Here is a 57,671-nt window from a genome sequence, read left to right on the forward strand (position 1 = left end):
CATTGTTATCCTTCAATATAGGAGAGTTAAGATGAGTCATTTTAACATTGGTGTTGTAGTCGGAAGCTTAAGAAAAGATTCCTATAATAAACAAACAGCAAAAGCATTAACCTCGCTATTTCCTCAAGAATTTACTTTTCAGTTCCTTGATATCGGTACTCTTCCTCTCTACAACCAAGATGATGACGACAAAACACCTGAAGCCGTTGTCGAGTTTAAGCAACAAATTAAGCAATGCCAAGGCATTATCTTCGTAACACCTGAATATAACCGCTCAATCCCTGGTGTGCTAAAAAATGCGTTAGATCAAGCCTCTCGCCCTTATGGTACTAATGCATGGGATAGTATTCCTGCTGGGATCATCGGTGTTTCAATCGGTAATATTAGTACTGCTATTGCACAACAGCACCTGCGTAATTCATTAGCATTTTTAAATATGCCAACCTTAAATCAACCAGAATGTTTTTTAAAATGGTATGATGGAATGGTAGAAAACGGTCAGTTTTCTGAAAAAACAGCAGGTTTTATGCAAAACTGGGTTAATAGCTATATTAACTTTGTAAAGCATAATCAAAAATAGCTTAAAATAGTCCTAAATAGATTTCACAGAGTGTGGTTTATAATAATTACACTCTGTCTTATTTTAAAAAGAGGGAAAGTAAAACTAACTTGCTAACCAATCAATAAAATATAATTAACTATTAATTATCAATATTTAAATAGTACCTCCTAATAATAACTAACTTTATTATAGCAAGTAGCTCATGTATAAAAATGACATTTAATAATCTATTTAAAATAGTAAATGGTATGATATTTTTAGTCTATTAGTTAGCGCAATTAAAAAACCAATCAATAAAATCATTATGTTATTCTTTCTATCTAGCTCATAAAAACTAATAAATTAGATATTACTTTAGTTACCAAAACAAGGGGAGAATAATTATTATCACTCATTTCACACATCTTGCGCCTATTAAACATATTGTGCGTTATATCTCTCAATAATCTCTTTCTATAATTGTGATATATAAAAAAATTACTTATATTAATAATCCATTAGATACTGACAGGTAAATCATGGATAACAACTTAAGAGAAATCGAATGCGAGCTCGCTGCTTTAAAAATAGTCACTAAATCTCTACTTTGTGCATTAAATGATAAGCAACGACGCGATATGTTAGGCAATATATCTTTAGTTATTGAAGATACTTCAAGCAGATATCCACATCACAATGAAGTTATAAATCTTACTGAACAATATGTGAAAAAACTTATCCAAGCATAGACTCATTATATGATTTTAATGGTTTCCCCACCAATTTAACATCATAGGATGCACAATATTGCATCCTATGCTCTTCTTTTTACTAAAATAACGTTCACTCTTTTCTATTACTTAAGTCAAATATAACCTCTTACACTCTATCTTTATCCTCCAGTGATTAAGTTAATAAAATAGATCACTTTAGATAAAGCGCATCTGTAAAAGCGTTCTTTCTGTACTAATACATTTTTTACTTGGATTTACTTAAATAATTAATATGCAAAATTATCCCATTGCTATCGTAATAGTTCCTCGGAAGAATATATGGAAAAAAAATTAGTTAACATAGAACATGAAGTTGCGGCATTAAAAGTGATTTTAAAATCACTATTACTTACATTAACAAATAAACAAAAGGAATCTGTTATATATGATATAAACAAAACCATTAGAAATGCTTATGCTGAACATCCACAATACCAAGATATAATAGAAAAAACCGAACAATACATAAAAAAGATACTCCAAAAATAGTTGTGATTTACATCACTATCAGTAAATAACTATTTATATTGTTATTCATTATTTTTAGCTTTATATCTATAAATGCTGAGTTATTTTAATATGACATCATCAATGATTGATTGAGTTATAATATATGGCTGTTATTTGCCATATTATAAAAAAACAACAACACAAAAAATTATTAAATTTATTAATAAATTACATACAGTTAGAATATAAAATCTATCAATGCAATATTTTTAGGTATTTGCTATCTATTTCTTGCTGATTTATCTATTAAATAAAATTCGCCAAATCCTAGATCACAGATAACCATATATTCAGAAAATAAAAATTTGATAGACTTCAGGTGAGTTAAGTTTGGAGCGGGCGAAGGGAATCGAACCCTCGTATAGAGCTTGGGAAGCTCTCGTTCTACCATTGAACTACGCCCGCAGTAGATTTTCTGATTATACTCCAGCAAATTTTAACGGCAATCCCCTGCCTATTTAAATGGTTATCAAATAGACAATATAGAGTGTAATCCCTTGAAATTTAGACATAAAAAAGCCATCTTGCGATGGCTTTTTTCATATGGCGTATTTATCGTGACTCGATAATTATTTTCCCGGACGCATCGCTGGGAATAAAATAACATCACGAATAGTATGACTATTGGTAAATAGCATTACCATACGGTCAATACCAATACCTAAACCTGCTGTAGGTGGTAACCCATGCTCTAATGCAGTGATATAGTCATGATCAAAGAACATGGCTTCATCGTCACCCGCTTCTTTTTGACGAACTTGTTCTTCAAAACGCTCCGCTTGATCTTGCGCATCATTAAGCTCAGAGAAACCATTACCGATTTCACGACCACCAATAAAGAACTCAAAGCGATCGGTAATAAATGGATTATCATCATTACGGCGAGCCAGTGGTGAAACTTCTGCTGGATATTCAATGATAAAAGTTGGCTGGATCAAATGACTTTCAGCTACTTCTTCAAAAATTTCACATTGAACACGACCTAAACCCCAACTCTTTTCAATCTTAATACCAATAGATTGAGCAATAGCAACGGCTTTATCCATATCATCTAGATCAGCCATATTGGTTTCTGGACGATATTTGCAAATAGCTTCTTTCATGGTCAGTTTTTCAAACGGTTTACCGAAATCAAACTCTTCATCACCATATTTAACGATAGTCGAACCTAATACATCTTGAGTTAATGTACGGAATAACTCTTCAGTCAATTCGATAAGATCACGATAATCAGCATAAGCCATATAGAGTTCCATCATTGTGAACTCAGGGTTATGACGTGGTGATACACCTTCATTACGGAAGTTACGGTTGATTTCAAAAACGCGATCAAACCCACCAACAACTAAACGCTTTAAATATAATTCAGGTGCAATACGTAGATACATATCAATATCTAGCGCGTTATGGTGAGTGATAAACGGACGTGCACTTGCTCCACCTGGGATAGTTTGCATCATCGGTGTTTCTACTTCCATAAAGCCTTTATTCACCATAAATTGGCGAATAGCAGACATGATTTTCGAGCGGATCTTAAAAGTATTACGTGAATTTTCATTAGAGATCAGGTCTAAATAACGCTGACGATAACGTGTCTCTTGGTCAGCTAGACCGTGGAATTTATCAGGTAACGGACGTAGTGCTTTAGTCAGTAAACGTAACTCAGTACAATGAATACTCAGTTCGCCTGTTTTGGTTTTAAATACACGGCCACGGCCACCTAAAATATCACCGAGATCCCATTTTTTAAACTGCTCGTTATAAACGCCTTCAGGCAGATCATCACGAGAGACATAAAGCTGGATACGGCCGCCCATGTCTTGCAATGTAGCGAAAGATGCTTTCCCCATAATACGGCGAGTCATCATACGACCTGCAATAGCAACTTCCACATTAGCAGCATCTAACTCTTCTGCACTCATTGCATCATATTTTTGATGTAATTCGTCAGACATGGCATCTCTGCGGAAATCATTTGGGAATGCGTTACCATTATCACGTAAAGCTGATAATTTTTCGCGGCGAGTTTGCAGTTCGTTATTTAAATCAGGTGCCTGCTCCGCACCTTGTTGCTGTTGCGACATGTTTTTCCTCACAGGCCCGCTTTTAAGCTAGCTTCAATAAATTTATCGAGATCACCATCTAACACTGCTTGTGTATTACGCGTTTCCACACCAGTGCGTAAATCTTTAATTCGTGAATCATCTAGAACATAAGAGCGGATTTGGCTACCCCAGCCAATATCTGACTTATTATCTTCCATCACTTGCTTATCTGCATTTTTCTTTTGCATTTCCAGTTCATACAACTTCGCTTTCATCTGTTTCATTGCCTGATCTTTGTTCTTATGTTGAGAGCGATCATTTTGGCATTGTGTGACAAGCCCTGTAGGAACGTGGGTAATACGTACCGCAGATTCTGTTTTATTAACGTGCTGACCACCAGCGCCTGATGCGCGGTAAACGTCGATACGCAGATCGGCTGGGTTGATTTCAATATCAATATTGTCATCAACTTCAGGGTAAACAAAAGCAGAGCTAAATGAAGTATGGCGACGTCCGCCGGAGTCAAATGGACTTTTACGCACTAAACGGTGAACCCCGGTTTCTGTACGTAGCCAACCATAGGCATATTCTCCTATGATTTTGATTGTTGCTGATTTTAAACCTGCAACATCACCGTCAGACTCTTCAATAATTTCTGTTTTAAAGCCTCTAGATTCAGCCCAACGTAAGTACATACGCATTAGCATACTTGCCCAATCTTGTGCTTCTGTACCGCCAGAGCCTGCTTGTAAATCAAGATAGCAATCAGCACTGTCATATTCACCAGAGAACATACGACGGAACTCTAATTGCTCAAGCTTTTTGTTTAATCCTTCTAACTCAGCAACTGCTTCGTTAAATGTTTCTTCATCATCGGCTTCAACAGCAAGGTCAAGTAAACCAGAAACATCTTCTAGTCCTTGTTCGAGTTGGTCGATTGTTTCTACAATAGCTTCAAGAGATGAGCGTTCTTTTCCTAACGCCTGCGCCTTTTCAGGCTCATTCCACACATCAGGTTGCTCTAATTCTGCGTTGACTTCTTCTAAACGCTCTTTCTTGGCATCATAGTCAAAGATACCCCCTGAGGACTTGAGTCCGCTCAGCGACTTCTTCAATTTGGTGTTTTACTGGATTGATTTCAAACATACTTTTTCGTCTTAACGTTGTTTTTAAAAACAATTGGAATAAATTTTGAACCGCATATTGTAACGGATCTCAGCGCGGGTTTATAGCATTTATATACAATTGTCTATCGGATTATTGTGCTCATAACAGCGCGCTGCCCAATACAACCATAAAATGACTTATCTATCGCGATTAGCAAGGCCAAATATGCTCCACCAGCAGTTGTGCATTGCGCTGTCCTCTAAATTCATTGACGTCTAATCGGTAAGCAAGCTCAACCGTTTTAATACTGTTATCCGGCCATATATTAACATCAACATTAAATGCAATAGCATCAATCATTACATGGCTATTTATCGGTTGAAGCATCATTTTTAAATGTTTGCTTCCCACAATACGTTGCTGTAGTAAGGTGAATTTGCCATCGAAAAGTGGCTCAGGAAAGGCTTGTCCCCAAGGCCCTGCTTCTCTTAACATTTCCGCAATAGGTAAAGATAACTGACTGTCGCTTAACTCGCCGTCTGTTAAAATCACGCCTTGTAATTGTTCAGCAGAAACTAATTCCGCCATAAGTGCCGAAAAGTGACGCTGAAAAAGTGGAAATTTATCTTCTTCCAGAGATAGTCCGGCCGCCATCGCATGGCCACCAAACTTCACCATTAATCCCGGATTTAACGTATTCAAACGTTCTAATGCATCTCGCAAGTGTACACCATGAATAGAGCGTCCTGAGCCTTTTAGTAAACCATCACCGCTTGGGGCAAAAGCAATCACTGGGCGATGTAGTTTTTCTTTAATTCGTGAAGCGAGAATGCCAACCACACCTTGATGCCACTGTGGATGATAAATAGCTAATCCATTCGGTAAGTCATCTTGGGTAGTAATAAATTGGCGAAAAATTGTCGATGCTTCTTCTTGCATTCCCGCTTCTATTTCACGACGAGTCTGATTTAATCCATCCAGTTCATTGGCAATTTCACGGGCGACACCAATATCATTAGTTAACAGTAAAGCAACGCCAACAGACATATCATCAAGACGCCCTGCCGCATTAAGTCTTGGCCCTAATGCAAAACCTAAGTCACTGCTGACTAATTGTGATAACGTTTTACGTGAAACTTCCGTCAAGGCTTTGATCCCTGCACAGCAACGTCCTGCACGAATACGGCGTAATCCCTCATAAACAAAAATACGATTATTTTCATCAAGAGGAACCACATCAGCAACCGTGCCTAATGCGACTAAATCAAGGTAATCGGCCATATTGGGGCGAGCTAATCCCTGTGCTGTAAACCAACCTTGTTTTTCTAATTCAGCTCTTAATGCGGTCATTAAATAGAAAGTGACACCGACACCCGCTAATGATTTCGACAAAAAGGCACAATCCGCTAAATTAGGATTGATAATTGCATCAGCTTGAGGAAGGGAGTGCCCCGGCAAATGGTGATCAGTAACCAATACACGGATACCATATTCATGAGCAACATCAACACCTTCAAAAGAGGAGATCCCATTATCAACCGTAATAATCAGATCTACGCCTTTCTTTGCCACATCATGAACCACTTGAGGACTAAGTCCATAACCATCATCAAAACGATTAGGAATATGGTAACTTACTTGCTGAAATCCCATTTGCCGTAACGCTTTAATAGCAAGAGCTGTACTGGTTGCACCGTCGGCATCAAAATCCCCTACAATAACGATCCGCGATTGCAGCTTTAATGCCTCAACTAATAAAGAGATAGCAACATCAATACCGTTTAAATCTTGATAATGCAATAAGCCCTTTAACGAGCGCTCGAGCTGAGTTTCAGAGGTAATACCTCGATTGGCATAAATTTGCCGTAATAAGGGATCGAGGCTTTCTGGCAATGCTGTTGCTTTCGCCACACGCCGACGTAATGTCGGTTCAATAGTAACCATAAAACGCTATCACTTCTCTTTTTTATTTAATAATTCAAGTAGATTAGTCGCCGATATATATCCGCCATAAATACTCGCATCAGGTAATACAATCGCAGGCGTACCTTGAATGCCCATCATAGTGCCAAGTTTAAAGTGCTCATTGATATTAATTTTTTTACAGTCATCAATCGCAATAATTTTGTCACCTTTAAACGCACTATCGAGTGATTTTTTAGGAAAACCGCTACACCATACGGCATTCATCTGTTGACTGACCACATTATTTTTCACCCCGTTACGAGGAAATGCCAAATAACGTACCGTGACACCTTGTTTATTTAGCTCTGGTACTTCTTGATGCAATTTTTGGCAATAAGGGCAACTAATATCGGTAAAAACCGTGATCACATATTTTTCATTAGCAGCCTTATAAACAATCATTTCATTTTTCAGTGAATCAATTTTTTTCATGATCACTTGATTAGCGATACTGACAGGCTCCTCACCATTAATATTATAAATCGGCCCTGCTGTAAGGTATTTCCCATCATCAGTAATATAAAAAATGCCTTTATCAGAAAGCACTGCATTTAAACCCACTATCGGTGTCGGTTGAATGCTCTCTGCTTTTATCTGCATTTTTGCCAGTTGCGCTTTAATAGCAGCGTTATCTGCAAACACTGGCATTGACACCATACTGAATAAAATGGGTAACCAGAGTAATTTCTTTTTCATTTGAATTCCTATTTAACACCAGCCATTCGGCGGTTATCCCCTTGGGTGATGTTGCTGATGAAGCACTTTTAAGCGCTCTGTAGCAACATGGGTATAAATCTGTGTTGTAGAGAGGTCACTGTGCCCCAATAACATCTGTACAACACGCAAGTCTGCTCCATGATTTAATAGATGTGTTGCAAAGGCGTGGCGTAACACATGGGGTGATAATTTCTCTGAATCAATTCCGGCGATCACCGCGTAATGTTTTATACGATGCCAAAATGTTTGTCGCGTCATTTTTTGGCCTCTTAAGCTTGGAAACACAATATCATCGGTTTTCCCTTGCATAAGGGCTGGTCTACCATATTGCAGATATTGTTCTAACCAGTAAATAGCTTCTTCACCTAAAGGAACTAATCGTTCTTTATCGCCCTTACCTATCACACGTAACACCCCTTGCCGTAAGCTAATATCAGATAAAGACAATCCTACTAGCTCAGAAACCCGTAATCCACAGGCATAAAGAACCTCAAGCATCGCTTTGTCGCGTAATTCTATTGGCTCATCAATACAAGGAGCACTAAGTAAATTTTCTACTTGCTGTTCACTTAAGTCTTTGGGTAAACGTTTGGGTAATTTAGGTGTAGAAAGCAAAGCGCTGGGATCATCTTGGCGTAATTTCTCACGATAAAGATATTGGAAAAACCGACGTAAGGTACTTAACAGTCGTGCCGCACTGGTTGCTTTATAGCCCTCATCCAAACGAGTGGCAAGAAAAGCGTGTAAATCTAACGTCGTCACCGATAACCAATTGAGTTTTTGTGTGACCAGCCACTGGCTTAACGCCTGCAAATCTAAACGATAAGCGCTGAGTGTATTCGCAGATAACCCTTGCTCTAGCCAAATACTATCGAGAAATTGTTCTATGATAACGTCATTATCTTCTTGGTTATTATCTGTTGTCGTTTGTGTCGATAACTTGGTCTGGGTCACGGGTTTACTCTCTCTTCTTTACGTTGTTACTTGTACATTATGCCTCATAGAAAAAGTTTTCTGGTACAATAGTGACCTTTATTAGCAAAAATATCCTAAAAATCTTTATGAAAATTGGTCTATTTTACGGTTCCAGCACCTGTTATACCGAAATGGCGGCAGAGAAAATTCGTGACATTCTCGGTGAAGAGTTTATTGATCTTCATAATGTTCAAGAGTGCGATATTACTCTGATGCAAGAGTATGACATTCTTATTTTAGGTATTCCAACCTGGGACTTTGGTGAGATCCAAGAAGATTGGCTCGCAATTTGGGAAACGCTACCAACATTAGATCTCAAAGATAAACTCGTTGCTATGTATGGAATGGGGGATCAAATTGATTATGGTGAATGGTTTTTAGATGCATTAGGTATGCTCTACCACCATTTACTGCCAAGTGGTGTTAAATTTATCGGTTTTTGGCCTATTGAAGGGTATGAATTTACCAGTCCTAAACCACTTACTGATGATGGTAAACATTTTGTCGGGCTCGCATTAGATGAGGTGAATCAATTTGAAGAAAGTGATGAACGTTTATCACAGTGGTGTATGCAAATTTTACGAGAAATAGAAGAAAACTTGTAAATCGCAATCAATCTATTGCTTCAGGTTATCTACCGCAAGGTAACACTTTTAACCTTAGTCAATCAGTAAGCATTCTAACGGTTTATATACATACCCAGAATTAAATATCTGGGTATTGCATCAGCAGTTGTGAAAAATTTCGCCACTCATTTTCCGGCATACTATCAAAAGCAACCCATAGCGTGATTTGCTTATTATTTAAGATAGAATCTAACGTTATTTTTGCACCAAATCGGCTGATCCACGGTTTTTTTGCAATCTGCCATTCATGATATTTCCATTGAATACGATTGCCATTAAGCAGCACTAAATCCCCTTTCCTTTTATTGATATTTTTTTGGCTAAAATACCAACCTAATATAAGTAAAAGTAACAAAGGAACCCAGATATAAATAAAGCCAGGTGGCCAAGGATATAACAGCAATGCTATTTCAAAAATAACGTAAACACTAGTTGAAAATAACTGTGTAAACCAAGAAACTGTTAAATGTGATTTCCATAAAGTCACGAGTGATATTAGCTCCTGCTTTAATATCTTATTATTACAACAAGATATCGTCGTCGTTTTTTAATAGCATAACTGATTTTTGTAAAAAAAGGAGAATATAAAAAATAAAATGACGATCCTCTATTTTTTCTTTGAAATGCCACGCAAAATTATTGTCACTAAGATTTAATATTACCTCATTAAAATTTTCTATTCTTCGTTTTTTACTTACTAAAACGCCCTTATTCATTTAATGAATAAGGGCGTGATACTTAGTACTTCAGGCTTTATTTAATGCACTTGGTTTTATATTCTATTTTTATTAGTACTAATACTTATTAACAATTTCAGCCATACGAATTCTATTACGCTCTTGAATTAACTTTACCATGTAATAAAGATCTTCATCATCAGGGCGGCCGTGGTTCATCAACCAATTAAATAAATCAGGATCAGCACATTCAAGTAAACGAACAAAGAGCCTTTTGTCGTCATCAGTGAGTGTGTCGTACTCGTTTTCGAAAAAAGGCATGATAGAAATATCTAGTTCACGCATTCCACGGCGACATGCCCAATTTATTCGTGCTTTATTTTCTATATCGATAGTCATATTCTGCTCTTTAATATGTTCACTTCAAGAAATACCACTATTTCTTCCTGCCTTGATGATAGTCTTATCGCACCCTTTTTAACATCAAAATGATCACAATTTGTCGCTTTCGTCCAATAGCAACGCTTTGAAGCATCAATAAATTGTTATGCACAAAATTCTTTCTGTGCGCTGAAAATAATAATGACTTGCATTGTCTTGTGACTCTTTTACCATAAACAGTGTATCGGATTAACTACATAGCGGGTGATGTCATGACTCAAAATTCTACTCAGACAAAACGCCCTCATGCCGCAATCAATTTACCACTCACCTTGATCTCTTTAGATGATTGGTCATTGATAACTGCAACAGGGGCTGATAGTGAAAAATACTTACAAGGCCAACTAACAGCGGATATTGCCGCATTACCGACTACAGAGCACACTTTAGCCGCTCATTGTGAAGCTAAAGGGAAAATGTGGAGTACATTGCGCATTTTCCATCAACAAGCAGGATTTGCTTATATATTGCGGAAAAATGTTGCTGAAAAACAACTTACTGAGCTTAAAAAATACGCCGTATTTTCAAAAGTGACTTTTACTGAAAATACAGATGCGGTGTTATTAGGACTTGCGGGGCAAGGCGCGGCACAAGCCTTAGCGGAATTCTTCCCTGAGATCCCCCGTAAAGCCAATGAAGTGGTTAATCACCAAAATAGCTACTTACTGCAACTCCCGTTACCTACAGAGCGCTTTTTAATTGTTACAGATGAAGAGACTGCCAAAAAACTAGCCACGACATTGCCCGCAGAAACCAGTGATAGTGACCAGTGGTTAGCCCTTGATATCGAGGCGGGTTATCCCATTATTGATACCCCTAATATCGAACAATTCTTACCACAAGCGACTAACTTACAAGCATTACCATTAAGTATTTGCTTTAAAAAAGGTTGCTATACAGGTCAAGAAATGGTGTCTCGTGCCAAATTCAGAGGCGCAAATAAACGTGCTATGTATCTGTTATCAGGTGGCGCAGCACAATTGCCGGACATTGGCGATAGCGTTGAGTGGCAATTAGGTGAAGATAAATGGCGCAAAACGGGCACGGTATTAAGTGCGGTTCGTATGGCCGATAACACGATTATCGCCGAAGTGGTGATGAATAATGATATGGATGCTGACAGCGTATTTCGTGTCCAAGGTGATACCACCAGCCGCTTAACGATTAAACCTTTGCCTTACTCTTTAGAAGATGAGTGATAGCACTTCCATATGAACGGATTTTTATGACACAACAAACTAATGGGGCTTTTGGCCCCTTTTCAGATACCATCAATTTTATTATTGAACTCGATAAACTCAAACGCGTTTACCGCAAAAATAATGTATTAGACAATAGCCGTGCTGAAAATACCGCTGAGCATAGTTGGCACTTTGCTGTTGCAGCAATGAGTTTTCAACCTTATGCCGGTGATATTGATATAGGTAGAGCGATCCAGCTAGCTTTAGTGCATGATATTGTCGAAATCGATGCTGGTGATGTGATGGTTTATGATGTTGCCGCTCGTGAAGCGATTAAAGAGCAAGAGCAAAAAGCAGCCAGACGTATTTTTTCGTTGTTACCTGCACCACAAAGTGAATATTTTCTTAATCTCTGGCTTGAATATGATGCAGCACAAACCCCTGAGTCACAATTTGCCAATATTTTAGATCGCGCAATGCCAATGTTAATGAATCTACATAACGAAGGGCAAAGCTGGGTTGAAAATAATATCCGTTTAGAACAAGTGATTGCACGAAATCTATTTATCGAAAAACAGTGGCCAGAATTTTGGCAATACCTCTATCCTCAATTACTAGAGGCTCAGAAAAAAGGCTGGTTAAAATAATTTTTTGCTGTTCATTTGATACTGACCAAAAAAATACCGAAGGTAGATTTTGAATTTACCCTCGGTATTTTATTTAGTAATAGCGCTAAATTAACCTTTACTCATAATCACTTATTGGCGCACAAGAACAATGCAAATGACGATCACCATAAACATCATCAAGGCGTTTTACTGCCGGCCAATATTTATTGCGTTTCGTTGCTTCACTTGGGAATACCGCACATTCACGGCTATAGCTATGTGACCATTCTTGCACTAATTCATACTGTGTATGTGGTGCATTCACTAGCGGATTATCATCAATCGGCCATACCCCGTCATCGACTTGTGCAATTTCAGCACGAATCGAGAGTAACGCATCAATAAAGCGGTCAATTTCAACTTTGCTTTCAGATTCTGTTGGCTCAATCATTAATGTCCCCGCAACAGGGAATGACATGGTTGGCGCATGGAAGCCGTAATCAATTAGACGCTTCGCCACATCCATTTCACTGATACCATAGTTAGCTTTGAGTGGACGAATATCAATAATACATTCATGGGCAACATAACCTTCCGCCCCAGAATAGAGGATGTCATAGTCATCTTTTAAGCGTTGAGCAATATAGTTAGCATTTAAAATCGCTACTTGGCTCGCTTGTTTAAGCCCTTCTGAGCCCATCATACGGATGTACATCCAGCTAATAGGTAATATTGAGGCACTACCAAATTGTGCTGCTGACACGGCACCTTGGGTCGTAACACCGTCCATTTCCACGACACTATGTCCAGGTACAAATGGCGCTAAATGTGCTTTTACGCCAATAGGTCCCATACCTGGGCCACCACCGCCATGGGGGATACAGAAAGTTTTATGTAAGTTTAAGTGTGATACATCAGAGCCGATAAAGCCTGGCGTCGTGATCCCCACTTGCGCATTCATATTGGCGCCATCAAGATAAACCTGTCCGCCATATTGATGAATGATCTCACAAACTTCACGTATACCCTCTTCATAAACACCGTGAGTTGAAGGATAAGTCACCATCACACAAGAAAGCTCAGCTTGGTGCTTCTCTGCTTTCGCTTTTAAGTCTGCAATGTCGATATTACCATTTTCATCACACCCCACGACAACCACCGTCATACCCGCCATATGGGCTGATGCAGGGTTTGTACCATGGGCTGAGCTTGGAATTAAACAGATATGGCGATTTCCTTCTCCTCGACTTTGATGGTAACGACGAATAGCTAACAATCCAGCATACTCCCCTTGCGCCCCTGAGTTAGGTTGCATACACATCGCATCATAACCCGTTATGGCAGCCAACCAATTAGATAGCTGCTCAATCATTATCTGGTAGCCTTGCGCTTGATAAGGTGGGCAGAATGGGTGCATTTCGGTAAATTCAGGCCATGTGATCGGCAGCATTTCAGCCGCAGCATTAAGCTTCATAGTACATGAGCCTAACGGGATCATTGCTTGGTTAAGCGCTAAATCTTTATTTTCTAAACGATGCATATAGCGCATCATTTCAGTTTCACTGTGATAAAGATGGAAGTTTTCATGGGTTAACACCGCATCTTTACGCAACATTGCCGTTGGAATTGAGGTCGATGAAGAGGCTACCAATGCATCTAATGTATCAATGTCATCAGAGAAAGCTTTACCACTGATAATCTCAATCAATCTGACAACATCTTCGCGAGTCGTCACTTCACTTAAAGTGACACCTACTGCGCCAACAATATCGGTTCGTAAGTTAATTTCAGCATCTTTAGCACGTTGTAATACACCCGCTTTATCCGCTGTTTCAACGGTTAAAGTATCAAACCATGTCTGATGGCGTAATGTCATGCCATTTTGAATTAAACCCGCGGCTAAAATATCCGTTAAGCGATGAATACGCTGAGCAATATTTTTTAGACCTTCAGGCCCATGATATACCGCATACATGGCAGCAATATTGGCCAGTAATACCTGTGAAGTACAAATATTCGAGTTAGCTTTTTCACGGCGAATATGCTGTTCACGAGTTTGCATTGCCATACGTAACGCTCTGTTACCTGCAGCATCACGCGAGACACCGATAATACGTCCTGGCATGGCTCGTTTATATTCATCTCGACAGGCAAAGAAAGCAGCATGTGGACCACCATATCCCATTGGCACCCCAAAGCGTTGGGCTGAGCCTAATACAATATCCGCTCCTTGTTGCCCTGGAGCCGTTAATAACACCAGTGCCATTAGATCAGCCGCTACACTGGTAATAATTTTTCGCGTTTTTAGTTCACTAATGAGCTGACTATAATCATGAATTTCACCGGTTGTGCCGACTTGCTGTAATAGCACACCAAAGACACCTTCTAGCTCTAACACTTTTTCAGCTTTATCGACAATCACTTCAAAACCAAAGGTGTTAGCTCGGGTTTTTACTACGTCTAGTGTTTGGGGATGAATATCATCAGCGACAAAAAAACGCTCCGCATTTTTTAGTTTACTAACACGTTTTGCCATTGCCATAGCTTCAGCGGCAGCAGTAGCTTCATCTAATAGCGAAGCAGAGGCTAAATCCATGCCGGTATAATCAATGGTTACTTGTTGAAAGTTAAGTAATGATTCAAGACGCCCTTGAGAAACTTCTGGCTGATAAGGAGTATAAGCGGTATACCAACCTGGATTTTCTAGCAAATTACGTAAAATAACAGGAGGCAATACCGAAGGCGCATATCCCATACCGATATAAGAGGTAAAACGTTTATTTTTACGGGCTATCGCTTTTAGTTCTGCTAATGCCTCTTGTTCAGTAGCCCCCCCTCCGACATTAGGCGGCGTTGCTAATTGGATATTATCGGGAACAATCTTTTGTGTTAATTCATTTAATGAGGAGATGCCAACAACATCAAGCATCTCTTTAATCTGTTCTGGCGATGAGCCAATATGGCGACGAATAAATTCATCACGATATTCTAATTGAGTTAAAGTTTGTGTCATTGCGGGTAATTCCTGAATTCACAATAAATGGATAAGCTGTTTTTACTGATTTGAAAATAGGCTGATAAATAAAAACGCCCCGACTTTTTAATGACGAGGCGTTTATTTTTACTCTTCGTTTTCAACTAACTCTTGGTAGCCAGCCGCATCAAGGAGATCGTTTAATTCGCTTTCATCTTTTGCTTTTATGCGAAATAACCATCCATCCCCATAAGGATCACTATTAACCAGCTCTGGTGAACCATCCAACTCCTCATTTACTGCAATAATTTCGCCAGATAATGGGGCATAAATATCTGATGCAGCTTTTACTGATTCAGCCACAGCACAATCATCCCCAAGATCAACTTCACTGCCTACATCAGGAAGATCAACAAACACCATATCACCTAACAACTCTTGAGCATGTTCAGTGATGCCGATAGTGTATTCGCCATTGCCTTCAGAACGGATCCACTCATGAGATTGCGCATATTTTAATTCACTAGGTATTTGACTCATTGACCGTACTCTCCATTTAAAATAATAATGCTTTATACCAATGCTTTACCTGAACGAACAAAACCAGGTTTTACCACCTCTACCGGTATTTCACGATTACGCAATAAAACAATTGCGCTATCTTTAATACCTGCGGGTACTCTGGCTAATGCAATACTAAAGCCCAATGTCGGTGAAAATGTGCCACTAGTAATAACGCCTTCTCTTAATTCACCTAAATCATCGGTAAAGTGCACGGCACTACCTGCACGTAACACCCCTTTTTCTCGCATCACCAGACCAACCAGTTTATCTGTGCCTGTTGCGCGTAATTTTTCTAATGCTTCTCTACCAATAAATTGACGATCTTCGGGTAACCAGGCAATCGTCCATCCCATATTAGCCTCAAGAGGATTAATAGTTTCATCCATCTCTTGACCATAAAGATCCATACCCGCTTCTAAACGTAAAGTGTCTCGAGCACCTAACCCTGCGGGCTTAACCCCCACTGCTAATAACTTTTGCCAATAATCAACGGCTTGCTCTTTTGGCATGGCGATTTCATAACCTGCTTCACCGGTATAACCTGTCGTCGCGACGAAGAGATCATCAAGTTGTACGCCATAGAAAGGCTTCATCGCTGCCACTATTTGGCGATGCGATTCACTTAATAAACGCTGTACTTTTTCTTGTGCGTGAGGGCCTTGTACTGCAATTAATGCTAAATCATCACGTACTTGAATATCGACGACATAATCTTTGGCATGCTCAGTGATCCACGCTAAATCTTTTTCGCGGGTTGCGGAGTTAACCACCAGACGATAGAAAGTCTCATCAAAGTAGTAAACAATCAGATCGTCAATCACACCACCGGACGCATTTAGCATACCAGTATAAAGTGCTTTGCCTTTTTCGGTGAGTTTAGCGACATCATTCGCTAATAGATAACGTAGAAAGTCTTTAACTTGCGGGCCATGTAAATCAACAATCGTCATGTGAGATACATCAAACATACCTGCATCTTGACGCACATTATGGTGTTCATCAATTTGAGAGCCATAATGCAGTGGCATCATCCAACCATGAAAATCAACCATACGAGCACCACAGGCGACGTGCTCATCATATAACGGAGTCTGTTTTGCCATTCTTCCCTCTTTCTATTTTTAGTTTAGATGATCCAGAGAACGCAATTTGTTAAATATAAAATTAAACTTGATTAAAAATCAGCGTGTTAATTACAAGCTTAAGTTTATTTTTAAACATTATTTTAACAAATGTGAGCAATTAACGTACAACGCAAACGATACCTTTACTTTGAACTTATCACTAAGAGAAAAAATAAACCATAAGTTAAAATAGGGTATTACCTCTACCAATCATAATGTAGAGAAATAAGTATGCAGAATGAATGATTGTAATTATGCGTATCAGCCCTCATTTTTAGTGAATAATGACTAAAAAAAGGGGAGCAATACAAAGAATAGACTGAAAAAATAGCTATTTTTAGTGTTATTTTTCCAGTCTGTTATAAAGAAAAGTAATGTGAAATGGCTGTTGAATTAGATTTTTTCAGCTGAAACAGAATTTTTATGCTTTAGCCATTCTGGTAAATCAGAAAGTCCCATCGCCTGTTCAAGTAACTTTGGTTTTACTCCTGGTAAACTATCTGCTAACGAAAGACCGATATCACGCACCCACTTTTTAATAGGGTTATTACCTTCAAATAATTCGCGGAACCCTTGCATAGTCGCTAACATGACCGCAGCGGCATGTTTACGGCGGCGCTCAAAACGTCTTAAATAGAGATACTCACCAAAATCTTTACCTTCTGCTTTTAAACGACGGATTTCACCAATTAATTCAGCAACATCCATAAAGCCAAGGTTAACCCCTTGTCCAGCTAAAGGATGGATGGTATGCGCGGCATCACCTAATAACGCTAACCGTGGAGCAGCAAATTGACGTGCATAGCGACCCGTTAATGGAATTGTCATACGTTCACTGACTAATTCACACTGGCCTAAGCACATATCAAAAGTAACACCTAGCGTACGTTCAAATCGCGTTTTATCTGCACTCTTATAATCTTCAGCCAATGAGCTAGGTAGCGACCACACAATAGAACAAGTATGAGGATCTGCAAGAGGTAAAAAGGCTAAAATCCCCTCACCATGAAACACTTGGCGCGCCACATTATCATGGGGTTGTTCTGTGCGTATGGTTGCGACTAAAGCGTGATGTTCATAATCCCAAAAAGTCAGTGGAATATCAGCATTTTTACGCAACCAAGAATTCGCACCATCGGCGCCAACAACCAGCCTAGCGGTTAACATTTCGCCGTCATTTAAACTGATAAAGGCTTCATTTTCTCCCCACACAATGCGTTCAATTTGAGCAGGGGAATAACAGGTAATATCACTATGACTGGTGACCTTTTGCCACAGCACTTCACGAATAAGATGATTTTCAATAATAGTGCCAAGATGAGATAACCCTTCTTGTTGCGCTGAAAACGCAATACGTCCAAAACTATCTTGATCCCATACTTCCATACCTTGATAAGGAGCTGTACGTAATGCCGTTAAGTTTTCCCATACCCCCAATTTCTTGAGTAATAACTCACTGGCAGTATTAATCGCAGATACCCGTAATGCAAAATCATCTTGCGGATGGAAATGCGTGGTTACTGGGTGATTTTCTATTATCGCTATACGTAATCCACAGCCATGTAATCCGCAGGCTAATGCAAGCCCGACCATTCCACCACCAGCAATAACAACATCAAATGATTTCATAATAAAAGTATCCTAAAAAGCAATTATGCTCAGTTTGTCCAACCTAATGTTTGGTGTGCTAATTTGTTACGAAGTGCAGGCACTAATTCCATCGTCATTAAGCCTAGATTACGGGAGATAATTAACGGCATACAACGATTCGCAAACACTTTCACTAAGCCATCAGTGATCGTGATAGTACTTTCTCTATCCTGTTCGCGAAGCTGTTGATATTGTGATAATACGCGATAACTGCCGATATCAAGACCTGATTGTATGGCCGAGGTTAATGTATTGGCTAATGTCATTACATCGCGTAAACCAAGATTAAAACCTTGCCCTGCAATAGGGTGCAAGGTTTGAGATGCATTACCTATCAATGCTAAACGATGGCTGATCATTTGCTGTGCTTTTTGCAAAACTAATGGATAGCAATGACGCTGTCCTACTTGTTCAATCTTACCCAAACGCCAGCCAAAATCCCGTTGTAACTGTGCAATGGTTGTTTGATCATCCCATTGTGAAACTTGCTCTAATTTTTCAATAGGATGGCACCACACCAATGAACTACGCCCTTCGCTCATGGGTAACATTGCTAATGGACCAAATTGTGTAAATCGCTCAAATGCACAACCTTTGGGATCAATCTCTGTTTTTACATTGGCGATCACCGCAACTTGATGATAAGGCGTTTTCTGCCATTGAATATGACATTGATGACCAATGGGTGAATGTGTACCATCTGCGGCAACCAGTAAATCACCGCTAAGTTGCGTACCATCATCAAGTGTCACTTCAACGTTATCGAGATGGCGCTGAACATGCTCCACTTTAGCGGGACAATATAGCGTAATATTGGGTTGTTTTTTCAACTGTGCAAACAGTTGACGCCCCGCATCATGTAATTCAATAACATAACCGAGTGCGTCAATATCGTAGTCCTGTGCATTTATGTTCACAAAACCGCAATGGCCTCTATCAGAAACATGAACGTGATTAATAGGTGTCACAAAGGGTTTTAAGACCGACCATAATCCGATTTGTGCTAATCGCTTTGCTGTGCCATGCGCTAAAGCGATCGCTCTAGCATCGAATCCGGGATGCCCATTATCTGGCTCTCGCGCTTCAATAAGCGAAATGGGAATATTACCCTTATTTAATGCAGAAAGTGCTAGTGCTAACGTTGCACCCGCCATTCCGCCACCCACAATAATCACATTCATGCTGATTTTAGCCTTAAATTTTTCCTGCCATCAGAGCTTCAATTTCATCAGGATCTTTAACAACCATAGCCGTTAAATTTTCATTACCTGTTTCAGTAATAACAATGTCATCTTCAATGCGAATACCAATACCACGATACTCTTGTGGTACATCTGCATCTGGCGCAATGTAAAGTCCTGGTTCAATAGTCAACACCATACCCGGCTCTAAGATACGATCGCGATCGGTGCCATAGTGTCCAACATCATGAACATCAAGACCTAACCAGTGACTTAAGCTATGCATAAAGAAGCGCTGATAGGCTTTTGTCTCAATGAGGTGTTCGATATCACCGTGCATAATGCCGAGCTTAACTAAGCCTTCCACCATGATATACACGACATGTTTAGTGACTTCTTTGATGCTTGTACCCGGTTTATACAATTCGAGGGATACATTGAGTGATTTTAAAACAATCTCGTAAATTTCACGTTGTTGACGGCTAAATTTACCATTAACAGGGAAAGTTCGCGTAATATCACCCGCATAACCTTCATATTCACAGCCTGCATCAATAAGGACTAAATCCCCATCACGCATTTTAGTTTCATTTTCAGTATAATGTAAGATACAACCGTTCTCACCACTACCGACAATACTGTTATAGGAAGGGAAACGCGCACCATGAGAGATAAACTCATGTTCAATTTCCCCTTGTAATTGATACTCATACATACCTGGCTGACATTTTTGCATTGCGCGAGTATGGGCTAACGCAGAAATTTTTCCGGCTTTGCGCAGTAATTCAATTTCAGCATCAGATTTAAATAACCGCAGTTCGTGCACTATTGGGCGCCAATCAATAAGCGTTTGTGGCGCTTTTAAATTACGGCGAGAGCCTTTTCTTAAGGTATCCAGAGCATTAAAGACGATTTCATCGGCAAACGCATATTCACCTTGGGCATGATAAACAATATCCAATCCATTGAGTAATTGATAAAGTTGCTCACCTACATCTTCGTAAGGTAGCGCTTTATCAACACCTAATTTTTCAGGGGCAGCTTCTTGCCCAAGACGACGACCAAACCAGATTTCCGCGGTTAAATCTCTAACCCGATTAAACAGTACGCTATGATTATGTGTTTCATCACTTTTAATCAACACAAGGATAGCTTCTGGCTCACTAAATCCGGTGAGATACAAGAAGTCACTATGTTGGCGATAGGGATATTCACTATCAGCATTGCGTTGTGCTTCTGGCGCAGCAAAAAAGATAGCTGCACTTGCTGGTTTCATCTGAGCTAATAATGCCTGACGACGGGATAAAAATTCTTGCTTATTCATACCCACTCCTATCCTTTATTGATCTTTTGGTTATCTAATTAATAAGGCAATTATTAATGTAATGTCCGTTGTTCATCTTGTTTATCATTTTCTGTTGTTGTCTCTTTTGAGGCGACAAAAGTGATATAGCACAGCTGAACAGAGACTTTGACATATTCTGTAACTTCTTCGAGTGCATCTTCAAGCTCTTGTTGATTTTCATCTTCTTCATAGCCTAATGCACCAATATTACGCAAATCAGTGATAACTTCCGTCAACTCTTTATGCTCAGATAACTTAGGTTGTGCAACACCTAATCCTAATAGAAAATGATTAACCCACCCTGCAAGGGCATCAGCTCGAGGAAAAACAGATTCTGCATCGTCAGGTAACAGCATAGAAAAATTAAATACGCTGTCATCAAGTTGCTCATGAGTGACGTGATAAAGTGATTCAAGGGGTTCTGATAACGATTTAGGGAACGCTAAGCCCTCATTAGTCAGTTCATGTAACAAAGTTTTCCAACTATTGTCATGTACTGCTCCACAAATAAACCCAGTAATTAGGCCATGCATCTCTGCGGCAGTTAAAGGCACGGCATGTTGTTGTAATAATGAATCAATTGCTGAGTAATCTGGTAATGTGTTTTGTATTGACATAAGAATAAACGTCGCATTTAGGGGAATAGTTCAAGATATGCTACCATCAATAGAACGCACTGTACCAGTTAAGCTATGTTAAACATTGGAATTTTTGCAGTAATAGCGTTTAATACTGCCTTATAACCGTATACACTACTAAACACGTAGCACAGATTTTATGTCAGGAAGGAATCATGTCCGCACAACCCGTTGATCTTCAAATTTTTGGGCGCTCATTACGTGTCAATTGCCCACCAGAACAAAAAGATGCTTTACTGGCTTCTGCTGCTGAACTTGAACAACGATTACAAGATCTCAAAGAACGCAGTGGTGTTTCCAATACTGAGCACTTAATTTTTATCGTGGCATTAAATATGAGTCATGAGTTGGCAGAAGAAAAGTTAAAAACGAGAGACTATGCCTACAATATGGAAGAGAAAATAAAAATGCTACAACAATCTATTGAACAAGCTTTACACGATCAAGGCAAGCACCATGATCGCACTTTTTCAACATCAAAGTAGATTTGTTCAGAAAGCATGCGCACACCACGAAATTAACAGATAATAGGTTGCTTTCTACAATTAAAATAATACAATAGTTCATAGATAAGGTGCTTAACAGCACCCACCTAATTTCTCTGAGATGTTCGTCAGTGGGTAAGTCCCCTGAGCCGATATTTCAAAAAAAATAGAATGTGGTGATCTATTACTTGTGAGCATACCTGATTCGTTCAGGCAGCCTAATGGTGATAGCACTATGTTCACCTTGGACCACGGGTTCAAGGGTTACAGCCTACAACGGCATCTTGGAGACCCCAATTCAAGTTCTAAACACTGAGTACTGATTAAGTATTTAATGTTTAGAGCTTTTTTTATTTCTTTTGCCCCTATCTTTCTTGGCTTTTCTCTTTTTTACCTCTAAAGTGTAATAAATTCATAGAAGTGATATATTTTTATTCATACTAATTCCTTGCTGATGGATTAATCATGACACAACCCCCTGTTTTCCAGCAAAGAGATCAGATACGTAAAGCTATCCGCCAAAAACGCCGTCAACTTACTGTGGCACAGCAGCAAGATGCTGCACATAAACTCTCTGAACGGATACTCCATCATCCCAAAGTCAAGCAAGCTAAAACAATTGCCTTATTTCTCTCTTTTGACGGCGAGATTGATACTACTCCCCTAATCACTCATTTATGGGATTTAAATAAACAGGTTTGTCTGCCCGTATTACACCCTTTTCGTCGCCATCATTTACTTTTTTTACGTTACGCTCCCACCACGCAGTTAGTGAAAAATCGTTTTAATATTTTTGAACCTCCACTCAATGTGAATAACATTATTCCAATATCTGATATTGATATTATCTTTACGCCACTGGTTGCCTTCGATGAAAGCGGTCAACGACTCGGTATGGGCGGAGGTTTTTATGATAGAACATTAGAAAATTGGCAACGGCAGTCATTTTATCCTATGGGACTTGCTCATACATGCCAACAAGTTCATTCGTTACCGAGCGCAGATTGGGATATACCGTTACCTGAAATTATTACACCTGATAAAGTATGGCGTTTTAATGAACAACTGATACAGAGAAATTAAGACGAGCTTTTAACGCTATCTTTGTTTTTTTATATTATTATCTTATTTTATAAGGTTAAATCTCTATTTTTAACCACATTGTATTTAATATGAAAAATAGAGAAAGTACGAAATTTATAAAAAGCATTAATATCATTCTTAATCTTTCGGGAAAACAATTAGATAATACAAAACCAAACATTAATAAATACGATGATACTATCGCATCATTAGAAAAAAAACATGCTTTTAAACTAAAGAAAAAAAACATTCATTATATTTTTAAAAAACAATTACACTACCCTATGATTTTTTTAGATCGTTCTAAAAATATATTTATTCTTTTAAAATATAACAATAATGAATTTCTAATTTATAATCTACAAACTGACAATATGGAGACATGGAATAAAGAGAGATTAATAAATAACAGTATAAATCACTATTACTATCTGGACTTTGCAGAAAAGCATTTTTTTGATATCACTTGGTTTGTCCCAACCTTTATGAAATATCGTATATTATTTCAAAGTGTATTATTTTACTCGTTAATTCTTCAACTGCTAGCACTTGCCTCCCCGATTATTACGCAAATAATTATGGATAAGGTAATTATCCATCAAGCCCTATCCACGCTTGATGTGTTAATAATAGGTCTTATTTTTGTCGCCGTTTCAGAATCTGTATTAAAGGGGATAAGAGAGTATATTTATCATCATACAGCAAATAAAATTGATATGTTGCTAAGTTTGAAATTAACTAATCATTTATTCAAACTTCCTATCAGTTATTTTAAATCTCGCCAAACAGGTATTATTGTTACACGAGTAAAAGAGCTTGATATCATTCGAGAGTTTATAACAAAAACCTTATTAATGTTATTGGTTGATTTCTCATTTATCTTTATTTTCCTATTTGTTATGGCTTATTTGTCATTAAAGTTAACATTAATCTTTCTTGCCACCATCCCACTCTATTTTATCTTAGCTAAATTAATTGCCCCTAAAATAGAAAAAACCGTACAACAGCTTTATCAATATTCAGCAACAAATAGTGCTTTTTTAACAGAAACCCTAGGAGGTATAGAAACAATAAAAAGCCTTTCATTAGAACCACGTTTTACACAACAGTGGCATACGCAAATTCATCAACTGACTAATGAAAATTTAAAATTACAAAATATTGATAACTTATCGCAATACATTGTTTCATTTTTACAAAAAATAACGACAGCGATACTTTTATGTCTAGGTGCTTTTGAAGTCATTTCACTTGCAATGACAATAGGTCAACTCATTGCTTTTAATATGCTATTAAACCACTGTCTACAACCTTTAAGTTCTGCAATAGAAGTTTGGGGAAAGTATATCCGAGCCAAAACGGCTATTTATAATTTACAAGACATTCTTAATCTCCCAATAGAGCAAGAAAAAGCCAATAAGAAAATGACCTTACAAGGTGAAGTGAGTTTTGAGAATGTCAGTTTTAGTTATCAACATGATGCCCCCCCTGTTGTAAGGCAAATTTCATTTAGAATAAATAAATATGAAACTATTGGTATCGTCGGGACGTCTGGATCAGGGAAAAGTACATTAGCGCGCATCATCGCAGGGCTTTATATCCCACAATTAGGTCAAGTTAAGCTTGATGGCATTCCGGTTTGTGAAATTCCCCCCGCAGTATTACGTCAACAAATAGGGTTTGTCTTACAAGAGAATTTTTTATTTCATTTAACCGTGCTCGACAATATCCGTTTAACGCAACCATCAGCCTCATTAGATGAGGTTATTCATGTAGCTAAATTAGCAGGTGCTCATGAGTTTATTTTAAAACTTCCTTTAGGGTACGACACACTCATTGCTGAAAATGGCAGATCTTTATCTGGGGGACAATGCCAACGTATTGCAATTGCTAGAGCCTTACTCTCATCCCCTAAAATTTTAATTTTTGATGAAGCTACCAGCGCATTGGATGGTGAGTCTCAAGCCATCATCGAAAAAAATCTTCCCCTTATTACCCAAGATAAGACCGTCATTATGATTGCTCATCGCCTTTCCACAATAAAAAACTGTGACCGCATTATTGTATTAGAAAAAGGCCAGATAATTGAAGAAGGCAAACATAATGAATTGATTAGAAAAGATGGCGCTTATAAGAAACTTTGGCAACATCAACAAGGATAACAATGATGAAATCAAAAATAAAACAAATGATTGCTCACTACTTTAAAACTAAAAAAGAGCCTAAAAACTATGATTTTTACCCTAATCATATCGCCGTACTTGAGAAACCGCCGACACCTTATAGTCGTATTATTGCAATAATAATTTCATTAAGTGTGATTATATTTTTACTCTGGGCATATATAGGTAAATTAGATGTGCTTTCTTCAGCTATAGGAAAATTAGTGGTTTCAGGTTATTCGCAACAAATTCAAATTTATGAACATAGTCGCTTAAGCGCCATTCATGTAAAAAATGGCCAACAAGTTACCAAAGGAGAAGCGTTATTAACACTTGATATTTTAGGTGTTGATGAAGAGATTAATAATCTAAAAAATAAGATAGAAAATCTATTATTACTAAAAATTCGTTATCAAGCATTAAGTCAAAACACCCGACCTGATACAATTGATGATTTTAATTTACTAAATAAAGAAAAAAAAGAAGCGGTTCTACTAAGTTATCAAAAAGAAAAGGATGAAATTGATGCTAGTATTAATCATATTAATTCTGAAATAGAAACCAACAATAAAAACAAGCTTCTTACTCACCAAGAAATCAATTCATTAAATGAATTAAAAAACAATATTGAAAAACGTTTTAATATAAAGAAAAAACTCTATGATAAAAAAATCATTAGTACCATGGAGTTTTTAGAAAATAAAAAGGAGTTATTAGAAATTAATCAAATCATTAAAAGAAAATCATCAGAACTGATTATTTTATCCAGTCAAGAGCAACAATATATAAAAAATCGCGATAGATTAGAAAAACAAAAACACCTAGAGTGGCATGACAAATTTAAACAATATGAAAGCGAAGTTTTTATTTATCAACAAAATCTTTTTCATGCTCAGAAACGTCAACAATTAAAAATTGTTCGTTCTCCTGTTACAGGTACAGTACAGCAACTCGCTGTTCATACCCTAGGAGCCGTATTGCAACCTTCACAAGCGGTGATGGTGATAGTGCCCGATACTCAGCATAATGTTGCTGAGGTGAATATTCTCAATAAAGATATTGGTTTTATCTACCCAGGTCAAAAAGCGGTGATTAAAATTGATGCTTTTCCTTATACCCGTTATGGCACCATTGAAGGCACCATTGTCAATATAGCAAAAGATTCCATACAACATGAACAATTAGGCTTAGTTTATCCCGTCCTGATTGAACTTGATAAGCAAGTGATGGGTGAAGATGAAGCACAATATAAACTGGCTACAGGTATGTCTTTAGTTGCCGATATAAAAATTGAAAAACGTCGAGTGATTGATTATTTACTCAGTCCAATAGAAGTTTATCAACATGAAGCATTAAGAGAAAAATAATAGCGAGATATCTATGAACTATATAACTAAAAATACGCCATCTCTTCATCCTTCAATTATTGATGGGCTTATTTATTTTTCAAAAAAGAATAAAGGAACATTAAAAAAAGAGCAGCTTATTCATTTTTTAGGTAATGACGACAATCTCTCTGAATTAAATATCATAGAAGCCGCTCAACAACTCAATTTAAAATGCGAATTTTCATTTTTTAATAGTGAAAGTGAGTATAAAGATAAAATAATTATTGATACACTTATCGAAATTAATGGTTATTGGTATATTCTAAAAAATAGAATAAGTGATAAATTAATTATTATTGACCCAAGCACTAACACAGAGAGTCATTATCATATTGATAAAAAAATCACTTATACCACACTGCTAATTATTAATAAGATATTTACCCCTAAACAGAGCAAGTTTAGCTTAATGTGGTGCATTCCATCACTATTAAAACAAAAAAAATCATTATATTTAATTTTTATTTTATCTTGTTTTATTCAATTATTTGCTTTAGTTAATCCAATTATTTTGGAAAAAATTATTGATAAGGTATTAACAGGAAGAAGCCTCTCTAATTTGCAAGTTTTAGGGGTACTCCTCGTGCTGCTTGCTATTATAGAGCCTATCTATCTTTTATTACGAGATAAACTTTATGCTTTTGTTTCTTGTACCCTAGGTGCCGAATTCTCAGGGAAAATTTATCAACACCTCATTCGGCTACCCAGTCAGTTTTTTAATCAACGTCAATCTGGGCAAATTATTGCTCGTATTCAAGAGCTTGCTCATATTCGCCAGTTTATTACTGGCTCTGCGTTGATGATGGTACTGGATTTTATTTTTATTATCGTATTTCTTTCAGTAATGTTTGCTTATTCCGTATTATTAACTTGGATAACCATAGCAGCATTAGTCGTTTACTTTTTATTTTGGCTGATACTTGGCCCCATGATCCGTTATTGGGTTGAACAAGAGTATCAAGCAAATGCTGATAATACGAGCTTATTAACAGAGGCTATTAATGGTATAGAAACCATAAAAATAACAGCAACAGAACATCAATTTATTGAAAAGTGGCAATATAAACTCACTAATTATATCCTTAAGCGTTTTTCAGCGGCCAAAAAAGCGTTATTTGCTCAGCAATTAATTGGGGCTATTCATAAAATTACTATGGCAATTATCTTGTGGCATGGTGTTAATCTGATTATGAAAGCGCAATTAAGTGTGGGAGAATTAGTGGCTTTTAATATGTTTGCCACCCATATTACACAACCTATTTTACGTTTAGCCCAACTTTGGCAAGATGTTCAACAAACAGGCATCTCTATACGTCGTATTGGCGAGATCGTTAATACTCCCACAGAGCATCAACATCAAGGACTTGCTACTGTACCTAATATTGCAGGAAGTATAGTATTTTCTCATGTACGCTTTCGTTATACAGCCAATACTCCAGATGTGATTGAGCAACTCTCTTTTTCGATCCCCGCGGGCAAATTTATTGGTATTACAGGCCCCTCTGGTTCAGGAAAAAGTACTATCACACGTTTAATTCAACGTTTTTATACTCCTCAACAAGGCCAGATTTATATTGATGGTATGGATCTCGCCATTGCCAATCCCCTTACTTTACGCCAATCAATTAGTGTTGTTTTACAAGATAATTTTTTATTTAGTGGCACTATTATGGAAAATATTCGGTTATCAAAACCCGATTGTAGTGAAGAAGATATTATTGAAGCGAGTAAATTAGCCGGCGCTTTTCATTTTATTACTCAACTCCCTGAGGGATTTAATACACAAGTGGGTGAAAGAGGTAGTAATTTGTCAGGAGGACAGCGTCAGCGTATTGCGCTAGCAAGAGCACTTTTACCTGATCCACGAATTCTTATTTTAGATGAGGCAACATCGGCGTTAGATTATGCCTCAGAAGCGGAAATTTTAGCCAATCTTCCGGCTATTTGTAAAAATAGAACGGTAATTTGTATTGCTCACCGACTTAATGCTATTTCTATTTCAGATTATATTTATGTTATTAATAAAGGTCGTATATTAGAAGAAGGTACACATAGCGATTTATTAAATAAGAAAACACTTTATCAGCAATTGTGGCAGCAACAGACACAGCAATAAACCGTGATAACTAATGAACCATAAAAATAAAGGCTCTAATTATTGAGCCTTTATACTTAATATAAAAATAGCGATATTAGTACAACATACGAGCACGAATGGTACCCGGTAGTCCTTTTAGTTTCTGCAATACTAACTCAGCTTGTGCTTTCGTTTGTGTAGTAACGTCAATCACTACATAACCCACATTCCCAGCTGTACGTAGATATTGCGCAGCAACGTTAATATTTTCTTCTGTAAATACGTTATTGATACTATTCATAATACCCGGACGGTTTTCATGAATATGCAGTAAACGGTTTACATCATCACCATGACTAGGCAATGATACTTCAGGGAAATTAACCGCAGATAATGTAGAACCATTATCAGAATATTTAGCTAACTTACCAGCAACTTCATAACCGATATTTTCTTGGGCTTCTTGGGTTGAACCACCAATATGTGGTGTTAAGATCACATTATCAAATTTAATTAATTCTGATACAAAAGGATCGTTCGGATCGTTATTTGCCCCCGGCTCCGTTGGGAAAACATCCACCGCCGCACCTGATAAATGTTTACTCTCTAGCGCTTGTGCTAATGCCGGAATATCAACCACAGTTCCACGAGAGGCATTAATAAGAATAGCGCCTGGCTTCATTCGTAATAGCTCTTCGTGACCAATCATATTTTTTGTTGATGGCGTTTCTGGCACGTGTAAGCTAACAATGTCACACATATTCAGCAGTTCGGATAAGTGGCGAACTTGGGTTGCATTTCCCAAAGGAAGTTTGTTTTCAATATCATAAAAATAGACATCTAAACCAACACTTTCCGCCAATATCCCTAACTGGGTGCCTATATGACCATAGCCAATAATTCCCAGTTTTTTACCTCGCGCTTCAAAACAGCCTTTAGCTTGTTTATCCCAAATACCACGATGCGCTTTAGCATTAGCTTCTGGAATACGACGCAGTAATAACAGTAATTCCCCTAACACCATTTCAGCCACGGAACGAGTGTTTGAAAAAGGTGCATTAAAAACAGGGATCCCACGACGGGCAGCCGCATCTAAGTCAACTTGGTTAGTACCAATGCAGAAGCAGCCTACAGCAACTAATTTTTCAGCGGCTGCAAAAATTTCTTCTGTTAAGTGAGTGCGGGAACGGATCCCCACAAAGCGTGCATCACGGATAGCTTGTTTTAATTCTTCTCCCGATAATGCACCTTTATGATATTCGATGTTGGTATAACCTGCTGCTCTTAAATTCTCTACCGCACTTTGGTGTACACCTTCCAATAGTAGGAACTTTATCTTTTCTTTTTCCAAAGATACCTTGACCATTTACCCTGCCCTATTTGTGTTACATGAATAAAAACGAAATCCTGTTTCACCAACATAACAAAAATAGATTTTGAGGCAATACAACCGATTGCACTGTTGACAGAATAAGCGATAGATAAAGTGATTTTCTACCGAGCAAAATGATTTTGACAATAAAAATGGCAGCATTTTAAAGAGAGATATCTCTATCGTGTGATATATATCACTGAATTTATGGTTTTCAAAATAATTTGCAAAAAGTCATCATTCTGATTATCTAAGGGGAAAGATAAAAGAGAGTGGGAAAACAATATAGTTCTCCCACTCTCTTTAAGAGGATGTTGTTATCTCTGACTAGAGATACAATTTAATCGTGTTATTTAATGGTTTTCACACCTTCAGAAGTCCCCATTAATACAATGTCTGCTCCGCGATTAGCGAAAAGCCCGACAGTGACCACCCCTGCAATACTATTAATTTTATTTTCTAGCTCGATAGGGTTCAAAATAGTGAGATTATAAACGTCTAAGATCACGTTACCATTATCCGTCACGACGTTTTCACGATATTCAGGTAACCCACCTAATTTAACCAGCTCGCGAGCCACATAAGAGCGAGCCATTGGGATAACTTCAACAGGCAGAGGGAATTTACCCAAAACATCCACTTGTTTTGATTCATCGACAATACACACAAAGGTTTTTGCCACCGCTGCAATGATTTTTTCACGGGTTAATGCCGCACCACCACCTTTGATCATCTGCATTTGATGGTTAATTTCATCAGCACCGTCTACGTAGATATCGAGCGAATCAACTTCATTACAGTCAAAAACGGGAATGCCATAGCTTTTTAGTTTTGCCGTTGAAGCCTCTGAGCTAGAAACTGCCCCTTCAATTTGACCTTTCATTGTTGCAAGAGCATCAATAAAATGAGAAGCCGTAGAGCCTGTTCCAACGCCCACGATAGTACCCGGTTTTACATATTCAAGGGCGGCCCAACCTACTGCTTTTTTTAATTCATCTTGAGTCATTTACAAAACCTTATTTTTCACATTTATCGAATAAGAATAGCATAGTGCCCATAAAATCCGCACAAGGTGTATCAAAATTTGAGACACAACATTTTAACTCATAAAAACTAAAAATATGGCATAGTACACAGTAGAACATAAAATCAAAGAGAATCTGTCAATGAAACGTCCTGATTATCGGGCCCTGCAAGCCCTTGATGCCGTTATTCGAGAGCGTGGTTTTGAACGAGCCGCACAAAAACTATGTATTACGCAATCTGCCGTTTCACAAAGAATAAAACAACTTGAGAATCTATTTGGACAACCTTTATTAGTACGTACGGTTCCGCCCCAACCCACAGAGCAAGGGCAAAAGCTACTCGCATTACTGCATCAGGTCGAAATGTTAGAAGAGCAGTGGTTAGGTGATGAAAATAGTGGCTCGACGCCTCTTTTACTCTCTTTAGCTGTCAACGCGGATAGTTTAGCTACTTGGTTATTGCCTGCTTTGCACCCGGTATTAACACAACTTCCTATCCGGCTTAATATTCAAGTAGAAGATGAAACTCGTACCCAAGAGCGATTAAGACGTGGTGAAGTGGTTGGCGCTATCAGTATTCAGCCTCAAGCATTGCCTAGCTGTCTAGTCGACCAATTAGGCGCATTAGACTATCTTTTTGTGGCATCCCCTGATTTTGCCCAACGTTATTTTGCTAATGGGGTCACTAAATCATCTCTGTTAAAAGCCCCCGCCGTCGCATTTGACCATCTTGATGATATGCATCAGGCTTTCTTACAGCAAAACTTCGGTTTATCTCCCGGTAGTGTGCCCTGCCATATTGTTAATTCTTCCGAAGCCTTTGTTCAGTTAGCTAAACAAGGCTCAACATGTTGTATGATCCCTCATCTACAAATTGCCGATGAGCTAAAAAGTGGTGAATTGATTGATTTAACGCCAGGATTATGCCAACGCCGCATGTTGTATTGGCACCGTTTTGCCCCAGAAAGCAGAACGATGAGAAAGGTAACGGATGCGTTACTTGATTATGGTCGTAAAGTGCTTAAGCAAGATGAAGAGTAAAAAGTAACGTTGATGATGTTGTTTCTTGATCAATATTATCGCTATTCTTAGAAAGGGATTTAACCAGTGTGTTCCATCAACCGGTTTAACTCACAGTGAGGAGTTGATGTTTTCCTCTACCGGAAGAAGCAAATTTAAGTTTTATTGGCATTTAACGGGCATAATATTGTATAATAAATGAACATAGGAAAAGGAGATTCAGATGAGCACTTTTATTCGTCGAAGTCGCAACGTTGCTCTAGCCATTGATGCTGGACGTAAAAGTGGTAGTGCTAACATAGAAGGTAATACCCCTGCTGATATTCAAGCCAGCCTGCTGAAAAGCTTAGGTGAGTTTACTGCATCTATTCCAACTACAAAACAACAACCTTACGTGAAAGGATCTCACGGTGCCAATCATAAAAAAACCTATTTCGGGCGTTGATCTCCGTGCAAGTTTTTATTTGACTTCCCAAAGTTTAGGATATCCTTCAAATAAACAGGCAATATTAATGGCTGATATTGCCACATTAATAGCTAAATGGAGGAATGGCTTAGAGGTCGAAATTTATACGGAAAATTATGAATTTAGATATGGTAGGATTAAGTCTTCACGTTTTAACGCCTCTGGTGAGGAAAGCGTATATTATGCAACTTACTTTCATACTCGTGCCAAGCCAAAGGACAATGATCCATTTCTAATAATTACTTTTGATCCCGTTGTTGGACAAGACGATTTTATGTTCATTGAGACCATTATTGATCATAGAACCTATTTTGGTTCACCGGGTGCAAGTAAAACTAAATCTCATATTGAAAGACGGTCATCTGATTTAAAACGCCGCATTGAAAATGGAAAAAAAATTAGTTCCGAACCTTCATCTTCAGTTCAAAACGTTAATAAAAATAACAATGATTCGCCTGATCAAGAAAATAAGTAAAGATGCTTTTTATATATGTAATATTTTCTGACATAAAATCATTTTAAAATATAAGCTTAATAACTGCTTTTCGCACCCAAAAGAACTATCAAATCAGATCCTGCGCTATAACATAGATGTATCAGCTCACTGCTGAGCCAATACATCTTATCTTTTGATGGTAAAGATTATTTAGCTGTTTTTAATTCAAATACCACGTCAACGTAATCTTTAAACTCAATGCTTTGTTGTTGATAGGTCTCTTTTACTGCTTCCGGTGACGGGGCACTTAATGCCATAGCATCCATTTTCATTCGTGCTATCGGATAAGGTGTTGCTTCTGGTGCGCGATAACTTACGCTATAAACAGCCCCTAAATCAGCACCAAACCCTTTTGCCACTGAACTTGCCTGTTGTATGGCATTTTTAATTGCCACTTCTCGTGCTTTGGCTTTGTACTGTTCTGGATCATTAACGCCAAACTCAACATTATTAATTTCATTTAGCCCTGCTGCTAATGCCCCATCCAGTAAGGTATTAAGCTGATCAAGTTTTTTGATTTTTACATCTACGGTTCGTGTTGCTGTATAGCCATTAATCACCGAACGTTCTGCTTTTTTATCATACTCATAATTAGGCTGTGTACGAATGTTGGCAGCATCAATATCTTCTTTCGTCACACCGTTTTCTTTTAAAAAGGCAAAATATTTTGCAACACGCTCATCCACTTGTTTTTTAGCTTGAGCTGCATCTTTTGCTTTTTCACTAACCTGAATATTAAGTGTCGCCATATCAGGAGTCGCTTTAATTGTTGCATTACCTGATGTAGTTATATGGGGTCCTTCAGGTACCGCCCCGGCTAAAGCGATTGAGGGTGCTCCAAGGGCTAACATGGATGCTAATACCATTGCTTTTACTTTCACAAAAACCTCCTGACAAAAATCATGTATGGGTATTGTCACTAAATTACAGTTATAACAACATTAGCATATCTGTTGTAAAGTTCTTTCAGATTAAAAGAGGTTTTTCCATCCCTGAGCGGCCAATTGCAGAGCAATAAACCACATCACACACCCCACAAACAAGTTGATGATACGTTGAGCGGTCACTTGGCTTAAAATAGGTGAAAACCAAGCCGCTAGTAGTGATAAAGCAAAAAACCAACTAATCGATGCGAATACCGCGCCAAAAGTAAACCAAGGACGTAATTCTGCTGATAATTGCCCTCCGATACTGCCAAGCACTACAAAGGTATCAAGATAAACATGGGGATTTAGCCAAGTGACGGCAACTAAAGTTACAATCACCCGCCAACGACTTTTCACTTGATTTTTATGTTGTGATAATTCAATCTCTTTTGTAAAAGCGGTTTTAAACGCATTCCAGCCATACCACAATAAAAAAGCCACACCGCCCCAAGTGATCAGTAATAAAAGATATTCTGATTGGCTCAGTAATGCACTTCCACCAAAGACTCCCCCGCTAATTAATATCACATCACTTAAAGCGCATAAAAATGCACTCATTAAATGGTATTGTTTTTTACTACCTTGTTGCAAAACAAAGGCATTTTGCGCACCAATGGGCAATATCATTGCTGCACTTAATAAAAACCCCTGAAAAAATGTTGTTAACATGCAAAATATCCTAATAATTATTCATTAAATTAAGAAAAATAATAAAAGGATTTTGTTATTAGAGGAAATGAATCATTCTTATTGATAATAAGAAAAACTAATAGCGGTAAAAATAAAAGAGCCACGCTTAATCGGTGGCTCTTGAGATGTGTTTTATAACAATAGTGCTTATTCTGCTTTCATCACGGTATTTTGTGCTTGATGCATATAGACATCCATTTGTGGGAATGGAATACCAATATTATTTGCATCTAGCGCGCGTTTAAAGTTTTCCATAAGATCCCAATAAACTGGCCATGCATCATCATTGGTGGTCCAAACACGTACCACAAAGTTTAATGAAGAAGGCGCCATTTCATGTAAACGTATTGTCACGCCTTGGTTATGTTGAATACGTTTATCTTGCGCAACAACATCACCGAGCACTTTTTTGACTTTATCAATATCAGCATCATAAGCAACGCCGACAATAATTTGTGTACGACGATTTGGCTCACGGCTAAGGTTAATAACCTCACTACTGATAATTTTGCTATTTGGAATAACAATGATCCGGTCATCCGCTGAACGTAATGTGGTCGAGAATATTTGTACATCTCGCACCGTACCTTCGACAGCACCAATCATCACGTATTCACCAGCACGAATAGGACGGAAGATAACAATTAAAACACCCGCTGCAAAGTTAGAGAGTGAGCCTTGTAATGCTAAACCAACCGCTAAACCTGCCGCACCAAGTACTGCGATAACAGAAGCTGTTTGAACCCCTAATCGACCTAATACTGCAATCAAAGTGAATGCAATAACGGTATAACGCACCAAGACAGACAAGAATGTCACAACAGTTGCGTCGATATGGCGTAACGTTAAAATTCGTGCAACCCCTTTACTGACCATTTTAGCGACAAAAAGACCAATAAATAGGATCAAGAATGCAGCAACGATATTCACAGCATATTGAATAAAGAGTTCTTGATTAGCAACAAACCAACCTGTTGCTTCATCTAAACTCGCAGGTAATTCATTCATTAGACCACCTTTTAAACTTATAATCCTAATAAAAAGAATAGCAACCAATAGTATATTGTGGCAGATTTATTTAATAAATATATGGGATTTGTTAACTTCTTCTATTTTCCAGAATAAATAACCGATATTTTTGTAGCATAGTAGCAAAATCATCTAATCCACAAAATGCGATGCTTTCATTATCGTAGTAGCTCATCCCTTCTTCTAAATCATCGGTTTCAAAATGGAGAGTATTCGCCCTTACCATAATTTCCTCATCATCAATAGATAAGCTGTATTCTTTACCAATCAATTGCCACTGTTTCTCACTGCCTTTAACTTCGTCCATCTCAGTCAAAATTTGATCGATTAAGCTGATATCACCTTGGATCTCATCATTTAACCAATAACCAATCGCCTCATGATCCATTGAAAAACGGGCCAATATACCGCCAGTAAGATCACGCTGAAATTCATAGTCCATGGTGTATGCCCCTTAAATTAGCTGTCGCCTTTTTCTATATAAAATATCTATTGTTATTATGGCAAAAATAACAAAAAAACAGGAGGCATTGCCTCCTGTTTCAGACTGCTGAACAACGTTATATGTTGGAACGCAGTTGTAATCAATTTTTAGTGAAAAATCAAACTCAGTTATACCGTGGTTTGGAAAATCACTTGTGTTGCTTTATCTGTATATTGCTCTAGTTGGTCAAAATTGAGATAACGGTAAGTATCTTCCGCCGTTTCATCGACTTTATTGATGAAATCAAGATACTCTTGTGGCTCTGGTAGACGTCCTAACAGTGAAGCCACTGCCGCAAGCTCTGCGGATGCAAGGTAGACATTCGCCCCCGTACCTAAACGATTCGGGAAGTTACGTGTTGATGTTGAAACAACCGTTGCCCCATCCGCCACTCGCGCTTGGTTACCCATACATAATGAACATCCCGGCACTTCGATACGAGCGCCACTCTTACCAAAGACGCTGTAATAACCTTCTTCAGTCAGTTGTGCTGCATCCATTTTTGTTGGTGGTGCAACCCATAAGCGTGTCGGTAATTGACCTTTATGTTGATCGAGTAATTTACCCGCCGCACGGAAATGCCCAATATTGGTCATGCAAGAGCCAATAAAGACTTCATCAATTTTGCTGTTTGCAACTTCTGATAATAGACGAGCATCATCAGGATCGTTTGGTGCGCAAAGAATAGGCTCTTTGATTTCGTTTAAGTCGATTTCAATTACAGCAGCATATTCAGCATCCGCATCTGCTTCAAGTAATTGCGGATCAGCTAACCAATTTTCCATTGCCGTAATACGACGCTCAAGTGTACGACGATCACCATAACCTTCTGCTATCATCCATTTTAATAAGACAATGTTAGATTGTAGATATTCGATAATCGGTGCTTTATCTAATTTAATCGTACAACCCGCAGCAGAACGCTCAGCCGATGCATCAGCTAGCTCAAAAGCTTGCTCAACTTTAAGTTCAGGTAAACCTTCAATTTCTAAGATACGACCAGAGAAAATATTCTTTTTACCTTTTTTCTCAACGGTCAATAACCCTTCTTTAATCGCATAAAGTGGGATGGCATGAACCAGATCACGTAGCGTTACCCCCGGTTGCATTTTACCTTTAAAGCGTACTAACACCGATTCTGGCATGTCTAATGGCATTACTCCTGTAGCCGCTGCAAAAGCGACTAAGCCTGAACCTGCAGGGAATGAAATACCAATAGGGAAACGTGTATGTGAGTCACCACCAGTACCAACAGTATCTGGCAATAACATGCGGTTTAACCATGAGTGAATAATGCCATCCCCCGGACGCAGTGAAACCCCTCCACGATTCATAATAAAATCAGGTAACGTGTGATGGGTGGTTACATCAACAGGTTTTGGATAAGCGGCGGTATGACAGAATGATTGCATAACCAAATCAGCGGAGAAACCTAAGCATGCTAAATCTTTCAGTTCATCACGTGTCATTGGCCCTGTAGTATCTTGAGAGCCAACGGAGGTCATTTTGGGTTCGCAATATTCACCAGGGCGAATACCATCACGACCACAAGCGCGTCCCACCATTTTTTGTGCAAGTGAGAAACCACGATCGCTCTGTTCCACTGCTTTGGCATGACGGAATAAAGTGCTAGGTGGTAAACCTAAGGCGCTACGAGCTTTTGAGGTCAATCCACGACCGATGATCAAAGGAATACGTCCACCCGCACGCACTTCATCAATCAGTACTTCTGTTTTTAGTGCAAAGGTTTCCAATAACTCATTGGTTTCATGGTTACGGATTTCACCTTTGTATGGGTAAATATCAATAACATCACCCATATTTAATTTAGAAACATCAACCTCAATAGGTAATGCACCGGCATCTTCCATCGTGTTGAAAAAGATAGGGGCAATTTTGCCACCCAATACAACTCCACCACCGCGTTTATTTGGTACATAAGGGATATCATCCCCCATAAACCAAAGTACCGAGTTGGTTGCAGATTTACGTGAAGAGCCTGTTCCGACAACATCCCCCACATAAGCCAGTGGGAAACCTTTTTTATTCAGTGCTTCGATTTGTTTAATCGGGCCAACGCTACCCGGTTGGTCGGGTTCAATGCCTTCGCGGGCATTTTTTAGCATAGCTAGAGCGTGTAATGGGATATCAGGACGAGACCAAGCATCTGGTGCTGGTGATAAATCATCTGTATTGGTTTCACCCGTCACTTTAAACACGGTTACCGTGATTTTTTCAGCAAGTTCTGGACGTTCAGTAAACCACTCTCCATCAGCCCAAGATTGCATAATTTGTTTCGCGTAAACGTTGCCAGCTTTCGCTTTTTCTTCAACGTCATAAAAGCTATCAAACATCAATAAGGTATGAGAAAGTGCTTTTGCCGCAATAGGAGCCAGTTTGTCGTTATCTAGCGCTTCAATTAATGCATGGATATTATAGCCACCTTGCATAGTACCTAATAATTCTACGGCTTTTTCTGGCGTGATAAGCGGTGATGTTGTTTCACCTTTTGCGAGAGCCGTTAAAAAACCGGCTTTAACATAAGCGGCTTCATCAACGCCGGGTGGAACACGGTTAACAATTAAATCAAGAAGGAATTCTTCTTCGCCTTTTGGGGGGGACTTTAATAGCTCAACAAGTGCGGCTGTTTGTGTGGCATCGAGAGGTTTTGGAACGACACCTTCAGCTGCACGCTCTGCTACGTGCTTACGGTATTCTTCTAGCACGACTTTCTCCTCGCTTCTTTGTCATTTTGTATAACCCGGCTGTCTGCACCCTATCTAGTTGGATGCCAGGTCAGAGGATCTTTTGCTCGCATAAAACATCTATGGTTGTGAAATTATGCCCAGCTAAGGGCTATCAGCATAGCAAATTTTCAACACTATGTTAATTCGTTCACATAAAAGCAACATACAACAAACGTAAATCTCACCTTATTCATATTATGACACTCAATCTAATAGGCATTTTTCACCAGCCTCGTTTTTACCAATAAACTCAGTTAATAAATAGATATCAGTGCTACTCGGTAAACGTAACTTATCTTGTAAATTAAAGTCATTTGATTTAAGTAATGAATAACTAGAACAATAAACCTTACACATACATCCTTTAGAATTATTTTAAATAGAATGCTTATAAAAATAAACCCAACATCACCAACAAATAAAAACTTAATCAATAAACTACTATAAACCCCATATAATAATTATTTTTTGATAGAGTTTTAAAATCTAACATATTAATATGAAATAGCTTTACCATGTTAATTATTTAAACAATAATTTCATTAAGTTCATTTACAAATAGCACTTAGCAATTACGTTCAACCTTTACATTTAAAAAAAGAAAATTATCGATTTATTCATTAAAATGATTAATTATATGGAGAAAGTCTTTATGGCAATTAACGAAAAATTTGTCCAAGAAATATCAAGCATTAATTATAATAATGGTATATTTTCACTCTATTTTGTCGGTCAAGATCCTCATAAAATAGCACAAGGTATCATGCCAGAAAAAGATGAAGAATTAGCCCTAAAGTAAGTGATCCACATTCCTGCTTCTGGTTTTATTTATATGGCTTCAATAATTAAAAGCATGCTGGAAAATCCATGCATAAACAAAGAGTTTGAAAAGCTAATTGCAGCAGATCTACTTCCTATTCTTCAAAATGAAACTAATATGACTGAAAATTTTACTGCCCTTCATTTAATAAAAAAAACAAATAATAGAAGAATAATTTTATATAAGAACTTATTCATCATAAATTAACTCTTACCCTGTTTATTAATAACTGAAATAAATACAACTAATTAAAGAGAGGAAACGATTATTTACAATAATCTTCTCTCTTCAGTTTTTTTGTCTTAAAAAAGACAATTCAGTCAAGTCAGACGCTAGAAGGGTATATAGAGATGCTAGAACTACTGTATTTAAAAATTACTGTACTTTTTATTAAAAATAAGTTTGAGGGAAAATGATGTCAAAAATTTTAAAAGATTTAGAGTTTACTTTTACAGGAAAACGTTATGGTACAGATGGAAATGACGATATTGATGCCATAGGTTTTGGAGGGATCATTTATGCAGGAAAGGGACACGATACAATCACAGTCGGAACATTTGCAGTTACCGCTTACACCGGAGACGGGCACGATTTTGTCAGAGGGGGAAGTGCTTATCTTAAGATTATTGATGAGAACGGTGATTTAGATGTCAGAGGATTAAATGCATGGGGAGAAATTGAAAAGTCCGGTCATGGCGATCTGAAATATGTTGGTGCTTCTGCCGCGATTAAGATTAATCATACTGGATATGAATATGGAAATATCAATTATTCAGGAGCTGCTATTGCAAATATCATCACCCGTAAAGGCGCAATTAGTAATATCAACTACCAAGGTGCTGGCGGTTACAATCAAATTTGGCATGAAACCAATACTGGCAATATGACGTTTAAAGGGGGGGGAGGCTATAATAAATTGGTTCGTACTTGGTTTAATAGCTATCAAAATTCAAAAGGAAATATTAATTTTGAAGGATTAGGCGGAGGCAACGGAATCTTCTCTCGCGTTGAAACAGGTGATATTAAATTTACCGGAGGTGGCTTAGAAAACGTCTTAATACGCGAAGGTAAATCAGGCGATATCTTTATGTATGGAGCAGGAGCCAATAATAGGCTTACACGTATCAGCCGAAATACTGATACCTATAAAGAAACAAGTGGCAATATCTATTTTTCGGGGGGGGGAGGTTATAATCATATCTATTCCAATATAGCACAAGGCAATATCACATTTTATGGAGCTGGGGCTTACAATGAGATCATTCGTACAACTCAAGTTCATCCTCATAATGATTTATTAGTTGAATATACGAAAGCTGAAAATATTTTTCTAACAAGTGCTTATATGTTAAATCTAGACTTAGATAAAAGTATTAATTTTCTAACAAGTGATAATAAGCAAAATTTCGAATCCGGTAAACCTGTTGAAGTAAAAGCGATTAAATCATTGCGAGAACCAAATACTTATTTGTTTAAAACACCGGGCCCAGGGGATACCAATTTATTCATATCAGACTATGGTCGTCGAGATTATACCTTTAATAAAGTCAAAATTTACAATGATCCTGAAACGGGAAAACTTCAATACGATTCCGAACTTTGGCGTATAACGCCTGATAGTGGGGACATTAGGAACATACGTTTTGATAAAAAAAATTTTGAGGATACCTATAATCTTAGTGTGGTCAATAATTGTTGGAATACATTAGAAAAACAAGAAATTATCGAATCACCACGTTTCACAAAAATAAATGCTGATAGCCACTATCAATTATCTAATTTAAAAGTATTTCAACACATTAATACAGAACAAATCCAAAGAAAGTCTCTAGAAACAATCAAGTTGGGCGTAGCACAAGAACTTTTTAAAGACGATAATTCTGCTGAATGCTCTGGTGATATCAATTTCACAGGTGGTGGCGCTGGTAATGTCATTAAATCTGATGTTACACAAGGTGATATCAATTTTACAGGTGGCGGCATAGCAAATGTAATAAAACATAACTCTAATTATGGTAATACCAACTTTACTGGTGGAGGCGCAGCCAACATCATTGTAAAAAAAGGTCAAAGAGGAGACCTAACATTTGATGGAGGAGGATTAGCAAATGTCTTACTACATCAAAGTAAAGAAGGAAGAATGAACATTAATGCTACTGGTGCCACGAATGTATTAATCCGAATTGGTGACGGTGAATATAAAGCACATCTTACGGCATTAGGGAATGTTTCTATTCACAAAGGACAAGGTGATAGTCATATCACAATGTTAGGAGGATTAAATACCCATACCCAGATTGATAGTCATCAGCGTGATAAGGCTTTATGGCGAGCATTAGGCGGACTTAATGTCATGACACAAGTCGGTGCTGGTACTATTACATCTTTACTCGGCGGCGGTGGAAATGTCCTGACTAAAATGGGTGAAGGCGACCTAAGTAGCATCATGTTAGGTGGTGCTAATATCATTACACATATCAGCAATAACAAAATAAAATCAAACACTTACACTATCACCCTAGGTGGATTAAATATTTTAACAAAAAAAGGTCAAGGTGATATTTTAGCCATAATGGGGGGAGGTGGCAATGTCCTAACACATATCGGAAACGGTAACATACATGGCGTTATGCTTGGAGGTGCCAATATCTTAACTAAAGTAGGTAATGGTGATCTTTCAGGCATTATGCTAGGTATTGGTAATGTACTAACACATGTTGGCGATGGGCAAACCCTAGGTATAATGGGCGCTGTGGGGAATATTTTCACTAAAGTCGGTAATGGAACCAGTATGGGTGCCATGGTCGGTGGTGGCAATATATTCACCCATATAGGTAATGGTGAAGCTTGGGCACTAATGGGAGGTTTAGGCAACGTCTATACCAAAATAGGCAATGGGAATACTTTGGCACTAATGATCGCCAAAGGGAATGTGTTCACTCATGTGGGTGATGGAATGTCGGTTGCTCTAATGTTAGCGATAGGCAATATAGCCACAAAAGTGGGCGATGGCATGACATTAGCTGCAATGATTGGCAGTGCTAATATTTTTACTCACATTGGGCATGAAGAAACCTTTGCTGCAATGGTGGGTAAAGGTAATGTCCTTACCAAAGTTGGCAATGGATTAACATTGGGATTAATGCTAGGTGTGGCTAATATTTATACCCATGTCGGTGATGGCATTAGTATTGGGCTGTTTTCTGGTAAAGCAAATATCATGACCAAAGTGGGTAATGGAACCACATTATCAGCGATGTTTGGCAAAGCCAATATTATGACCCATATCGGTGATGGGATAACTGGCATACTTGCATTAGGCCAAGCCAATATCATAACAAAAGTGGGTGATGGCATTGCGGGAATCATTGCTGGTGCGAAAGGAAATATCGTTACTCATGTAGGTGATGGAATAACCGCTGCGATCCTCGGCGGAAAAGCGAATATTTTAACAAAAGTGGGTGATGGGCTCACCGTAGGTCTGCTGATTTCAAAGGTGGGAAATATTATGACCCATATTGGTAATAGCACCACGATTGGTTTTGCCAAAGGCAACGCCAATATCATCACAAAAGTAGGCTATGGTTTAGGCATTAACGCGGCATGGGGTAAAGCCAATATTTTCACTCATATCGGCGATGGTGAACGATATAACTTCGCCAAAGGAAATGCCAACATCATTACCAAAGTAGGTAATGGACAAGAAACCTCTGTTGTTAAAGGTAATATCAATATTATTACACACGTAGGTAATGGAAATAATTATACTGGTGCATGGGGCAATGGGAATGTTGTAACACAAATTGGTGATGGTCGTCAGGTCGCCTTAGCAAAAGGTCATGCAAATATTGTCACTATGCTCGGAAAAGGTGACAACTATGGCATAGTTTGGGGTAAAGCCAATATTTCGACAAAAGTAGGTAATGGCACGCAAGTCACCATAGCAAAAGGCCAAGCAAATATTACAACAACCGTAGGTGATGGCCTAGGTGTTACCGTTACATACGGCAACGCAAATATCAATACTAAAGTGGGGAATGGTGTATCTGTAAACGTTGCTTGGGGGAAATATAACGTAAGTACCAAAGTGGGTGACGGCTTAAATGTTTCGGTCATGAAAGGTACCGCTAATGCAAATATCCATGTTGGTAACGGTTTAGGTATTAACGCCTCTTATGCAAAAAACAATGTCATCGTTAAAATTGGCAATGGTGATATCTACAGCTTATCGGTTGCTTCTAGTAATACTCAAAGTAATAAACTCGCTACTTTCTTCGGCAATATAAAACAGAGTGTACTTGGTGTGGTCGGGAGTCAGGCTATTAACTATTTAGTACAAGGTGATGATGTAACCACTTCCGGCTCCCGCAAAGGCAAAGGCGCTATTCATTTAATTGAAAAATCTTCAATCGACGGTTTCAAAATGAACAAAATCGACGAAGTGAAGAGTAACATTGATATAAATTTAAAAGGTCATATCACAGAGGTAGAAACCCCTAGTTTAAGTGATGTTAATACAGATGAATCCAACTTAACCAATAACAGTCCGAATTTGATCATAAATGGTGACTTTAAACATGGATTTAAACCTGTAACAGAAAGTTGGAATATTGCATATACTCAGGATAAAATTACAGCAATTAGCCAATATGGACATAGAGCCTCTATTGATACACCAACTAATACTAATAATAAAGATTATTGGGATGGTGGACTTATAGCAGAATACAAGGAAGAATATGAACCAAATATCGCTATATATCAAGATATTAGTGGTTTAATGCAAAATGAGGTGATTGAATTAAGTTTTGAGTATGAACGACAAGATAATACGCCAACAGAGAATAAATTAAGTGTTATCTGGAATGGTGAGGTTGTCTTCACTTCATCAAGTGATGATAAGTCAATAGCATGGCAACAACAACAAATTAAATTAACCGCAAATGCAGAAAATAATCGTCTTATTTTTACCATTCCAGGCTCTGATGGCTTGCAAGGAAATAATTACAGACTAAGAAATATTGTCGCTAAATCAGCTGTAGCAAATATAAACAAGCATATCTCAGATTCTGATGCGACAAAAAATGCCCTCGCTGACAAAAAGAAGGCAGATGCCAATCGTCAAAAACTAACTGATGAAAAACAACGCCTATTAGACCACATCTCTACCACACAGACTGAACTTGAATCGACCGATCACCTTGCACTGGAGAAAAACGGCCATAGAGAACGCGATGCCATTCTTGAAGAAGCTAATTCAGTAACACACAATTTGACCACAGTTGGTCAAACACTGGAAGTACTCAGCGAATATTCACAAGATGCCCCCCCTCAGATCAACAATGGAGTGAGCAATTCGCGGAAGGAATTTTAAATGATGTACAGAAGAGCTTAATTAATACTAAAAAAATTGTTTCAGTGCCTGTTAATAATATTAAAAATCAGTATGTTGCAAACCTTACAAAGGTGAAAAAATCGATAAAAAAATCGGAATATGGCGTTATTCAAAGTGAAGAACATTGTCAAGAAGTGCAACTCGATACTTCCAAAGCAAAAAACGATGCAGATAAAAGATACTCAGACGCGATAGATAAAAAAAATAGTGCTCAAATGGCAGAGAAAAAAGCATCAACCATGGTGGAAGATGCGAGATCACGAGGAGATACGGAGCAAAAAACAGCGACTAGCATATCGGATAAAGCACAAAAAGAAGCTAAATCTGTTCAACTGAAAGAAAGTGATAAACCTAATCGTCACAGGGCGCATGGTAGCGGTTTATCCGGAGAAGCGGCCTATGTAGAGGGGGCTGATGATAATCCATCCAGTTATATCAAACCAATATCAACTAAAAAAAATGATGGTCGTTTCAATAATAAACTGACAACATTTAATCAGGAATTACTTGATGATGCTCAGCAAGCCATTAATCGTTTAAGCATTAATGCTGGGATCCGACAAAAATCGGCAAACATTCTTCCCTCTTTTACATCAGACCTTAATGGAGATGACGTAGCAACCTATCAACAACCTTCTCTTCGTTCAGGCAATCTTCAATATCACAAAATAGGAGCTATCGCGGTCAATCTTTCTGGATTAGGCGAAAGCCCCATTTTTGAAACGCTAAAACAAAAATTCAATGTAAAAATTAAGAATAGAAATACTTACTTTACTTTTATTTTGGAAAAAAATAGTGGTCGTATCCAAAAAAATATTTATTTGGATAACATCAATGATCCCACTCAGCAAAAAATAATAGAACACTTTATTTTAGCTAATTATTCAAATTTTGAAGCAATGCCTAATGAACTTCATTTAGAAAATGACAAAATTAAATCAAGTCATAACAACAAAGATAGGATACTTGCAGAATACGTAGAACATAAATGGCAAATGCTAACTGATTCAAAAGTCATGTCAGTTGATGAACTACATAAAGTTGCAAGTGTTAAAGGCAAAATACAAGGCGAAAGTTATAAATCAATCATTACAACTCTCTCGGAATACCATGAAAAAGAATCGAATACAAACTGCTTACCAATAGAGAAATTGAGAGTGCTAGCTCAGTTGCGAAACCAAATTGATGGTTACCTATTAGGACACCCCGACTCTGAACGCAATGATGGATTGAAACAGTTACAAACTCAAGTCAATACACGTTATAAACACGCATCGGCTTTAATACAAGATAGTCACACCATCAACGCTGATAGCAGCTTTAGTCGCTTATACGATTCACTTTCAAATGCCAATTTAAAAAGAAGTAAACACATTTATATTGATATTAACGGACACTTTGTCACTGAAGGAAAAAACAATCTGCAAGGGAAAAATAGACTAACCAGCGGAAAAGAAGTGATTGAGCGAGTAAAAAATGCCGTAGAAAAAGAATATGGCGCACCGATTGCCAATAAAGTCTTCAGTCAATTTGCAAATAATGAATTCGCTGAAAACGGCGAGGGTATTGATGTTTCAGGGTTAAAAAAAATTCACAGAGCTATTGAGCGGGAACTATCTCCTCATAGTGCAACCTTATATATCTGGAAACCAAGCAATCATAGTAATTTGGGACACGCCACACTACAAATAGGTCAAGGTCGCTTACTGTTAAACACAGAAGACGCACAAAATAATCATAAAGAAAACTACATCAGTTGGTGGCCTAACAAGGCGAAGTCATATTTTGATGTGATGGGAGTCCCCTCACAACCAAAAGAGTCGTTAGCATCGGATGTTGCAGCAGAAGAAAATGATGGCTTTGGTTTAAATTACAAATATAAAGAACTAAACAGATATGACCGACTCATGAATATTGCGAAAGGTGAAACGGTCAGCACTGCAGATGATTTATCTCTTGCAGACGCAAAAAATATATTGACGATCCCAAATTATATAGAAAATTCAAAAATACCGCGAACAATTGGACAACCTTTTATTGATGAATGGGTAATAACTCAGAAAAAACTCAACAACATCGCCACAAATTTTCTAGAAGCTGTACAAGGTAAATTTAGTGGCAATACCATAACTATAAATGGTGCCATGATACTATTGACAGAGCCCACGTTACTATCAAAAAGAAAAATCCCACTTTCTGTTGCACAGCCTTTTATTGAACAATGGGATAATATAAAAACACAACAAGAAGATATATCTATTCAATTATTAAAAGCGATGAAGACTTGGATACAAGAAGGTAAGGATCCAACGTTAACGAAAAAACGAATTGCTTTAGTAGAAAACGAATTTGCTGAGCAAAAACAAAAAAGTATTGACAGATTTAAAACCAGCTTACCTGATGAAGGACGAGTATTCCGTATTAATTTAGAGGGGTTAGACGTTGCTGCTATGCAAGCTGAATGGCAACGAATTAAAAATTCACCTAATGGTCGTTATCATTTATTAACCCAAAATTGTTCGAGTATCGTAGCGAAAATTTTAAAAGCGGGTGGCGCAGATGAACTGATTGGCTATAACTGGCAACCTAAATATAATATTTGGACACCAAATCAAATGTTCGCATTTGCTCAAGAGTTACAAGAAGCGCAAATGGCACGACAACAAAGTAGAATGATTCCACCTAACTTACACGCGTTGTCAGGTTCTGAAAATATCCGTCAAGAGCTAGAAAACACCTCCCCTCTTATTTCTGCTGAACAAAAGCTCAATATTGTTTTTAGTGAACAGGAAACGGGTTTTCTACTGACACAAGCATCAGATGAAACGAATGAAAAATTTATTTATATAAAAAATGGAGATAATCAAGAACAACAAAAAATAATGAGTAATTTTATACTCACTCATTATCGTGATTTTGACTCTATCCCTGAGCAACTTTATTTCTTAGATAATACAATCGTGTCACTCGATAAAAACCATTCACGAATATTATCAGAAAAAGTCGGTGAAAATTGGCAACCTGTTGCCTATTCGAATCTAATGACTGCTGATGAATTAACCTCCGCTGCAGAGGTGACAGGAAAAGCACGCGGTGAAAATTATAAAGCGATCATTCAATCGCTTAGAGATTATGAATTACAAAGTACAAATACAAACAACACACCAATAGATATATTTCAGCAACTATCCACATTACGTATACAAATTAATAGTTATCTGCTTAAACACCCTGATTCAAAACGTAACGAAGCATTGCAACAATTACGCGACCAAGTTGATATACGTTATAAACATGCTTCTATCTTATTAAGTAATAGCCAGCAAGTTGATTCAAATAATACTTTTAGTCATTTATATGAGCTTTTTTCAAATGCTAACTTAAAAATCAACAAACATATTTATCTTGATGAAAACGGCAACTTTGTTACAAAAGGGAAAAATAATTTACAAAACCAAGACAAACTTATCAGTGGTAAAAATGCAATCACAAGCATTAAAAGATTGGTCGAAAAAGAGTATGGCAGTGAAATTACCAATCAGGTATTTAATCAATTTACAGAAAATGAATTTGCCCGAAATGGCCATGGTATTGACCTGTCAGGATTGAAAAAAATTCACCAAGCAATTGAACAACAAGTTTCACCAATCAGTTCTACACTATATATCTGGAAGCCCAGCAAACATAGTCGCTTGGGGCATGCTGCGCTACAAATAGGTTCTGGGCGCTTACAATTAGATAGCGATAGTGTGCAGGATAACCATGATAATAATTATGTCAGTTGGTGGCCTGCCGGGAACAAATCGCTCGCAAACCCACTGAATATTACAACAGAAAAAAATCCTGATTTAAAATTACGCTGGTATGATTTAAGCCAACCAGTGAGTCGCTCAACAAATTTCATGACTTTACAAATTGATATTCAAGAAGAGGAAAAGACGAATTTCAAATTAAATAAAGATGAAGGGGAAAATGACAGACAGTTAAAAGAATTTAGAGATAAAACGAATCTTACCCGAGGTCTCGAAAATATTACACCTGAAATCGCAGGCTTACTGTTGAATGCTCCTCATTGGATACCAGAAACACTTATCCCACCTGAAATTTCACACCCCTTTATTAAACAGTGGAAAAGCCCAAATAGTAATCTACTTGAAGTATCAACAAACTTTTCAATCGCAGTGAAAAACTGGCTAAAAGTCGCCTTTCCAACAGCGATGATTAACCAAACCTTTGCATTGGAAATCAAGAAAATTAAAGAAATTGAAGACCGAAAAACAGAAAATTTCAAAACAAGTGTCGCTGATGATACAAATGATGGCGTGGTGTTTCGCATTAATCTAGAGGGACTTGATGCCATCGCCATGCAAAAAGAGTGGAAGCGCATTAATAGCCAGTCTGATCCTCGTTACCAATTATTAACCAAGAACTGTTCTAGTATTGTTGCTAGAATATTAAAAGCAGGCGGAGCAGATCAACTGATTGGTCATCATTGGAAACCTCGATTTGGCATATGGACACCAAATGAGTTGTATAAATTTTCTCAAAAGATACAGGAAGCACGCTTAGCCCAAATTGCGGTACAACAAGGCAAACCTATACATTCTAATTTACAAGCATTATCAGACCACAATAAAGTGGCTATTGATAATGACGGTACATCACCAAACGAGAGAAAAAATCTTAGCCCATTAACACGTTTTTTTAATGATCATTTTTTCGGCAGCTATGAACGTCGTAGAGAAATGACAACGGTGATGAGAATAAAAAATGAAGAAAAAATAACATTAAAAGGGGATGCAGGCCGTCTTACAGGATCATATTACAGAGGAAACGACAATATTCCAGAAGCTACCGATAAGAAAGTAGTACTATTTTTACATGGTTCAAATTCCCCTACCGAAAAACAATCCTCTAGTTTTTATCATTATTATAACCAACAAGGCATCGATATGTTAGCGATTAACATGCGAGGGTTTGGCGAAAGCGATGGCTCGCCAACAGAGCAAGGAATGTATGCTGATGCACAAACCATGTTCCGTTATCTCGTTAATGATAAAGGTATCGATCCTAAAAATATTATTATTCATGGTTATTCCATGGGGGCACCAATTGCGGCTAAATTAGCCAGCGATATTTCAGCTAACGGTCAGCATATAGCTGGGCTATTCTTAGATAGACCAATGCCAAGTATGTCAAAAGCAATTGAATCTTATGATGAATATAGCCTTAAGAAATTGACTGGACAACTCGCAAAAAAAATCAATGGCCAATTCTCCGTAGAAAAAAATCTACAGGGTTTCTCAAAAGATATCCCCATTATATTGCTCACTGACTGTGGCGAGCTGGGCATTGGCGGTGAAAAAATGCGCACTAAATTACTTGATAAAGGATATCTAGTTAAAGGAGAAAGAACCGATGTTTCTCATTTAGAGAGCCTTATGTTGATGAATCAATACGGTAAACAAATAATATCAAGTTTACTATCCCCAGAGTATGTAAATAACACCAATCACAGAAATGCGTTAGATTCGATACAAAACCCGATAAAAAAGAATAAGGTGACTGATTGGGGGATGGTATATGTAAAACCCAATGATAATGGGGGTGATAGTCGTTTTGATAGCCAGATTATTATCCAAACAGAGGATGATCCGATAGTCGCTCAAGCAGCTTCGGCACTTGCCGCTAAACATGCCAAAAATAGTATCGTGGTACAATTGGATGCCGATGGTCATTACCGCGTAGCTTATGGCGACCCAGCACAACTTTCAGGTAAAATACGTTGGCAGCTTGTTGGCCATGGTCGTGAAACAACCGAAAATAATCATTTACGCCTTAGCAACTACAATGCTGATGAGCTTTCCAATCAATTGGTTAAATTCAATACCGTATTCAGCAAAGAAAATAATATCAATACAACTCCTGAACATATCAGTATTGTCGGTTGTTCATTAATAAGTAATGACAAGCAGGCAGGATTTGCCCACCAGTTTATCAATGCATTAGATCAACAAGGCATTCGTAGTAGCGTTTCTGCTCGAGTAACAGAGGTCGCCGTTGATAGCAATGGTCACAAATACACCAAAGATAACAACGGAGAGTGGGTAGCCAAACAAAACCAAAACAAGGTAGTGTTAAATTGGAATAAAGAAGGCAAAATCACGACTGAATTTGAGCAAATACATAATGGTGTTGCTGAAGGTGATATTGATTTGACTAAAATAGGTGCTTCAGCTGACAACAAAGTACGTGGCGCAATTGCAGATAATAATGAAGTCTTTACCGCCCCCAAAAAAGGTAAAAAATCAACCAAACAAAGCTCATCAGGAAGTGATAATTCATCACTAAGCTATTCTGGCAATATCCAAGTCAGTGTGGGTGACGGCGAGTTTACAACGGTTAATTGGGGAACCTCTAATCTTGGGATCAAAGTAGGTACTGGCGGATTTAAATCACTGGTTTTCGGTGATAACAATGTGATGGTACACGTTGGTAATGGTGATAGTAAACATAGTGTTGATATTGCTGGCTATCAAGCTTTCGAAGGTATGCAATTATTTGTTGGTACACGTAACGTCAGCTTTAATCTGGGGCGTAGTAATGATCTTATTGTGATGTTAGAAAAATCAATTCCAACCCCTCCACTGATCAACCCTTTTGATGGTGCTGCTAGAATCACCAAAGTTCTAGAGTCAATCGCATGCTCAGGTGAAAATAATGATAATGATTGGTTGTCGGTACAAAACGATCAGTGGACACTCGCTGGCGCTAAAAAATTTGCCATAGATATGTCAGGAATAGACCAAACGAGCAATGTTGACTATAAAACACTGACTGATCTGAATTCACAGAATAAGCGTAGTAGCCGTGGATTAAAGAGTGATCTAGAAGCCACACTAAACAAAAAATATAACCAGTGGTTAGGTGGTAGTGGCAATAACAACGAGATGGGAAAAATCAGCCGAGCTGAGCAACTTCGTCAACTAGATAGTAAAATCGCTTTTAATTTCGCCATTGGTGGTCAAGGTGCTGATATTCAAGTTACTGCCGGGAATTGGAACTTGATGTTTGGTGATAATATCCAGTCTATTATAGACACTAATCTTGGCTCATTATTTGGCTTAATGACGCAGCAATTTACAGCAACTGGTATGGTGGAAACCACCTTTACTTATACCCCCCAAAACTTACCAACTAAGTTAAAAAATAAATTGCTAGGTCGGTTAGCCAGCGTGAGTTCAGACACGACTCTGGGGGATATTTTTGGAGTAGACTCTACCACAGATGGAAAAATAATCTCTCGTAATGGTGAGCCCATTGATGTTGTCGCTATTTTGAAAGATATGCTCGCTGTAGTGACTGAGTTTGGAGGTGAAAAACTGTCCGCATTTACTGATCCGACTAAATTATTAGATAACCTCCAATCATCTATTAATCTGGGCAAGGATGGTATTATTTCATTTGCTGAAAGCCATGGTTTAAAAGAAAAAGCGACAGAAGATCAACAAAATGAATCTGAAGTTTCAATTAATGCCCAAACACCAATAACAACGAGTCAAACTGAAAATAGCAAGATCACAGAGGAAAATGATCGCCCTTTCGGCTTCAATTCGCTAAATATCCCCAATCTATTTGCCACAATCTTTAATAAAGATAAACAAACAGATATGCGTGATCTCGCAGAAAACCTCAAAGAAAATTTAGCAGCTGATGTACTGAACATGGAGAAGAAAACGCTCGATTTCTTGCGTAATAGTGGTCATTTAAAAGGCGATGGTGACATACATGTCTCTCTTGGCAACTATAATTTCAACTGGGGGGGAGATGGTAATGATCTCGGCGCTTACCTAGGAGATAATAATAATTTTTGGGGTGGGCGTGGTTCAGATACTTTCTATGCAACGGGGATCTCAAATATTTTTACTGGGGGTTACGGAAATGATCTCGGCGTCTTGATGGGGCGCTCAAACATGATGTTTGGAGGCGATGGAGATGACACTGCTATTATCGCCGGTCGGATCAATAATGTCTATTTAGGTGACGGACTCGATAAAGCATTTGTCTTTGGGGAAGGCGGTGAAATTCACACTAATGCAGGTAATGACTATGCTGTCACTACCGGTAACTACAATCGCATTTTCAGTGGTAGTGAACAAGATTTTGTTGTCACAATTGGTAACCACAACCAAATATCCTTAGAAGAAGGCAATGATTTTGCCAAAATTTTTGGTAACTACAATAGGTTGAATGGAGGGGGCGGTGATGACGAAATTCAACTAATGGGTTATCACGCCGTAGTTGATGGAGGCGATGGAAATGATCAACTAATTGCAGCTTCATTCTCGAAATTTAGCCTTCTTAATGGTAATACAGGTAATGATATTATCATATTAGGTGGATATCAGAACCACTTCAAAGGTGGAAACGGTATCGATAGCTTCCTGATTAATAATAATGTGATTGATTGTTATATAGACGATATTAGCCAAGAAGATAATATTGTACTTGGAGATATTGATTGGAATAAATTATGGTTTGAACGCAGTGGCTATGATTTAAAGATCTCACATATTCGCTTCCCACAAAATACAGGGGAACAAGCCACATTTGAGCGCATTGGCTCAACTACTTTTACTGATTATTTCAATGGTAATCAGGCAAAAATCGTTATCGCAATGACTGATAAAGATCACTCTGATCAGCGCGAATATACGGCTTTATCAAGCAATGCACTCGCTATTCAAATTCAGGCCATGAGTACATTTCCTATGAAGGCAGGCGCATCCGGATTTTTCGATAATATAAGTGATGAGGCTAAACAAATGATAGCCGTAGCTTGGACAGATACAATTTCAGGAAAAGGCATATTAGTGTAGTTTAACCATACTCTATAACTATAATAAATCCTCTCCGTTGGATATGAACTGTGACGCGAGAGGTTTTTATCTTAAGAGTACTCTCAATGGAAAAATAATATCGTATCAAATTAAATTCCTATGTTGTTTAATCCATCATAATGAAAAAAGAGCCAAGCTCATAATGAACTTGGCTCTTAACATTTACACTTTGTCTTGATTATAAAATCAACTTATTTTTTCTTTTTCGCTTTTGGATTTGGCAGGTCAGTGATGCTACCTTCAAATACTTCCGCAGCCATACCGATTGATTCGTATAGCGTTGGGTGAGCGTGGATGGTTAATGCGATATCTTCAGCATCACAACCCATTTCAATAGCTAGACCAATTTCACCTAACAGTTCACCACCGTTAGAGCCGACAATTGCCCCACCGATAACACGGTTGGTTTCTTTGTCAAAAATCAGTTTAGTCATACCATCTGCACAGTCTGATGCAATTGCACGACCAGATGCTGCCCAAGGGAAAGTTGCTACTTCATAGCTAACACCTTTCTCTTTCGCTTCTTTTTCAGTCATACCAACCCATGCAACTTCTGGCTCAGTATAAGCGATTGATGGAATAACTTTAGGATCAAAGTAATGTTTCTTACCAGAGATAACTTCCGCAGCAACGTGACCTTCATGAACACCTTTGTGTGCCAGCATTGGTTGACCAACAATATCACCAATAGCAAAGATGTGAGGTACATTAGTACGCATTTGTTTATCAACATGGATAAAGCCACGATCATCAACTTCAATACCAGCTTTACCTGCGTCTAATAATTTACCATTTGGTACACGACCGATAGCAACTAATACAGCATCATAACGTTGAGGCTCAGCAGGTGCTTTTTTGCCTTCCATTGTGACATAGATACCATCTTCTTTTGCTTCAACGGCGGTCACTTTGGTTTCTAGCATCAGATTGAATTTTTTGCTGATACGTTTAGTAAAGACTTTAACTACGTCTTTATCTGCCGCTGGGATAACTTGGTCGAACATTTCAACCACGTCAATTTGTGAACCCAACGCATGATAAACGGTACCCATTTCCAAACCGATGATCCCACCACCCATGACCAGTAAACGCTCTGGTACTGTTTTCAGTTGTAGTGCATCTGTTGAATCCCACACACGTGGATCTTCATGTGGAATAAAAGGTAATTCGATTGGACGAGAGCCTGCGGCAACGATAGCATTTTCGAAAGTGATTGTTGTTGTACCTTCACTACCTTCAACAGACAATGTATGTGAGCCTGTGAATCGAGCTTCGCCGTTAACAACATTTACTTTACGGCCTTTAGCCATGCCAGCTAAGCCACCGGTTAACTGAGAAATAACTTTGTCTTTCCAGATGCGAATTTTGTCGATATCTGTTTTCGGTGCATCAAAAACGACACCGTGTTCAGATAATGCTTTCGCTTCTTCGATTACTTTAGCAACGTGGAGTAACGCTTTAGAAGGGATACACCCCACGTTCAGACAAACACCACCTAATGTAGAGTGACGTTCAACTAAAACTGTATCTAAACCTAAGTCAGCGCAACGGAACGCCGCGGAATAACCCGCAGGGCCTGCACCGAGAACCACTACCTGTGCTTTAATTTCAGTACTCATCGTGACCTCATTATTTATTTGTCCGGCGAGTCAGACGATAATCCATATTTAACACCGAGACTTACATACCGCATGCAGTTTACAGAAATGTTAATAAACTGAAAAGCGCTCTAACATGACAGATCTCACAACCTAGAATGTATGACTGCAAAATCTGTCACGGCAATCAGAGAAACCGGCGCTTAGCACCGGTTTAGATGATTACATTACCAAACGACGTAAATCGCTCATGTACTGATTAATCAGAGTGATAAATCGAGCACCGTCAGCACCATCAATCACACGGTGATCGAAAGATAATGACATTGGTAACATTAAGCGTGGTACGAACTCTTTACCGTTCCAGACTGGTTTCATCGAAGAACGAGACAGTCCCATAATCGCAACTTCTGGCGCATTAACGATTGGTGCAAAACCGGTAGTACCGATACCACCAAGGCTAGAAATAGTGAAGCATCCGCCTTGCATATCAGATGCAGTCAGTTTACCTGCACGAGCTTTCTTAGAAACTTCTGCTAATTCATAAGAGAGCTCTAAGATGCCTTTTTTGTTTACATCTTTAAAGACAGGTACAACTAAACCGTTAGGTGTATCTACGGCGATACCGATATTGATGTATTTTTTCAGGATCAGTTTCTGTCCATCTTCTGAAATTGAGCTGTTAAAGCGAGGCATATCAGCCAGTGCTTTAGCCGCAGCTTTCATCACGAAGACTAATGGCGTGATCTTAACATCCAGTTTTTTCTTCTCAGCTTCTTTATTTTGCTGTTTACGGAATTCTTCAACCTCAGTGATATCTGCTTCATCAAACAGGTTAACATGAGGGATCATTACCCAGTTACGGCTTAAGTTAGCGCCAGAGATTTTCTGGATACGGCTTAGTTCAACTTCTTCAATTTCACCAAATTTACTGAAGTCAACTTTCGGCCAAGGCAACATACCTGGTAATCCACCACCGGCATTAGCAGGTGCAGATTCAGCACGTTTAATTAACTCTTTCACATAAGACTGAACGTCTTCACGTAAGATACGTCCTTTACGACCTGTTCCTTTAACTTTCGCTAAGTTCACACCGAATTCACGTGCTAAACGGCGGATAACAGGTGTTGCATGGACATAAGCTTCGTTTTCAACAAATTCTTCTTTTGCTGCTGGTGCAGAAGCAGGCGCTTTTGCTGGAGCAGAAGGTGCTGGTGCTGCTGATGTAGACGCTGCAGGCGCTGCTGGCGCTTGTGCTGCTGGTGCGGCACCGGCAACTTCAAAGGTCATGATCAGTGAGCCTGTTTTCACTTTATCACCGACAGCAATTTTGATCTCTTTTACTACACCGGCAAAAGGTGCTGGAACTTCCATAGAAGCTTTATCACCTTCAACCGTGATCAGAGATTGCTCTTCAGCAATGGTATCACCCACTTTCACCATCACTTCGGTGACTTCAACTTCATCACCACCGATATCTGGTACATTAACATCTTTAATTGCAGAGGCTGCTGGTGCTGATGCTGCAGGAGCCGGAGCTGATGCAGAAGGTGCTGGCGCGCTACCTGCTACTTCAAATACCATGATAAGAGAGCCTGTGCTCACTTTATCACCGACAGCAATTTTGATCTCTTTTACTACGCCAGCAAAAGGTGCTGGGACTTCCATTGAAGCCTTGTCACCTTCAACCGTGATCAGAGATTGCTCTTCTGAAATGGTATCACCTACATTGACCATCACCTCGGTGACTTCAACTTCATCACCACCGATATCCGGTACATGAACTTCTTTCAGTTCGCTCGCAGCAGGTGCGGCAGCAGAAGGCGCAGGTGCGGCTTCTTGAGCGGGTGCCTGAGCACCCTCTTC

At 38.3% G+C, this 57,671-nt stretch carries 40 protein-coding genes, 1 tRNA gene and 1 other RNA gene (1 of these 42 only partly in view); 18 read left to right on the plus strand and 24 right to left on the minus strand.

The window, feature by feature from the left end:
- Positions 1–31: 31 nt before the first annotated feature.
- From AACQ49_RS10285 to AACQ49_RS10295, 3 genes are all read left to right on the plus strand, one after another.
- A complete protein-coding gene (locus AACQ49_RS10285) occupies positions 32–580 on the plus strand; it encodes an NADPH-dependent FMN reductase (RefSeq protein ID WP_004244004.1) in 549 nt (182 codons plus the stop codon).
- 500 nt (positions 581–1,080) lie between these two features.
- Positions 1,081–1,290 carry a hypothetical protein gene (locus AACQ49_RS10290; protein ID WP_004244005.1) on the plus strand — a complete coding sequence of 70 codons (210 nt, stop codon included), beginning with the start codon at positions 1,081–1,083 and terminating at the stop codon, positions 1,288–1,290.
- Positions 1,291–1,593: 303 nt separating this feature from the next.
- Complete coding sequence (locus AACQ49_RS10295; protein ID WP_004244007.1) at positions 1,594–1,803, plus strand: sigma-S stabilization anti-adapter protein IraP; 210 nt, start codon at positions 1,594–1,596, stop codon at positions 1,801–1,803.
- Positions 1,804–2,155: 352 nt separating this feature from the next.
- On the opposite strand, the gene AACQ49_RS10300 is transcribed toward AACQ49_RS10295, so the two are convergent.
- The 6 genes from AACQ49_RS10300 to xerD all read right to left on the minus strand — a co-directional run bounded on the left by AACQ49_RS10300 (position 2,156) and on the right by xerD (position 8,612).
- Positions 2,156–2,229, minus strand: a tRNA-Gly gene (locus AACQ49_RS10300).
- 164 nt (positions 2,230–2,393) lie between these two features.
- On the minus strand, positions 2,394–3,908 hold the full coding sequence (gene lysS / locus AACQ49_RS10305) for a lysine--tRNA ligase (protein WP_004244024.1): 1,515 nt from the start codon (positions 3,906–3,908) through the stop codon (positions 2,394–2,396).
- 8 nt (positions 3,909–3,916) lie between these two features.
- Positions 3,917–5,015 (minus strand): peptide chain release factor 2 gene (prfB, locus tag AACQ49_RS10310; protein ID WP_096043105.1). Its coding sequence is split into 2 segments (ribosomal slippage): positions 3,917–4,939 and positions 4,941–5,015, totalling 1,098 coding nucleotides; the frame shifts between segments, so codons are not numbered across the junction.
- A 171-nt stretch (positions 5,016–5,186) separates the two neighbouring features.
- Positions 5,187–6,920, minus strand: coding sequence for a single-stranded-DNA-specific exonuclease RecJ (gene recJ, locus AACQ49_RS10315; RefSeq protein ID WP_004244029.1), 1,734 nt, complete (start codon positions 6,918–6,920; stop codon positions 5,187–5,189).
- Between the two features lie 9 nt (positions 6,921–6,929).
- Entirely contained in the window at positions 6,930–7,637 is a 708-nt protein-coding gene (dsbC, locus tag AACQ49_RS10320) for a bifunctional protein-disulfide isomerase/oxidoreductase DsbC (protein WP_004244030.1), read from the minus strand.
- A gap of 33 nt (positions 7,638–7,670) precedes the next feature.
- Positions 7,671–8,612 carry a site-specific tyrosine recombinase XerD gene (xerD, locus tag AACQ49_RS10325; RefSeq protein WP_004244032.1) on the minus strand — a complete coding sequence of 314 codons (942 nt, stop codon included), beginning with the start codon at positions 8,610–8,612 and terminating at the stop codon, positions 7,671–7,673.
- Positions 8,613–8,719: 107 nt separating this feature from the next.
- Between xerD and fldB the strand changes: the two genes are divergently transcribed.
- A complete protein-coding gene (fldB, locus tag AACQ49_RS10330; RefSeq protein WP_004244033.1) occupies positions 8,720–9,238 on the plus strand; it encodes a flavodoxin FldB in 519 nt (172 codons plus the stop codon).
- A 100-nt stretch (positions 9,239–9,338) separates the two neighbouring features.
- Here fldB and AACQ49_RS10335 read toward each other — a convergent pair whose 3' ends face one another.
- Together AACQ49_RS10335 and sdhE are read right to left on the minus strand one after the other, a co-directional pair.
- On the minus strand, positions 9,339–9,746 hold the full coding sequence (locus AACQ49_RS10335; protein WP_124725097.1) for a protein YgfX: 408 nt from the start codon (positions 9,744–9,746) through the stop codon (positions 9,339–9,341).
- 307 nt (positions 9,747–10,053) lie between these two features.
- Entirely contained in the window at positions 10,054–10,335 is a 282-nt protein-coding gene (gene sdhE / locus AACQ49_RS10340; RefSeq protein ID WP_020945997.1) for an FAD assembly factor SdhE, read from the minus strand.
- A 254-nt stretch (positions 10,336–10,589) separates the two neighbouring features.
- Between sdhE and ygfZ the strand changes: the two genes are divergently transcribed.
- Together ygfZ and AACQ49_RS10350 are read left to right on the plus strand one after the other, a co-directional pair.
- Positions 10,590–11,576 (plus strand): tRNA-modifying protein YgfZ, encoded by a 987-nt coding sequence (ygfZ, locus tag AACQ49_RS10345; protein WP_161779034.1) that lies wholly within the window; start codon positions 10,590–10,592, stop codon positions 11,574–11,576.
- Positions 11,577–11,602: 26 nt separating this feature from the next.
- Complete coding sequence (locus AACQ49_RS10350; protein WP_004248526.1) at positions 11,603–12,205, plus strand: HD domain-containing protein; 603 nt, start codon at positions 11,603–11,605, stop codon at positions 12,203–12,205.
- A 97-nt stretch (positions 12,206–12,302) separates the two neighbouring features.
- Here the strand turns inward: AACQ49_RS10350 and gcvP are convergent, their stop codons facing one another.
- From gcvP to AACQ49_RS10385, 7 genes are all read right to left on the minus strand, one after another.
- Positions 12,303–15,179 carry an aminomethyl-transferring glycine dehydrogenase gene (gene gcvP, locus AACQ49_RS10355; protein WP_004248527.1) on the minus strand — a complete coding sequence of 959 codons (2,877 nt, stop codon included), beginning with the start codon at positions 15,177–15,179 and terminating at the stop codon, positions 12,303–12,305.
- 108 nt (positions 15,180–15,287) lie between these two features.
- The gene (gene gcvH, locus AACQ49_RS10360; protein ID WP_004248528.1) at positions 15,288–15,680 is read right to left on the minus strand and encodes a glycine cleavage system protein GcvH; all 393 of its coding nucleotides are present in this window, start codon (positions 15,678–15,680) and stop codon (positions 15,288–15,290) included.
- A gap of 32 nt (positions 15,681–15,712) precedes the next feature.
- On the minus strand, positions 15,713–16,807 hold the full coding sequence (gene gcvT, locus AACQ49_RS10365; RefSeq protein WP_004244043.1) for a glycine cleavage system aminomethyltransferase GcvT: 1,095 nt from the start codon (positions 16,805–16,807) through the stop codon (positions 15,713–15,715).
- 414 nt (positions 16,808–17,221) lie between these two features.
- Positions 17,222–18,457 (minus strand): FAD-dependent 2-octaprenylphenol hydroxylase, encoded by a 1,236-nt coding sequence (gene ubiI / locus AACQ49_RS10370; protein ID WP_004248529.1) that lies wholly within the window; start codon positions 18,455–18,457, stop codon positions 17,222–17,224.
- 29 nt (positions 18,458–18,486) lie between these two features.
- On the minus strand, positions 18,487–19,659 hold the full coding sequence (ubiH, locus tag AACQ49_RS10375; protein WP_161779035.1) for a 2-octaprenyl-6-methoxyphenyl hydroxylase: 1,173 nt from the start codon (positions 19,657–19,659) through the stop codon (positions 18,487–18,489).
- A gap of 13 nt (positions 19,660–19,672) precedes the next feature.
- The gene (gene pepP / locus AACQ49_RS10380) at positions 19,673–20,983 is read right to left on the minus strand and encodes a Xaa-Pro aminopeptidase (protein ID WP_004244046.1); all 1,311 of its coding nucleotides are present in this window, start codon (positions 20,981–20,983) and stop codon (positions 19,673–19,675) included.
- Between the two features lie 53 nt (positions 20,984–21,036).
- Positions 21,037–21,621 (minus strand): YecA/YgfB family protein, encoded by a 585-nt coding sequence (locus AACQ49_RS10385; RefSeq protein ID WP_004244047.1) that lies wholly within the window; start codon positions 21,619–21,621, stop codon positions 21,037–21,039.
- 176 nt (positions 21,622–21,797) lie between these two features.
- Between AACQ49_RS10385 and zapA the strand changes: the two genes are divergently transcribed.
- From zapA to AACQ49_RS10415, 6 genes are all read left to right on the plus strand, one after another.
- Positions 21,798–22,127, plus strand: coding sequence for a cell division protein ZapA (gene zapA / locus AACQ49_RS10390; RefSeq protein ID WP_004244048.1), 330 nt, complete (start codon positions 21,798–21,800; stop codon positions 22,125–22,127).
- A gap of 110 nt (positions 22,128–22,237) precedes the next feature.
- A non-coding RNA gene (gene ssrS, locus AACQ49_RS10395) (6S RNA) lies at positions 22,238–22,422 on the plus strand.
- 170 nt (positions 22,423–22,592) lie between these two features.
- Positions 22,593–23,210, plus strand: coding sequence for a 5-formyltetrahydrofolate cyclo-ligase (locus AACQ49_RS10400; RefSeq protein WP_161779036.1), 618 nt, complete (start codon positions 22,593–22,595; stop codon positions 23,208–23,210).
- 89 nt (positions 23,211–23,299) lie between these two features.
- Entirely contained in the window at positions 23,300–25,372 is a 2,073-nt protein-coding gene (locus AACQ49_RS10405; protein WP_036895454.1) for a peptidase domain-containing ABC transporter, read from the plus strand.
- Between the two features lie 5 nt (positions 25,373–25,377).
- On the plus strand, positions 25,378–26,739 hold the full coding sequence (locus AACQ49_RS10410) for an HlyD family type I secretion periplasmic adaptor subunit (RefSeq protein ID WP_237612819.1): 1,362 nt from the start codon (positions 25,378–25,380) through the stop codon (positions 26,737–26,739).
- Between the two features lie 13 nt (positions 26,740–26,752).
- Entirely contained in the window at positions 26,753–28,876 is a 2,124-nt protein-coding gene (locus tag AACQ49_RS10415) for a type I secretion system permease/ATPase (RefSeq protein WP_161779037.1), read from the plus strand.
- Positions 28,877–28,952: 76 nt separating this feature from the next.
- Here the strand turns inward: AACQ49_RS10415 and serA are convergent, their stop codons facing one another.
- Positions 28,953–30,203 (minus strand): phosphoglycerate dehydrogenase, encoded by a 1,251-nt coding sequence (gene serA / locus AACQ49_RS10420; protein WP_004248535.1) that lies wholly within the window; start codon positions 30,201–30,203, stop codon positions 28,953–28,955.
- 355 nt (positions 30,204–30,558) lie between these two features.
- On the minus strand, positions 30,559–31,215 hold the full coding sequence (gene rpiA, locus AACQ49_RS10425; protein WP_004244058.1) for a ribose-5-phosphate isomerase RpiA: 657 nt from the start codon (positions 31,213–31,215) through the stop codon (positions 30,559–30,561).
- Between the two features lie 160 nt (positions 31,216–31,375).
- On the opposite strand from rpiA, the gene AACQ49_RS10430 reads away from it, so the two are divergent.
- The 3 genes from AACQ49_RS10430 (at position 31,376) to AACQ49_RS10440 (ending at position 33,195) form a co-directional block, all read left to right on the plus strand.
- Entirely contained in the window at positions 31,376–32,275 is a 900-nt protein-coding gene (locus tag AACQ49_RS10430) for a LysR family transcriptional regulator ArgP (protein WP_004244059.1), read from the plus strand.
- Positions 32,276–32,477: 202 nt separating this feature from the next.
- Positions 32,478–32,699, plus strand: a complete 222-nt coding sequence (locus tag AACQ49_RS10435; RefSeq protein WP_004244060.1) for a hypothetical protein — start codon at positions 32,478–32,480, stop codon at positions 32,697–32,699.
- Positions 32,665–33,195, plus strand: coding sequence for a hypothetical protein (locus AACQ49_RS10440; protein WP_004248536.1), 531 nt, complete (start codon positions 32,665–32,667; stop codon positions 33,193–33,195). Before AACQ49_RS10435 ends, AACQ49_RS10440 begins: the two co-directional genes overlap by 35 nt.
- A 167-nt stretch (positions 33,196–33,362) precedes the next feature.
- Here the strand turns inward: AACQ49_RS10440 and AACQ49_RS10445 are convergent, their stop codons facing one another.
- The 5 genes from AACQ49_RS10445 to acnB all read right to left on the minus strand — a co-directional run bounded on the left by AACQ49_RS10445 (position 33,363) and on the right by acnB (position 39,071).
- A complete protein-coding gene (locus AACQ49_RS10445; RefSeq protein WP_004248538.1) occupies positions 33,363–34,097 on the minus strand; it encodes an oxidative stress defense protein in 735 nt (244 codons plus the stop codon).
- Between the two features lie 90 nt (positions 34,098–34,187).
- Complete coding sequence (gene argO / locus AACQ49_RS10450) at positions 34,188–34,811, minus strand: arginine exporter ArgO (protein WP_004244063.1); 624 nt, start codon at positions 34,809–34,811, stop codon at positions 34,188–34,190.
- Between the two features lie 168 nt (positions 34,812–34,979).
- Positions 34,980–35,840: a small-conductance mechanosensitive channel MscS gene (mscS, locus tag AACQ49_RS10455; protein WP_004248539.1), complete on the minus strand. Its 861-nt coding sequence runs from the start codon at positions 35,838–35,840 to the stop codon at positions 34,980–34,982.
- A gap of 91 nt (positions 35,841–35,931) precedes the next feature.
- On the minus strand, positions 35,932–36,303 hold the full coding sequence (locus AACQ49_RS10460; protein ID WP_004244066.1) for a YacL family protein: 372 nt from the start codon (positions 36,301–36,303) through the stop codon (positions 35,932–35,934).
- 170 nt (positions 36,304–36,473) lie between these two features.
- Positions 36,474–39,071 (minus strand): bifunctional aconitate hydratase 2/2-methylisocitrate dehydratase, encoded by a 2,598-nt coding sequence (gene acnB, locus AACQ49_RS10465; RefSeq protein WP_004244067.1) that lies wholly within the window; start codon positions 39,069–39,071, stop codon positions 36,474–36,476.
- Between the two features lie 673 nt (positions 39,072–39,744).
- Between acnB and AACQ49_RS10470 the strand changes: the two genes are divergently transcribed.
- The 3 genes from AACQ49_RS10470 to AACQ49_RS10480 all read left to right on the plus strand — a co-directional run bounded on the left by AACQ49_RS10470 (position 39,745) and on the right by AACQ49_RS10480 (position 54,186).
- Positions 39,745–39,891, plus strand: a complete 147-nt coding sequence (locus tag AACQ49_RS10470; RefSeq protein WP_164527127.1) for a hypothetical protein — start codon at positions 39,745–39,747, stop codon at positions 39,889–39,891.
- Positions 39,892–40,327: 436 nt separating this feature from the next.
- On the plus strand, positions 40,328–45,286 hold the full coding sequence (gene rtxA, locus AACQ49_RS10475; RefSeq protein WP_237612820.1) for an MARTX multifunctional-autoprocessing repeats-in-toxin holotoxin RtxA: 4,959 nt from the start codon (positions 40,328–40,330) through the stop codon (positions 45,284–45,286).
- A gap of 92 nt (positions 45,287–45,378) precedes the next feature.
- Positions 45,379–54,186, plus strand: a complete 8,808-nt coding sequence (locus tag AACQ49_RS10480; RefSeq protein ID WP_337247157.1) for an alpha/beta fold hydrolase — start codon at positions 45,379–45,381, stop codon at positions 54,184–54,186.
- Between the two features lie 212 nt (positions 54,187–54,398).
- On the opposite strand, the gene lpdA is transcribed toward AACQ49_RS10480, so the two are convergent.
- On the minus strand, positions 54,399–55,826 hold the full coding sequence (lpdA, locus tag AACQ49_RS10485) for a dihydrolipoyl dehydrogenase (RefSeq protein WP_004244077.1): 1,428 nt from the start codon (positions 55,824–55,826) through the stop codon (positions 54,399–54,401).
- Between the two features lie 201 nt (positions 55,827–56,027).
- Positions 56,028–57,671: the 3' portion of a pyruvate dehydrogenase complex dihydrolipoyllysine-residue acetyltransferase gene (aceF, locus tag AACQ49_RS10490; RefSeq protein ID WP_017827184.1), read on the minus strand. 228 nt of this gene lie beyond the right edge of the window; the window shows 1,644 of its 1,872 coding nt (coding positions 229–1,872); its start codon lies off the right edge, out of view; its stop codon occupies positions 56,028–56,030.

Source organism: Proteus sp. G2675, assembly GCF_963886535.1.
Lineage (GTDB): Bacteria > Pseudomonadota > Gammaproteobacteria > Enterobacterales > Enterobacteriaceae > Proteus > Proteus mirabilis.

What these genes read in the sequence shown, in the direction of transcription:
- AACQ49_RS10285 (WP_004244004.1), top strand. Translation starts at nt 32, where the DNA reads ATGAGTCATTTTAACATTGGTGTTGTAGTCGGAAGCTTAAGAAAAGAT.
- AACQ49_RS10290 (WP_004244005.1), top strand. Translation starts at nt 1,081, where the DNA reads ATGGATAACAACTTAAGAGAAATCGAATGCGAGCTCGCTGCTTTAAAA.
- AACQ49_RS10295 (WP_004244007.1), top strand. Translation starts at nt 1,594, where the DNA reads ATGGAAAAAAAATTAGTTAACATAGAACATGAAGTTGCGGCATTAAAA.
- lysS (WP_004244024.1), bottom strand. Translation starts at nt 3,908, where the DNA reads ATGTCGCAACAGCAACAAGGTGCGGAGCAGGCACCTGATTTAAATAAC.
- recJ (WP_004244029.1), bottom strand. Translation starts at nt 6,920, where the DNA reads ATGGTTACTATTGAACCGACATTACGTCGGCGTGTGGCGAAAGCAACA.
- dsbC (WP_004244030.1), bottom strand. Translation starts at nt 7,637, where the DNA reads ATGAAAAAGAAATTACTCTGGTTACCCATTTTATTCAGTATGGTGTCA.
- fldB (WP_004244033.1), top strand. Translation starts at nt 8,720, where the DNA reads ATGAAAATTGGTCTATTTTACGGTTCCAGCACCTGTTATACCGAAATG.
- sdhE (WP_020945997.1), bottom strand. Translation starts at nt 10,335, where the DNA reads ATGACTATCGATATAGAAAATAAAGCACGAATAAATTGGGCATGTCGC.
- ygfZ (WP_161779034.1), top strand. Translation starts at nt 10,590, where the DNA reads ATGACTCAAAATTCTACTCAGACAAAACGCCCTCATGCCGCAATCAAT.
- AACQ49_RS10350 (WP_004248526.1), top strand. Translation starts at nt 11,603, where the DNA reads ATGACACAACAAACTAATGGGGCTTTTGGCCCCTTTTCAGATACCATC.
- gcvP (WP_004248527.1), bottom strand. Translation starts at nt 15,179, where the DNA reads ATGACACAAACTTTAACTCAATTAGAATATCGTGATGAATTTATTCGT.
- gcvH (WP_004248528.1), bottom strand. Translation starts at nt 15,680, where the DNA reads ATGAGTCAAATACCTAGTGAATTAAAATATGCGCAATCTCATGAGTGG.
- gcvT (WP_004244043.1), bottom strand. Translation starts at nt 16,807, where the DNA reads ATGGCAAAACAGACTCCGTTATATGATGAGCACGTCGCCTGTGGTGCT.
- ubiI (WP_004248529.1), bottom strand. Translation starts at nt 18,457, where the DNA reads ATGAAATCATTTGATGTTGTTATTGCTGGTGGTGGAATGGTCGGGCTT.
- ubiH (WP_161779035.1), bottom strand. Translation starts at nt 19,659, where the DNA reads ATGAATGTGATTATTGTGGGTGGCGGAATGGCGGGTGCAACGTTAGCA.
- pepP (WP_004244046.1), bottom strand. Translation starts at nt 20,983, where the DNA reads ATGAATAAGCAAGAATTTTTATCCCGTCGTCAGGCATTATTAGCTCAG.
- AACQ49_RS10385 (WP_004244047.1), bottom strand. Translation starts at nt 21,621, where the DNA reads ATGTCAATACAAAACACATTACCAGATTACTCAGCAATTGATTCATTA.
- zapA (WP_004244048.1), top strand. Translation starts at nt 21,798, where the DNA reads ATGTCCGCACAACCCGTTGATCTTCAAATTTTTGGGCGCTCATTACGT.
- AACQ49_RS10400 (WP_161779036.1), top strand. Translation starts at nt 22,593, where the DNA reads ATGACACAACCCCCTGTTTTCCAGCAAAGAGATCAGATACGTAAAGCT.
- AACQ49_RS10405 (WP_036895454.1), top strand. Translation starts at nt 23,300, where the DNA reads ATGAAAAATAGAGAAAGTACGAAATTTATAAAAAGCATTAATATCATT.
- AACQ49_RS10410 (WP_237612819.1), top strand. Translation starts at nt 25,378, where the DNA reads ATGAAATCAAAAATAAAACAAATGATTGCTCACTACTTTAAAACTAAA.
- AACQ49_RS10415 (WP_161779037.1), top strand. Translation starts at nt 26,753, where the DNA reads ATGAACTATATAACTAAAAATACGCCATCTCTTCATCCTTCAATTATT.
- serA (WP_004248535.1), bottom strand. Translation starts at nt 30,203, where the DNA reads ATGGTCAAGGTATCTTTGGAAAAAGAAAAGATAAAGTTCCTACTATTG.
- rpiA (WP_004244058.1), bottom strand. Translation starts at nt 31,215, where the DNA reads ATGACTCAAGATGAATTAAAAAAAGCAGTAGGTTGGGCCGCCCTTGAA.
- AACQ49_RS10430 (WP_004244059.1), top strand. Translation starts at nt 31,376, where the DNA reads ATGAAACGTCCTGATTATCGGGCCCTGCAAGCCCTTGATGCCGTTATT.
- AACQ49_RS10435 (WP_004244060.1), top strand. Translation starts at nt 32,478, where the DNA reads ATGAGCACTTTTATTCGTCGAAGTCGCAACGTTGCTCTAGCCATTGAT.
- argO (WP_004244063.1), bottom strand. Translation starts at nt 34,811, where the DNA reads ATGTTAACAACATTTTTTCAGGGGTTTTTATTAAGTGCAGCAATGATA.
- mscS (WP_004248539.1), bottom strand. Translation starts at nt 35,840, where the DNA reads ATGAATGAATTACCTGCGAGTTTAGATGAAGCAACAGGTTGGTTTGTT.
- AACQ49_RS10460 (WP_004244066.1), bottom strand. Translation starts at nt 36,303, where the DNA reads ATGGACTATGAATTTCAGCGTGATCTTACTGGCGGTATATTGGCCCGT.
- AACQ49_RS10470 (WP_164527127.1), top strand. Translation starts at nt 39,745, where the DNA reads ATGGCAATTAACGAAAAATTTGTCCAAGAAATATCAAGCATTAATTAT.
- rtxA (WP_237612820.1), top strand. Translation starts at nt 40,328, where the DNA reads ATGTCAAAAATTTTAAAAGATTTAGAGTTTACTTTTACAGGAAAACGT.
- lpdA (WP_004244077.1), bottom strand. Translation starts at nt 55,826, where the DNA reads ATGAGTACTGAAATTAAAGCACAGGTAGTGGTTCTCGGTGCAGGCCCT.